Annotated in this window: 59 protein-coding genes (2 of these 59 cut by a window edge); 16 read left to right on the top strand and 43 right to left on the bottom strand. The window is 69.4% G+C overall.

Translation table 11 applies throughout. The features are described 5' to 3' along the window. Window positions 1–380, bottom strand: partial view of a GntR family transcriptional regulator gene (locus tag ABZX37_RS11870; RefSeq protein ID WP_354738571.1) — the 5' portion only. 280 nt of this gene lie to the left of the window's left edge; 380 of the gene's 660 nt are visible here — the first part of the coding sequence; it begins with the start codon at window positions 378–380; its stop codon lies beyond the left edge, outside the window. Between the two features lie 685 nt (window positions 381–1,065). Here ABZX37_RS11870 and ABZX37_RS11865 point away from each other — a divergent pair. Next, window positions 1,066–2,259 (top strand): RICIN domain-containing protein, encoded by a 1,194-nt coding sequence (locus ABZX37_RS11865; RefSeq protein ID WP_354738569.1) that lies wholly within the window; start codon window positions 1,066–1,068, stop codon window positions 2,257–2,259. A 299-nt stretch (window positions 2,260–2,558) separates the two neighbouring features. Continuing rightward, window positions 2,559–3,779, top strand: coding sequence for an amidohydrolase family protein (locus tag ABZX37_RS11860; RefSeq protein ID WP_354738567.1), 1,221 nt, complete (start codon window positions 2,559–2,561; stop codon window positions 3,777–3,779). Window positions 3,780–3,815: 36 nt separating this feature from the next. Here the strand turns inward: ABZX37_RS11860 and ABZX37_RS11855 are convergent, their stop codons facing one another. The 4 genes from ABZX37_RS11855 to ABZX37_RS11840 all read right to left on the bottom strand — a co-directional run bounded on the left by ABZX37_RS11855 (window position 3,816) and on the right by ABZX37_RS11840 (window position 6,854). After that, the gene (locus tag ABZX37_RS11855; RefSeq protein WP_354738565.1) at window positions 3,816–5,594 is read right to left on the bottom strand and encodes a glycoside hydrolase family 76 protein; all 1,779 of its coding nucleotides are present in this window, start codon (window positions 5,592–5,594) and stop codon (window positions 3,816–3,818) included. Window positions 5,595–5,705: 111 nt separating this feature from the next. After that, window positions 5,706–5,897, bottom strand: coding sequence for a hypothetical protein (locus tag ABZX37_RS11850; RefSeq protein ID WP_354738563.1), 192 nt, complete (start codon window positions 5,895–5,897; stop codon window positions 5,706–5,708). A gap of 85 nt (window positions 5,898–5,982) precedes the next feature. Next, on the bottom strand, window positions 5,983–6,408 hold the full coding sequence (locus tag ABZX37_RS11845) for a DUF3237 domain-containing protein (RefSeq protein ID WP_354738561.1): 426 nt from the start codon (window positions 6,406–6,408) through the stop codon (window positions 5,983–5,985). Beyond that, complete coding sequence (locus ABZX37_RS11840) at window positions 6,405–6,854, bottom strand: ester cyclase (protein ID WP_354738559.1); 450 nt, start codon at window positions 6,852–6,854, stop codon at window positions 6,405–6,407. Before ABZX37_RS11840 ends, ABZX37_RS11845 begins: the two co-directional genes overlap by 4 nt. A gap of 58 nt (window positions 6,855–6,912) precedes the next feature. On the opposite strand from ABZX37_RS11840, the gene ABZX37_RS11835 reads away from it, so the two are divergent. Beyond that, window positions 6,913–7,509, top strand: a complete 597-nt coding sequence (locus ABZX37_RS11835; RefSeq protein WP_354738557.1) for a TetR/AcrR family transcriptional regulator — start codon at window positions 6,913–6,915, stop codon at window positions 7,507–7,509. Here ABZX37_RS11835 and ABZX37_RS11830 read toward each other — a convergent pair. Beyond that, the gene (locus ABZX37_RS11830; RefSeq protein ID WP_354738555.1) at window positions 7,506–8,072 is read right to left on the bottom strand and encodes a TetR/AcrR family transcriptional regulator; all 567 of its coding nucleotides are present in this window, start codon (window positions 8,070–8,072) and stop codon (window positions 7,506–7,508) included. The two genes, ABZX37_RS11835 and ABZX37_RS11830, sit on opposite strands and share 4 nt — an antisense overlap. Window positions 8,073–8,380: 308 nt before the next feature. Between ABZX37_RS11830 and ABZX37_RS11825 the strand changes: the two genes are divergently transcribed. Continuing rightward, window positions 8,381–9,226 carry a hypothetical protein gene (locus ABZX37_RS11825; RefSeq protein ID WP_354738554.1) on the top strand — a complete coding sequence of 282 codons (846 nt, stop codon included), beginning with the start codon at window positions 8,381–8,383 and terminating at the stop codon, window positions 9,224–9,226. 15 nt (window positions 9,227–9,241) lie between these two features. Here the strand turns inward: ABZX37_RS11825 and ABZX37_RS11820 are convergent, their stop codons facing one another. From ABZX37_RS11820 to ABZX37_RS11745, 16 genes are all read right to left on the bottom strand, one after another. After that, window positions 9,242–9,817, bottom strand: coding sequence for a dihydrofolate reductase family protein (locus ABZX37_RS11820; protein WP_354738552.1), 576 nt, complete (start codon window positions 9,815–9,817; stop codon window positions 9,242–9,244). 99 nt (window positions 9,818–9,916) lie between these two features. Next, window positions 9,917–11,035 (bottom strand): FAD-dependent monooxygenase, encoded by a 1,119-nt coding sequence (locus ABZX37_RS11815; protein ID WP_354738550.1) that lies wholly within the window; start codon window positions 11,033–11,035, stop codon window positions 9,917–9,919. Window positions 11,036–11,049: 14 nt separating this feature from the next. Next, window positions 11,050–11,955, bottom strand: a complete 906-nt coding sequence (locus ABZX37_RS11810) for an MBL fold metallo-hydrolase (protein WP_354738548.1) — start codon at window positions 11,953–11,955, stop codon at window positions 11,050–11,052. Then, window positions 11,952–13,340: an MFS transporter gene (locus ABZX37_RS11805; protein WP_354738546.1), complete on the bottom strand. Its 1,389-nt coding sequence runs from the start codon at window positions 13,338–13,340 to the stop codon at window positions 11,952–11,954. Before ABZX37_RS11805 ends, ABZX37_RS11810 begins: the two co-directional genes overlap by 4 nt. Window positions 13,341–13,540: 200 nt before the next feature. Next, window positions 13,541–14,131 (bottom strand): dienelactone hydrolase family protein, encoded by a 591-nt coding sequence (locus tag ABZX37_RS11800; protein ID WP_354738544.1) that lies wholly within the window; start codon window positions 14,129–14,131, stop codon window positions 13,541–13,543. 11 nt (window positions 14,132–14,142) lie between these two features. Then, window positions 14,143–15,768, bottom strand: a complete 1,626-nt coding sequence (locus tag ABZX37_RS11795; protein ID WP_354738542.1) for a thiamine pyrophosphate-binding protein — start codon at window positions 15,766–15,768, stop codon at window positions 14,143–14,145. A gap of 13 nt (window positions 15,769–15,781) precedes the next feature. Next, the gene (locus ABZX37_RS11790; protein WP_354738540.1) at window positions 15,782–16,570 is read right to left on the bottom strand and encodes an SDR family oxidoreductase; all 789 of its coding nucleotides are present in this window, start codon (window positions 16,568–16,570) and stop codon (window positions 15,782–15,784) included. 11 nt (window positions 16,571–16,581) lie between these two features. Then, entirely contained in the window at window positions 16,582–17,322 is a 741-nt protein-coding gene (locus tag ABZX37_RS11785) for a 3-oxoacyl-ACP reductase family protein (protein ID WP_354738538.1), read from the bottom strand. After that, on the bottom strand, window positions 17,319–18,107 hold the full coding sequence (locus ABZX37_RS11780; RefSeq protein WP_354738536.1) for an alpha/beta fold hydrolase: 789 nt from the start codon (window positions 18,105–18,107) through the stop codon (window positions 17,319–17,321). Before ABZX37_RS11780 ends, ABZX37_RS11785 begins: the two co-directional genes overlap by 4 nt. Then, on the bottom strand, window positions 18,104–18,883 hold the full coding sequence (locus ABZX37_RS11775) for an aspartate dehydrogenase domain-containing protein (protein WP_354738534.1): 780 nt from the start codon (window positions 18,881–18,883) through the stop codon (window positions 18,104–18,106). The genes ABZX37_RS11780 and ABZX37_RS11775 overlap by 4 nt, the downstream gene beginning before the upstream one ends. Continuing rightward, window positions 18,880–19,806: a VOC family protein gene (locus ABZX37_RS11770; RefSeq protein ID WP_354738532.1), complete on the bottom strand. Its 927-nt coding sequence runs from the start codon at window positions 19,804–19,806 to the stop codon at window positions 18,880–18,882. Before ABZX37_RS11770 ends, ABZX37_RS11775 begins: the two co-directional genes overlap by 4 nt. 16 nt (window positions 19,807–19,822) lie before the next feature. After that, a complete protein-coding gene (locus ABZX37_RS11765) occupies window positions 19,823–20,881 on the bottom strand; it encodes a Rieske 2Fe-2S domain-containing protein (RefSeq protein WP_354738530.1) in 1,059 nt (352 codons plus the stop codon). Continuing rightward, window positions 20,881–21,102, bottom strand: a complete 222-nt coding sequence (locus tag ABZX37_RS11760) for a recombinase-like helix-turn-helix domain-containing protein (RefSeq protein ID WP_009076039.1) — start codon at window positions 21,100–21,102, stop codon at window positions 20,881–20,883. The genes ABZX37_RS11765 and ABZX37_RS11760 overlap by 1 nt, the downstream gene beginning before the upstream one ends. A gap of 26 nt (window positions 21,103–21,128) precedes the next feature. Continuing rightward, a complete protein-coding gene (locus ABZX37_RS11755) occupies window positions 21,129–21,377 on the bottom strand; it encodes a hypothetical protein (protein WP_354738528.1) in 249 nt (82 codons plus the stop codon). A gap of 9 nt (window positions 21,378–21,386) precedes the next feature. Next, window positions 21,387–22,325 carry a PDR/VanB family oxidoreductase gene (locus ABZX37_RS11750; protein WP_354738527.1) on the bottom strand — a complete coding sequence of 313 codons (939 nt, stop codon included), beginning with the start codon at window positions 22,323–22,325 and terminating at the stop codon, window positions 21,387–21,389. A gap of 12 nt (window positions 22,326–22,337) precedes the next feature. After that, window positions 22,338–22,856, bottom strand: a complete 519-nt coding sequence (locus ABZX37_RS11745) for a cupin domain-containing protein (RefSeq protein ID WP_354738526.1) — start codon at window positions 22,854–22,856, stop codon at window positions 22,338–22,340. 291 nt (window positions 22,857–23,147) lie between these two features. Between ABZX37_RS11745 and ABZX37_RS11740 the strand changes: the two genes are divergently transcribed. After that, window positions 23,148–24,632: an aldehyde dehydrogenase family protein gene (locus ABZX37_RS11740; RefSeq protein WP_354738524.1), complete on the top strand. Its 1,485-nt coding sequence runs from the start codon at window positions 23,148–23,150 to the stop codon at window positions 24,630–24,632. A gap of 142 nt (window positions 24,633–24,774) precedes the next feature. Here ABZX37_RS11740 and ABZX37_RS11735 read toward each other — a convergent pair whose 3' ends face one another. Beyond that, complete coding sequence (locus ABZX37_RS11735) at window positions 24,775–25,371, bottom strand: hypothetical protein (protein ID WP_354738522.1); 597 nt, start codon at window positions 25,369–25,371, stop codon at window positions 24,775–24,777. Window positions 25,372–25,718: 347 nt separating this feature from the next. Next, the gene (locus ABZX37_RS11730) at window positions 25,719–26,237 is read right to left on the bottom strand and encodes a MarR family winged helix-turn-helix transcriptional regulator (protein ID WP_116203116.1); all 519 of its coding nucleotides are present in this window, start codon (window positions 26,235–26,237) and stop codon (window positions 25,719–25,721) included. 73 nt (window positions 26,238–26,310) lie between these two features. Here ABZX37_RS11730 and ABZX37_RS11725 point away from each other — a divergent pair, with 73 nt between their 5' ends. Next, window positions 26,311–26,751, top strand: coding sequence for a VOC family protein (locus tag ABZX37_RS11725; RefSeq protein WP_354738520.1), 441 nt, complete (start codon window positions 26,311–26,313; stop codon window positions 26,749–26,751). 73 nt (window positions 26,752–26,824) lie between these two features. After that, complete coding sequence (locus tag ABZX37_RS11720) at window positions 26,825–28,270, top strand: sulfatase (RefSeq protein ID WP_354738518.1); 1,446 nt, start codon at window positions 26,825–26,827, stop codon at window positions 28,268–28,270. A gap of 25 nt (window positions 28,271–28,295) precedes the next feature. Here the strand turns inward: ABZX37_RS11720 and ABZX37_RS11715 are convergent, their stop codons facing one another. Then, window positions 28,296–28,916, bottom strand: coding sequence for an NAD(P)-binding domain-containing protein (locus ABZX37_RS11715; RefSeq protein ID WP_354738516.1), 621 nt, complete (start codon window positions 28,914–28,916; stop codon window positions 28,296–28,298). Continuing rightward, a complete protein-coding gene (locus ABZX37_RS11710) occupies window positions 28,913–30,133 on the bottom strand; it encodes an FAD-dependent monooxygenase (RefSeq protein WP_354738514.1) in 1,221 nt (406 codons plus the stop codon). The genes ABZX37_RS11715 and ABZX37_RS11710 overlap by 4 nt, the downstream gene beginning before the upstream one ends. A gap of 270 nt (window positions 30,134–30,403) precedes the next feature. Here ABZX37_RS11710 and ABZX37_RS11705 point away from each other — a divergent pair, with 270 nt between their 5' ends. Continuing rightward, the gene (locus ABZX37_RS11705; RefSeq protein ID WP_354738512.1) at window positions 30,404–31,354 is read left to right on the top strand and encodes a LysR family transcriptional regulator; all 951 of its coding nucleotides are present in this window, start codon (window positions 30,404–30,406) and stop codon (window positions 31,352–31,354) included. A gap of 141 nt (window positions 31,355–31,495) precedes the next feature. Here the strand turns inward: ABZX37_RS11705 and ABZX37_RS11700 are convergent, their stop codons facing one another. Then, window positions 31,496–31,963: an SRPBCC family protein gene (locus tag ABZX37_RS11700; protein ID WP_354738510.1), complete on the bottom strand. Its 468-nt coding sequence runs from the start codon at window positions 31,961–31,963 to the stop codon at window positions 31,496–31,498. A gap of 23 nt (window positions 31,964–31,986) precedes the next feature. Here ABZX37_RS11700 and ABZX37_RS11695 point away from each other — a divergent pair, with 23 nt between their 5' ends. Beyond that, window positions 31,987–32,595 (top strand): TetR/AcrR family transcriptional regulator, encoded by a 609-nt coding sequence (locus tag ABZX37_RS11695; RefSeq protein WP_354738508.1) that lies wholly within the window; start codon window positions 31,987–31,989, stop codon window positions 32,593–32,595. Between the two features lie 447 nt (window positions 32,596–33,042). On the opposite strand, the gene ABZX37_RS11690 is transcribed toward ABZX37_RS11695, so the two are convergent. The 6 genes from ABZX37_RS11690 to ABZX37_RS11665 are packed head-to-tail and all read right to left on the bottom strand — an operon-like array spanning window position 33,043 to window position 38,493. Continuing rightward, window positions 33,043–33,729, bottom strand: coding sequence for a GntR family transcriptional regulator (locus ABZX37_RS11690; RefSeq protein ID WP_354738506.1), 687 nt, complete (start codon window positions 33,727–33,729; stop codon window positions 33,043–33,045). Between the two features lie 31 nt (window positions 33,730–33,760). Then, the gene (locus ABZX37_RS11685) at window positions 33,761–35,152 is read right to left on the bottom strand and encodes an NAD(P)/FAD-dependent oxidoreductase (RefSeq protein WP_354738504.1); all 1,392 of its coding nucleotides are present in this window, start codon (window positions 35,150–35,152) and stop codon (window positions 33,761–33,763) included. Next, window positions 35,145–35,402: a (2Fe-2S)-binding protein gene (locus ABZX37_RS11680; protein WP_354738502.1), complete on the bottom strand. Its 258-nt coding sequence runs from the start codon at window positions 35,400–35,402 to the stop codon at window positions 35,145–35,147. Before ABZX37_RS11680 ends, ABZX37_RS11685 begins: the two co-directional genes overlap by 8 nt. Continuing rightward, the gene (locus ABZX37_RS11675; protein ID WP_354738500.1) at window positions 35,399–36,550 is read right to left on the bottom strand and encodes an FAD-binding oxidoreductase; all 1,152 of its coding nucleotides are present in this window, start codon (window positions 36,548–36,550) and stop codon (window positions 35,399–35,401) included. The genes ABZX37_RS11680 and ABZX37_RS11675 overlap by 4 nt, the downstream gene beginning before the upstream one ends. Then, window positions 36,547–37,548: a proline racemase family protein gene (locus ABZX37_RS11670; RefSeq protein ID WP_354738498.1), complete on the bottom strand. Its 1,002-nt coding sequence runs from the start codon at window positions 37,546–37,548 to the stop codon at window positions 36,547–36,549. Before ABZX37_RS11670 ends, ABZX37_RS11675 begins: the two co-directional genes overlap by 4 nt. Before the next feature lie 39 nt (window positions 37,549–37,587). After that, window positions 37,588–38,493 (bottom strand): dihydrodipicolinate synthase family protein, encoded by a 906-nt coding sequence (locus ABZX37_RS11665; RefSeq protein ID WP_354738496.1) that lies wholly within the window; start codon window positions 38,491–38,493, stop codon window positions 37,588–37,590. 212 nt (window positions 38,494–38,705) lie between these two features. On the opposite strand from ABZX37_RS11665, the gene ABZX37_RS11660 reads away from it, so the two are divergent. From ABZX37_RS11660 to ABZX37_RS11645, 4 genes are all read left to right on the top strand, one after another. Continuing rightward, window positions 38,706–39,236, top strand: a complete 531-nt coding sequence (locus ABZX37_RS11660) for a SigE family RNA polymerase sigma factor (protein ID WP_354738494.1) — start codon at window positions 38,706–38,708, stop codon at window positions 39,234–39,236. Then, a complete protein-coding gene (locus tag ABZX37_RS11655) occupies window positions 39,233–39,592 on the top strand; it encodes a hypothetical protein (protein ID WP_354738493.1) in 360 nt (119 codons plus the stop codon). The genes ABZX37_RS11660 and ABZX37_RS11655 overlap by 4 nt, the downstream gene beginning before the upstream one ends. A 38-nt stretch (window positions 39,593–39,630) precedes the next feature. After that, the gene (locus ABZX37_RS11650; protein ID WP_354738491.1) at window positions 39,631–40,809 is read left to right on the top strand and encodes a hypothetical protein; all 1,179 of its coding nucleotides are present in this window, start codon (window positions 39,631–39,633) and stop codon (window positions 40,807–40,809) included. Between the two features lie 112 nt (window positions 40,810–40,921). Then, window positions 40,922–41,527 carry a TetR/AcrR family transcriptional regulator gene (locus ABZX37_RS11645; RefSeq protein WP_354738489.1) on the top strand — a complete coding sequence of 202 codons (606 nt, stop codon included), beginning with the start codon at window positions 40,922–40,924 and terminating at the stop codon, window positions 41,525–41,527. Here ABZX37_RS11645 and ABZX37_RS11640 read toward each other — a convergent pair. Further along, window positions 41,524–42,435, bottom strand: coding sequence for an NADP-dependent oxidoreductase (locus ABZX37_RS11640; protein ID WP_354738487.1), 912 nt, complete (start codon window positions 42,433–42,435; stop codon window positions 41,524–41,526). The two genes, ABZX37_RS11645 and ABZX37_RS11640, sit on opposite strands and share 4 nt — an antisense overlap. Window positions 42,436–42,523: 88 nt before the next feature. On the opposite strand from ABZX37_RS11640, the gene ABZX37_RS11635 reads away from it, so the two are divergent. Then, window positions 42,524–43,093 (top strand): TetR/AcrR family transcriptional regulator, encoded by a 570-nt coding sequence (locus ABZX37_RS11635; protein ID WP_354738486.1) that lies wholly within the window; start codon window positions 42,524–42,526, stop codon window positions 43,091–43,093. Here ABZX37_RS11635 and ABZX37_RS11630 read toward each other — a convergent pair. Beyond that, window positions 43,049–44,044: a YafY family protein gene (locus tag ABZX37_RS11630; protein WP_354738484.1), complete on the bottom strand. Its 996-nt coding sequence runs from the start codon at window positions 44,042–44,044 to the stop codon at window positions 43,049–43,051. The genes ABZX37_RS11635 and ABZX37_RS11630 overlap by 45 nt on opposite strands. A 79-nt stretch (window positions 44,045–44,123) precedes the next feature. On the opposite strand from ABZX37_RS11630, the gene ABZX37_RS11625 reads away from it, so the two are divergent. Continuing rightward, entirely contained in the window at window positions 44,124–44,567 is a 444-nt protein-coding gene (locus ABZX37_RS11625) for a nucleoside deaminase (RefSeq protein WP_354738482.1), read from the top strand. 1 nt (window position 44,568) lies between these two features. On the opposite strand, the gene ABZX37_RS11620 is transcribed toward ABZX37_RS11625, so the two are convergent. Then, window positions 44,569–45,222 (bottom strand): NIPSNAP family protein, encoded by a 654-nt coding sequence (locus ABZX37_RS11620; RefSeq protein ID WP_354738480.1) that lies wholly within the window; start codon window positions 45,220–45,222, stop codon window positions 44,569–44,571. Window positions 45,223–45,589: 367 nt separating this feature from the next. Here ABZX37_RS11620 and ABZX37_RS11615 point away from each other — a divergent pair, with 367 nt between their 5' ends. Then, a complete protein-coding gene (locus ABZX37_RS11615) occupies window positions 45,590–46,561 on the top strand; it encodes a chitinase (RefSeq protein WP_354738478.1) in 972 nt (323 codons plus the stop codon). 337 nt (window positions 46,562–46,898) lie between these two features. On the opposite strand, the gene ABZX37_RS11610 is transcribed toward ABZX37_RS11615, so the two are convergent. The 7 genes from ABZX37_RS11610 to ABZX37_RS11580 all read right to left on the bottom strand — a co-directional run. Then, window positions 46,899–47,168, bottom strand: coding sequence for a hypothetical protein (locus tag ABZX37_RS11610; RefSeq protein ID WP_354738476.1), 270 nt, complete (start codon window positions 47,166–47,168; stop codon window positions 46,899–46,901). A 102-nt stretch (window positions 47,169–47,270) separates the two neighbouring features. After that, window positions 47,271–47,876, bottom strand: coding sequence for a TetR family transcriptional regulator (locus ABZX37_RS11605; RefSeq protein ID WP_354738474.1), 606 nt, complete (start codon window positions 47,874–47,876; stop codon window positions 47,271–47,273). A gap of 109 nt (window positions 47,877–47,985) precedes the next feature. Then, window positions 47,986–49,152: an acyl-CoA dehydrogenase family protein gene (locus ABZX37_RS11600; RefSeq protein WP_354738472.1), complete on the bottom strand. Its 1,167-nt coding sequence runs from the start codon at window positions 49,150–49,152 to the stop codon at window positions 47,986–47,988. Continuing rightward, entirely contained in the window at window positions 49,149–51,101 is a 1,953-nt protein-coding gene (locus ABZX37_RS11595) for a biotin carboxylase N-terminal domain-containing protein (RefSeq protein WP_354738470.1), read from the bottom strand. Before ABZX37_RS11595 ends, ABZX37_RS11600 begins: the two co-directional genes overlap by 4 nt. A 5-nt stretch (window positions 51,102–51,106) precedes the next feature. After that, complete coding sequence (locus ABZX37_RS11590; protein WP_354738468.1) at window positions 51,107–52,708, bottom strand: carboxyl transferase domain-containing protein; 1,602 nt, start codon at window positions 52,706–52,708, stop codon at window positions 51,107–51,109. Further along, window positions 52,705–53,898, bottom strand: a complete 1,194-nt coding sequence (locus tag ABZX37_RS11585) for an acyl-CoA dehydrogenase family protein (protein WP_354738466.1) — start codon at window positions 53,896–53,898, stop codon at window positions 52,705–52,707. The genes ABZX37_RS11590 and ABZX37_RS11585 overlap by 4 nt, the downstream gene beginning before the upstream one ends. After that, window positions 53,853–54,917, bottom strand: the 3' portion of a protein-coding gene (locus tag ABZX37_RS11580; RefSeq protein WP_354738464.1) for an acyclic terpene utilization AtuA family protein. 630 nt of this gene lie beyond the right edge of the window; 1,065 of the gene's 1,695 nt are visible here — the last part of the coding sequence; its start codon lies beyond the right edge, outside the window; it ends in the stop codon at window positions 53,853–53,855. The genes ABZX37_RS11585 and ABZX37_RS11580 overlap by 46 nt, the downstream gene beginning before the upstream one ends.

The raw sequence follows: 54,917 nt of genomic DNA, 5'->3' as shown, positions 1-54,917 counted from the left end.
GGCTCGTCGACCACTTCGCGCTGCTTCGCGAGAATGTCGTCCAGCTCGGCGAGGAAGGCCTCGTCGACGCGCTCGGCGAGCTTGCGGACGCACGAGTCCTCGACGAGCTCGCGCGCCTCCATCACCGCCCGCACCTCCGCGTCGGAGATCGGCGGCACGAACGCGCCCTTCTTCGGCACGATTTCGAGGAACCCCTCGGCCTCGAGCCGCAGCAGAGCCTCCCGCACCGGAGTACGGGACGTCCCGGCCGCCTCGGCGACCTCCGATTCGGTGAGGAAAGTCCCGCCGTCGCGCGGGAGCTCGGCGATGCGCTGCTTGAGGAACCGGTAGGTGACGTCCTGCGCGGACCCGGCCCGCCCGGCCTGTCGTACACTGCTCATGGACAAGATGTATACATCACGCATGGCAGGCGGGCAAGAGGCGTTTGCCGAGGTTGAGCGGTTGTGACGGGCGACGAGGGCGGCTGGACGGGCGGCTGGTCAGCGGGGGCTTCTCGGGGGAGCGAGCGCGATGCCAGGGACGTAAGCCGCGCAGTCCACGTCCGCCGACTGTCCACAAAGAACGTCAGTGCCGCCGGAATATGCCTGATCTATGACCCCATGACCGCTTCTTGAACTCCGTCTCCGCCCAGGTCCTCCGACCTGGGCAAACCGCACCCGCAGCCCCTGGCATCGGTGAGCGAGCGAGGCCGAGGACCGTCGGATAGCTGACAGGCACGGGGCTTCCGCCTTGCGGACGGCTCGCCTGGAACCGCGTGCACCGGGACGCGCGACCTCAGCGCACGGCAACGCCGCCGTGGCGGGACAGCACTGAACCCTCCGTGCCGTCGATTCCCGCATACCGCACTCCGGAAATGCCCGCGCGGACCCCGGGAATGCCCGCGTGCACCGCGTCCGGTGCCCCGGCGAGACAGAAAACCGGTCAAGCGGCCTCGGCCCGGTTGACGAATCACCGACCGTCTTTACGCTGGCACCCACGCCGGGCAGCGGAATCGTCTTCGAAGCTCACTGCCTCCGCGATCATCCGGCATTCCACAGTGGATTTTCCGAGGAAGGGCGGAATCCTGTGAGAAAAAGAACTCGCGCCGCGGCGATCGCGGCCGCAGTGCTGGCCGGATCCTTGGCTATTTCCGCACCGGCCACCGCTTCCCAGGCGGTCCCCCATTCCACCCCCTGCGCCGGGGACGGCCAGAGCGGAAAACGCGTCCAGGCAGTCTACGTGCACGCGACCAACCAGCCGGACCGGCACGACCAATTGGCCGAGCAGTTCCGCACTTTCGCCGACCGGATCGACGACGATTTCGTCGAGGCGGGACTGCGGCTGGGCGGCGAAATCCGCCACGTGCGGTTCGCGACCGACGCGAACTGCCGCGCCACGATCGACGACGTCGCGATCGACCCGGCGAGGATGACCGACCCGCAGGCGATCGCGGGGGCCATCGGCGAGCAAGGCTACCGCCGCACTGACCGGAAGTACCTGGTCTGGTACGACAAAGACGGCTGCGGACTGGCTTTCGGCAGCGGCGGAGACGACCGTCCCGGCGCGGACAACCAGTACAACAACGGCCCGCATTACGCGACAGTCGGCACCGGATGCTGGTCCTGGCAGGCGAGCGGGCACGAACTGCTGCACACCCTCGGCGCGGTGAACTCGAGCGCGCCGCACGCGTCGCGGAACGGTCATTGCTGGGACGACGAAGACATTATGTGCTACGACGACGGCGGATTGCCGAATCCGCCGGGACATCTCGTGAAATCGTGCCCCGGCGCGCCGGAAAACCAAATAGACTGCAACGGCGACGACTACTTCAACACCCGTCCGCCGGGCGGCACCTACCTCGCCACGCATTGGAATGTAGCCAACAACGATTTCCTCATCCGCGGCTACCGCCCCTATGCCGTCGGCACCATCACCGGCGCGGAAAACCGTTGCGTGGACGTCGCGTTTTCCGGGCGGGACAACGGAACCGCGGTGCAATTGTGGGGATGCGACTACACGAGCGCCCAGCAATGGACCGTCCGCGACGGAACGCTCCGTTCGCTGGACAAGTGCCTGCGCACCTCCGGCGACCTCGCCGAACTGTGGGATTGCGACGGTTCCGCCGCGCAGAACTGGCAAATCCGCGGCGACGGCACCATCCTGAACCCCGCTTCGGGCCGCTGCCTGGGCACCAAGGACGGCGCGACGGCCGAAGGCACTCGCCTCGCGCTGCGCGACTGCACGGGATCCGCTGACCAGAAATGGAACACGCCTTCCTGACCGGCCGCTGACTGGCCCTTGACCGGCCCGGGCGTTCCGGCGGGACGTCCGGGTCTTCCATGTCCCCGGCAGCTTCGGCATCGCCTCTCGGCACCAAGGATGACGCGACCGCAGCAGGCCCTCGCTTCACCCTGCACGGGCACCGCCGAGCAGAGGCAGATCGCTTCCAGCCGCCCCCGGACCTTCCAGCACCCGGTTACCTCGATCTCACCAGCTACCCGAAAAGTGCCTCCTTGGCACCAAAACCACCGCCGCTTACGGTTCCGGAGTCACCGCCGCACGACCAGCCGGGAGTCTCCGTGGATCACTTCGTCATCACTGGCGCACTCGTCTTCGACGGCGAGAACTCGCTCGGGATCGTGGACGTCGAGGTCGCCGACGGAAGGATCGCCAGCATCGGAGGCAACCGTCCCGACGGGGTCGAGCTCGTCGACGGCACCGGGGCCACCCTCCTGCCCGGCCTTATCGACGCGCACACGCACACCGACGCGCAGTCGCTCCGGCAGGCGCTGACGTTCGGCGTCACCACCGAACTCGACATGCTCTCCATGCCGGAGCAGATGATTCCGTTGCGCCGCCGCACCGCAGCCTCGAATGATCTCGCCGACGTGCGTTCTCCCTCCATCGGGCTCACTCCCGAAGGCGGGCATCCGCATCAGCTGCGGAAAGGCGAAGGCGACCCGCCGTGGCCGACTGCGAACCGGCCGGAAGAGATCGCGGCGTTTGTCGAGGCCAGGATCGCCGAGGGGGCCGACTATCTCAAAGTCCTGGTCGAGGACGGCCAGCTGTTCGGGAGCGAAACCCTGCCCCGCCTCGCTCCCGAACTGGTCGAGGCGACGGTCCGCGAAAGCCACCGGCGCGAGAAAATGGTGTTGGCGCACGCGATGACCGCCGAGACGGTGGAACAGGTTGTCGACGCGGGAGTCGACGGGCTCACTCATCTCTTCGCCGACAGGCCGCCCACCGCGCAATTGGTCGAGAAGATCGCTGCCAGCGACACCTTCGTGATTCCCACCTTGACAGTGCTCGCGTCGATCACCGGTGAGCCGGTCGGTCGCCGGCTCGCCGAGGATCAGCGGGTTTACCCCAAGCTGACGCCGGAGTGGCGAGAGAATCTATCCGGCATGATGCGCACCAGTCCCCGCAAGCACTTCGACTTTGCGCTGGAAACACTAGCCGCGCTGAGGGAAGCCGGGGTCGACCTCCTCGTGGGCACGGACGCGGCGCATCTCGGCGCGCCGGGAATGGCGCACGGCGCCAGCCTGCACGGCGAACTGCGGCTCCTCGCCAAGGCGGGATTCACCCCGACGGAAGCCCTGCGAGCAGCGACGTCCATCCCGGCGAAGCGCTTCGGACTGACCGACCGCGGCCGGATCAAACCCGGTCTCCGCGCGGACCTCACGATGGTCACCGGCGACCCGACGGTCACCATTAACGACACCCTCGACATCCAGCGCGTGTGGCGCAACGGAACCTACCGCGCAGCGGCAGCGATCAACGCCACCAACCGAGAACTCTGAGCCCGCCAACCCAGCACGTGTGGCGCGCAACGGAACCTACTGCGCAGCGGCAGCGATCAACGCCTCCAGCCCCGAAGCCTGAGTCCGCCAATCCACCGCGTTCGACGCACCGCCGGCCCACCGCTCACCGATCCGGTTCAGCGAGTCCCGATCCCGCGACCACACCGAATCCGCTTGCTGTCGCACGAAATCCTGATACACCGAGGACCCGGTAGCCGAGGCGAGATCACCGAAGTACCGCATGAAAATGCCCTTGAACTGCTTCTGATTGTCATCGCACGAACCGGTATCGCACGATTCCACCAGCACTCCACCCGAGGTGAGGCCAGTCATCGCCGCATCCGCCAGCCGACGGGCGGCGTCCATATAGGACTGATCGCCGGTCGCCCGCCAGAGCTCGGTGAAGCCGCCGATGGCCAGGCCCTGGTTGTAGGTCCAGACGGTCTGGCCGTTGTTCGCGCACCCCGAGGTGAGGCCGTCGTTGACCAGGCCAGCCGAGTTGATCAGACCGCTCCGCAGGTACCACTCCCCAGCTTCACGAGCGCGGGCCAGCCATTCGGTGTCACCGTCCAGGCGGCGGTGCAGGGCAGCGGCGAGGCGGAGGTAGAGACCGCTGGTGACGGCGTTCTTGTACGTCCGTTCCCGATCCCACCACACTCCCCCGCCACAGGTGCCGGGATCCCAGAAACCGTGTACATAGTCGGCGATTTTCGTGGCTTCGGCGAGATAGCGCGCATCGTGCGTACGGTCGTACGCCGCGAGCCACGCCAGGCCCCACCACGCGGTGTCGTCGACGGCCCGGCTGATGAAGTCGCCGTCGATCGGGTCGGAACTGCGTGCTCCGGCGGGGAAGGCGGAGCGGTTCACGTCGAAGACCCGCGCCAGGACCGGATCCAGGCCGGAGACTCCGGAATCCGCCAGTGCGGTCACCGCGACCGCCGAGTTCCACCAGCTCGACGGCCACCAGGCGCGGTAAACGTCTTGGGACCACAGCAAAGCGTCGACACCAGCGGCGACCCGAGACTGAGCTGGACGTGCCCACGCGGTGCAGGCGCCCTCCTGATGCGCGGATTCCCGGCCGCACGCCCGAACGGCACCGCCGTTCATCCGTCCGCGTGGATCTCGAGCGGCGAAGGTCGCGGTCTGTGTCGCGGTCGCACCGGAGGGGACGCTCGTGCGGCCGAGCGACGAGCCGTCCGGCCAGGTCGCGCCCGCGTCCCACGAACGGTCCAGCCAGATCTCGTCGCCGGGGCCGCCGGAATCGATGCTGGCCCAGGCCATGCCGCGGTCGTCGAAGTGCAGTCGGACGGAGCGGCCGAAGATTGTCGCGGGTGCCACCGGCTGGTTGTCGCCGGCACCAGGCGCCGAACCGTCGCAGGCGGTGTCGCAGACGGTCGGGTAGATCCAGGCTGTGCACGCGACCGCTTGCGCGTCGCCGCAGGCACGGAGCAAGCCGCGGCGGTGGCCGACGGGATCGGCGAGGTTGTACATGAGCGTGCGGGTGCCGGTCCAGGTGTCCGGAATGCTCGCTTTGCCCAGCAGACCGTCCCAGGTGGCGCCGCCGTCCCAGGACCGGTCGAGCCAGACCGCGTCGCCGGTGCGGCCGTTGTCGATGCTGGCCCAGGCCATCCCGTCGGAGTCGGCGACGTGCAGTCGCAGCACCCGGCCATTGATATCCTTGTCCGGCAAGGGAGACGTCTCTTGCGCGGCCCGCGACGGATCGAGCGTGTCACAGGAAAGCGCGCACACGGCGGCGGCCGCGCGCGGGACGGTCAACGAGGCGAACACGAGCAGCACTACGAGCACGGTCCGCATGGACTCGTCCCCTCGCCTGGGTGAATTTCCGCCCAGGATAAGAACTCGCGCGGGCGCCGGTGAAGGGCCGCGCGCGGTTCTGTCCCGTTCCGGACAGCCGGGTTAACCCGATCAGCCGCCGCTGCCCTGGCGCCGTCCGACCGAACGGCCGATGAAGTACCCGAGGATCAGCCCGACGATCAGGCCGATCGCGACGAAGAAAATGATGGTGGCGGCCGCGATCTTGCCGACCGTGCCGAGGAATCCCTTGGCCTCGAGATCGGTCGCGATCGCAACGGACTGGGTGAGTGCGTAGTGGGTCATGCCTCCCAGGATGGCACCGGGCCGCGCGCGCCGCCGAGACGACGCGCGGGAGCGCGGCGTTGACGAAGCTCACCGGCCCGCGCCGCTACAAGACCTCGGCGATCCGGTAAGCGACCCCGCCGTCCACCAGATAGCCCGACCCCACGCCGACGACGTCGTTGAGCCACGCGTACTGCTCCGCCCCGGTTTCGAACAGCGGATTCGTCCGGAAGTACGCGCCCGAGGCGGTACGGCGGCCGCGGTAGGTCAGGTGCAGCAACGCGCCGTCGTGGGTGCGCAGCGCGAGCCGGACGTCCAGCGTCATCGTCCCGTCCGGCCGGAACACCGCCCAGTCGCCGCCGCCCGGAAGCACTTCGCCGTGCAGCCGCGGCCCGTGGAAGGTTCCGCCGGCGGAAGCGAAAAACACCCGCCCGTCCCCGAATTCCACCCGCGGGCTCAGGTCCACGACCACGTCGAACAAGTACCGGGTGGCGACCTCGCCGACGTCGCGCACCCGCGCGTCGAGGTTCATGCCGCGACTCCGAACAGGGTGCGCCGGACCGCGTCCGTCGAGACGCCCGACTGCGCGCACAACTCCGCCAGGTCGAAGAAGAACCGTTCGCCCGCGATGAGCCGATCCTGGAACGAGAACTGGATGACCACCGGCAGCTCGGCCCTGGCGCCGCCGGGACGGACGCCGAACCGCTCCCCGGTCATCGTCATCCGCGCGGTTCCCCAGCAGACCAGGGTCTCGTCGTTCGCCGCGTGGCCGTGCAGCGCGACCTCGTAGTCCGGGAACGACGCGAAGAACCGGGTCAGCGCCCGCTCGTTCTCCGCGAGCCCGCGCGCTTTCGTGCCGAAGGCCGGCGTCTCCAGCAGCATCCCGGGGTGCATCAGCCGAAGCGCGGCGGGCACGTCCCGGCGGCTCTTCGCCACGGCCAGCCCGCGGGCCAGCCCAACCATCCATGAGTCGGTCATGAACTAAACATACGGTCGTACGTATTTATTGACAAGGGCCTGTGGCAGGATGCTTCCGGTGAGCGAAGGCGAACAGGACGGGCGGTTGCTGCGCGGGGCACGATCCCGGCAGACGGTCGTCCGGCACGCGGTCGACGTCGCGTCGGCGGACGGGCTCGACGGCCTGAGTTTCGGCAGGCTCGCCACCGACCTCGGGATCAGCAAGGCGGGCATCCAAACCCTGTTCGGCACGAAGGAAAACCTTCAGCTCGCAGTCATCGAGGGCGCGCGCGAACTCTTCGCCGAGGCCGTGCTCCGCCCCGCCGCGGACCAGCCGCCGGGCATCGCGCGACTGACCGCGTTGATCGAGCGGTGGCTCGATTACGCCGGGAAACCGCTCTTCCCGGGCGGTTGTTTCTGGGCGGCGAATCTCCCGGTCTTCGACAGCAAACCGGGCCCGGTGCGGGATCTTCTCGCGCGCCAGCAGCAAGCCTGGCGCGACCTGCTCGCCGGGGAACTGCGGCACATCGCGGAAATCGACGCCGAGAGCACCGCTTTCCAGATCGACGCGGTGCTCACCGCCGCGAATATCGCACTGCGGCTCGGCGACCACGCTGCCGCGGACACCGCCCGCCGCACCGTCGAGCGACTCCTCCCGGAACGGACGGCCGGCTAGGGATTCGCGCCCCGGACAAGCAATTCCGCCACCGCGCGCGCAGCCGCCTCGACGTCGTCGCCGACGGCCGCGGGCAACGCGCGCTGCAGCCACAGCGTCGCGAACCCGTGCACGAGCGACCAGGCCGCCGCGCCGGCGACCACCGGATCGACGCTTCCGTCCCGGAAGCCGGCGATCGCCCAGTCGAGCGCCTGGTTGCTGCGCTCCTGCGCGGCCCGCAGGTCCGGATCGTCGGCGCGGAGCAGCTCCGGGCGGAACATGACCTCGAAGTGCGCCCGGTGCTCGACCGCGAACGACACGTACGCGACCCCGGCATCGAGCAGGTCCGACGACGGCGGCAGCTCCTCGAGGGTGTCCGCGAGCAGGTCGAACCCCTGCGCGGCGACTGCGGTGAGCAGCCCGGACCGGTCGCCGAAATGGTGCGCCGGGGCGGCGTGCGAAACCCCGACCCGGCGGGCCAGGTCGCGCAGGTTGACCGCGGCCGGACCGGAGTCGCCGAGCACCTCGACAGCCGCGGTCAGCACCGCCTGCCGCAGATCGCCGTGATGGTAACGACGGGCCATGCCCTCGAGTATGCCACCGACTTGTCAGTGACTAGTTTCAACGCCGAACCCCGGAGAACCGCCCGGCGGTGCGTCCGGATCTCGTGGCGATGGTGCGGCCGGACAGCGGAATCCTCGCCCGGTCGCCGCTCCGGATCGTTCGGGTTCCCGCAGTCACCGGTCGAGGTCTTCCAGCCAGCGCCCTGCCGCGAGGGAGCGGCGTGAGCACCCGGTCCGCCCTAGCGTGCCGTGCCCGCGCACCGGCACGATGGGCACGTGAGCGAACGCCGAGGGGGACGTCGAATGCTGTCCGGGCCGGGTGCGTCGTCGTGAGCCGGAAGCGGCGGGACCGGCCGCAGGTGTCCATCCGGGTCCGGCAGATCTGGGAGGTCGTCACGACCTCGGTGGCGCTGCTCGCCGGGGTGTACCTGATCCTCGTCACGATCGAACCGACCCGGATGGTGATCGAGCGCTACGTCGGACGCCTCGAGCTGTCCGGGCTCGTCGCGTTGATCGGGGTGATGCTGGAGGTCACCACCATCGCCGTCTACCAGCTGGGCCGCGAGGTCCGGGGCCTGCGGACCCGGCTGGCCGGCGTCGAGCGCGAGGCCGTCGCGCATTCGCTCACCGAGGTGCTCTCGTCGCTGGAGAACGCCGCGACCGGACGGCGGCAGCGTCGACTCGAGGTGCTCGGCCTGACGTTGAACACCGTCTGGCCGGTGCTCGCCACCTGGCTCACCTCGCACGACCGGCCCACCGGCTGGCGCATCACGCTGCTGTGCCTCGACCCGGCCTTCATCGACCGGGCGGGCGAGCTTCCCGGGGAGTGGGCCGCGGAGGCCCGGCGCAGCACGGCGAGGATCCGGTCGTTCCTCGAACAGGAGGCCGAGGACCTGCGCCGGCGAGGGATCGTCGTCGAACTGAAGTCCTACGGCTGCGTGCCCGTCGTGCACGGCTTCCGCTTCGGCGACGGCACCGTGTTCGCCTCCTACCTGCAATGGACCGAAAGCGACCGGATCCGGCCCTTCGAGTTCTACGACCGGTTGTCACCGGATGACCGGTCGCCGCGCACCGCGCACTACCGCGACCTCTTCGACAGTTGGTTCACCCGCGCCGCCACGGTTCGCGGCGTGTCGGACGCGGGCGCACCAGGCAAAGAAACCCCGGTGACCTGACCACCGTGCAGACGCTCAGCGGACGAACTCGAAAACCTGCTTCTGAATCCCGTTCGAATAGGTTTCGCTTTCGACCAGCTTCAGCGGCTGCTTCGCCTTGTCCGTCTCGCTGAACAGCCGCTTCCCGGCGCCGAGCAAAACCGGGAAGACCAGCAAGTTCAGCCGGTCGACCAGCCCGGCGTCGGTCAGCTCGCGGACCAGCGTCGCGCTGCCGTTGACGATGATCGGACCGCCTTCGGTTTCCTTCAAAGCGGCGACCTCGTCGAGCGAGCGGAGAATGGTCGTTTCGCCCCAGTTCGTCACGAGGTCCTCGTCGCGCAGCGTGGTTGACACGACGTACTTCGGCATCACCTTGTAGTGCGGGAATTCCTCGGTCATGTCCGGCCACACCGGCGAGAACGCCTCGTAGCTGACGCGGCCGAGCAGCAGCGCGGCCGCCTCCTCCTGCTCGGCGCCCTTGAGCGCGTAGGCGGCGGGGTCGAACTCGATGTCCTTGAACGTCCAGCCCGCGTTCCGGTAGCCGGCCTCGCCGCCGGGGGCTTCGACGACGCCGTCGAGGGACACGAACGCGGTGGCGATGAGGGTGCGCATGGGATCAGCTCCTGGTTCGGGATGGTGCCTGTTCACCTAAGCGTCGAACGGAGCCGACCCGATCAGACACGCCACCCGGAACCCGGGCTATGACCTGGATCACACCGCGGTGTGCCAGGCGTCGTACCCGTAGATCGCGTCCGCGGCGGCCGAGCTGGCTCCGCTCTGCTTGAGCCAGCTGTTGTTCCGCGAGGCCAGCTGCACCTCGCGCGTCCGGTCCAGCCGGGCCGCCTGGTACGCCTTCAGCGCGACGTCGGTGTTCGGGTACGCCGCCAGCGCCCGCGACAGCACCACGCTGTCCTCAATGGCCATTCCCGCCCCCTGCGCCATGAACGGCATCATCGGGTGGCACGCGTCGCCCAGCAGCGTTACGGGGCCGGACGACCAGGTCGGCAGCGGATCGCGGACGTACAGCGCGGACTGCAGCACCGAATCGCACGCCTCCAGCAACGCGCGAGCCTCGGGGTGGAAGCCGCGGTACGCCTCGCGCAGTTCGTCGACGTCGCCCGGGGTGGTCCAGGATTCGTGCCGCCACTGGCTTTGCCGGGTCGTGGCGAAGACGAACACGTCCTCGCCGCGGTTGAGCGGGAAAACCACCAGTTGCGTGTCCGGATCCGGGCCCCACCACTTGGTGAAGGAGTCCAGGTTCGGCACGTCCACCGAACCCGCGGGCAGCACCGCGCGGTACGCGACGACGCCGGTGAACTCCGGGTGTTCCGCCCCGAACAACGCGGTGCGGACAGCGGAGTGGATGCCGTCAGCGCCGATCACGACGTCCGCGGAAGCCGCCGAAGAACCGAAGTCCAGCGCGACCGAGTCCGTTGTGGACAGTCCGGTCAGCTTGTGTCCCAAGCGGACCACGCCGTCCGGCAGCGCGCGTTCCAACGCGGCCAGCAGGTCCGCGCGGTGCATCGTGAGCTGCGGCGAACCGTAACGGCGTTCGGCCTCGTCGCCCATCGGCAGCCGCGAGGTCTCCTCGCCGGTGTCCCAGGTGCGGCTGATCCGGTACTTCGGCCGCGCCGCGGTTTCGCGCAGTTCGTCGCCGACCCCGAGGCCGTCGAGGGCGCGGACGGCGTTGGGCGTCAGGTTGATGTCCGCGCCGACGCGGCCGAACCCGCCCGCCTGTTCGTGCACGACCGGCGAGAATCCGGCCTTCCGCAGGGCGACAGCGGCGGCCAGGCCGCCGATTCCGCCGCCGACGATCGCGATTTCCGGCACAGCGAAAGCTCCTTTTAGACAGTTTTCGAGACAGCGAGGTCAAGCAGGTCGTGGCCCACGACGACCGGGCCGGAATAGTGCGAGCGGACCCGCCGGAGCCAGCCCTCGTCGTCGAGGCGGGCGGGGTCGGCGGGGCCGAGGTGCGACAGCGCGACCCGGCGAGCCCCGGCCGCCGCCGCGACCCGGCCGACGTCCGCTGGGGACGTGTGCGAGGCGGCGAGGAAGTCCAGCAGTTTCGGCGAATAGCCGATGCTGCGGTAGTAATCGGGCTCCATCGCTTCGTGGACCAGCAAATCGGCGCCTGCGGCCAGCTCGCCGACCGCGTCGCTGCGGGCGGTGTCGCCGGAGAAGGCGACCACGCCGTGTTCGGTCTCGAACCGGTAGCCCAGCGCCAGGTGCAGCGGCGGATGCGGGACGGCCCGAGCCGTCACGCGCACCCGATCGTCCTCGTGCACAACGGTTTCCCCCACCACCGAGACGTCGGTGGCGCGGATCAGGCCGGCCAGCCGCGGCCGGTCGCTGGTCCGCTGCCGCACCGCGACGTCCTGTCCGAACGCGGCGAGATTGCCCGCGATCAGCCCCGCCGTGCCCGCGGCGGGCGGCCCGGGGTCGGTCGGGTCCGGGCCGGGGCCGTAGACCGGAACCGGATCGACGACGCCCTGATTCGCCGGTCCCCAGCCGAGCAGGAAAAGCGTGAACAGCTCGGCGACGTGATCGGAATGCAGGTGCGTCACGAACACCGCGGCCAGATCGCGCAGGGACAGCCCGGCGGCGACGTACTTGCCGAGCGTCCCGTAGCCCGCGTCGACCAGGTAGACGCGCCCGCCGACCACCACCGCGTTCGCGCAGCCCTGCCGGCCCGGCGCCGGGTACGGCCCGGCCGCCGTGCCGAGCAGGACCACGCGGAGCGGGTCCGTCACGGCGAAACCTCTTCGAGCGTGCGGCCCTTGGTCTCCTCGGCGAAGAACCCGGCGACCAGCGCGCCGACGAAGCAGATCCCGCCGAGCACCAGGAACACCGAGGCGAGCCCGCTGCCTCCCGCGTACAGCGCGCCGACCAGGATCGGGCCGAGGATCAGGCCGAACCGGTTCATGACGCCGCCGAGGCTGACGCCCAGCGCGCGGCTGCGCGTCGGGTACAGCTCCGGCGTGTACAGGTACAGGCAGACGTTCACCGCGAAGTTGAACATCGCCGCGAGCGAGGACCACACCAGCAGCTGCAACGGAGTCCCGGCGCCGAGCGCGCCGAGCACGACCAGCATCGCGGTCGTCCCGCCGAGTCCCGCGGCCAGCACGACCCGGCGGCCGAGCTTGTCCACCACCAGCGCGGCGATCAGGCAGCCGACGAGACCGGCGACCGACGTGGCCGTGCTGTACCAGAGCGCCTGGCCGATCGAGAGGTGGAACGAGCCCTTGTACAGCGTCGGCAGCCACGAGGTGATGCCGTAGTTGGCGAGGTAGCCGACGAACCAGATCGTCCACACCATCAGCGTGCGCCGTCGGTAGCGACCGGCGAAGAGGTCGCGGAACGAACTGCGTTTCGTGGGCACTGGCGCCGGTGCCGGTGCCGCAGCGGCCTCGGCGGGCGGGGGCAGCGGACGGCCAAGGGATTCCTCGACCCGGCGTTCGATCAACGCCATCGTCTGCTCGGCCTTCTCGGTGTGCCCGTGCGCGGCGAGCCAGCGCGGCGACTCCGGGATCCGCAGCTGCAGCAGCACCGCGGCCAGACCCGGGACGGCGGCCAGCGCGAACAGCGGACGCCAGCCCCAGTGCGGGATGACCCACGCCGCGACCAGCGCGCCCACCGCGAGACCGGCCGGGAAGACGATCTCGTACATCAAGACAAAACGGCCGCGACGGCGAGCCCGGCTGATCTCCGCGATGTAGGCGGCGGCGGTCGGCACTTCACCGCCGATCGCGAGACCCTGCACGAACCGCAGGATCAGGAACGGCAGCAGCGCGGTGCACAACGTCATCGCCAGGCTGCACAGCGCCGTGACGGCGACGCACAGCGTGATCACCTTGACGCGGCCGATCCGGTCGGCGGCCCAGCCGGACGCCAGCGCGCCGAGCAGCATGCCGATGGAGCCGATGGTCAGCGTCGCGGTGCTGGACGCGGTCGTCATGTGCCATTCGCGGCCGATGACCGGCAGGGTGTAGGCGATCAGCAGCTGGTCGAACGCCTCGAAGAACGTGACGATGCCGATGATCAGGCGGATCGAGACCTGCCATCGCGACATCGGGAGCCGTTCCAGCCGGGCGGCGATGTCCCGCTGGGTCACCTCGGGGGTGGCGGCGATACTCATGGGCCCTCCTCGGAGCCGGAGCGTACAATCGATCGTAGGGGGTTCAGGCGGCCGGAAATCAAGACGGCTCTGGGCAGCTGCCGTCGCGGCCGGGCAAGGAGCGGGGTTCGCGCCCCAATGTGGCATTGGGTGCATGTGACGCACCGAATGCCACATTGGGTGCGTCTGACGCACCCAATGCCACATTGGGGCGGGCTTCGTCACGGACCTGAGGGCGTTGAGTCCGGCACCGCGGCGTCCAGGAACCGGACCAGGTCGTCCGCGGCGGACGGTCCGGCGGGCAGCACGAGCCGATCGGGCGCGTGCGGGTCGAATCCGGGCGTACCGGGCCACGGTGGCGGCTCGGGTCCGAGGGCGGCGGCGATGTCGACGCCGGCCAGTTCGGCGAGGTGGGCGGCGGAGCCGAAACCGGCGGCGGCCACGCGGTGGCGCGGCATTCCCAGCCGGGCACCGAGGTAGCCGAGCGCGCCGGCAAGGTCGGCTTCGAGGTCCGAAAGCGCGAGTGCGGCGAACGCGGCCCCCGCCTTGCCCGGACCGAAGGTGTGGCCGCCGGTCTCGTAGTAGAACAGCGGCGCGACGGTGACGTAACCGCAGCTCGCGAGCGTGCGGCAGGTGTTCTCGACGGGTTCGTCGAGCCCGGCGGCCCCGTGCAGCACGAGCACCGCGCCGCGCACGCGGCCGGGCGGATGCCGCACCAGCAGCGGCGCGGACGTCCGCACCACCCGGCGGCGGCGGTTCGCGGGTCCGTGCCCGTGCTGGTGGACTTCGGCAGCTTCGATGGTGCCTCCCACGTCTTGTCTCCTCAGCTCTCCGGAACCGGGACCGGCGGCACGAACGGCCGCGGCGTCGCGGGCAGGGCGGTCACGTCCACCTCGATCACGAACGGCCCCTGCTGGGCCACCGCCTTCGCCAGCGCGTCGGCGAACTGGCCCGGCTTCGACACCAATGCGTGCGGCAGGTCCAGCGACTGCGCCATGCGCGCGAAGTCCGGCGTGTACAGGTCGACGCCGGCGCGCTGGCCGCGGTGGTGGTCCTGCATGTTGCGCAGCACGCCGTATCCGCCGTCGTTGAACACGACCAGCGCGAGCCACGGCCGTTCCTGCGCCAGCGTGCACAGTTCGCCGAGATGCACCGCGAGGCCGCCGTCGCCGACCATCACCACGGCCGGCGCGTCCGGCGTCGCGAGCGCCGCCCCGATGCCAGTGGCGAGACCCTGTCCGATGCCGCCGCCGACCGGGAACACGTTGGTGCGTGGGTCGTGGATGTCCAGCAGGCGGTTGCCCCACTGGCTGGACGGGATGGTCACGTCGCGGGCTATCACGGACTCGGACGGGAGGCCGTCGCGCAGTGCGGCGCAGATCTCCGCGTACGGGCCGATCGCCTCGTTCAGGTTGTCCCGCACGGCTTTCCGGGTCTCGACGACGCGGTCGCGCCAGCCCGGCTCGGTGCTGGCTTCCACAGTGGACAATGCGCTCAGCACCGCCGCCGCATCGCCTTGCACTCCGACGGTCGCCGGGTAGACGCGGCCCAGCGCGTCGGCGTCGACGTCGATCTGCAGGTGCCGTTCGGGCAGCGCCAAGTGGTAGTGCTTGGTTTCGTTCGAGCGGAAGTGCGTGCCGACCGAGACGAGCAGGTCCGCATCCGCGAGGAGTTGCGCGGCCGACTCGTGCGCGGCGAAGTTCCCGACGACCAGTTCGTGGTTCTCCGGCACCGTGCCGCGGCCAGAGTTGCTGGTGAACACCGCCGCGCCGAGCCGTTCCGCGAGCACCCTCACCTCGTCACGCGCACCGGTCGCGCCTCCCCCGAGCCAGAACACCGGACGGCGTGCGGCGGCGAGCAATTCGGCGGCTTCCGCGAGCGCAGCGGCGTCAGGCGACGGGATCAGGGTCGGCTCCAGCGAGCCAGGACGGAACTCGTGCCGCGAGTACTGCAGATCGATCGGCCATTCGACGCTCGCCGGGCCGCTCGGCACCGACAGCGCGTGCCGGATCGCCGTGCGCAGGGTGTCCTCGGCGGTCTCGACCGACGTGATCGTGGCCGCGTGCTTGGAGATCGCGGTCAGCATGCCTATCTGATCGCGGGTCTCGTGGATGACGCCGCGTCCGCTGCCGAGGAATTCGGAGTCGATCTGGCCGGTCACGTGCAGCACGCGACTGCCCGCCGTGAGCGCCTCCACCAGCGCGCCCGCCGCGTTGCCCGCGCCGGTGCCGGTGCTGGTGATCGCGACGCCGAGGCCGCCGCTGGCCCGGGCGTACCCGTCGGCGGCGTTCACCGCGGCCGCCTCGTGCCGCACCGGCACGAACCGCAGATGCTGCGAAACCGCTTCCACCAGCGGCAGATTGTGCACACTCACCACGCCGAAGGCGGTGTCCACTCCGGCTTCGGACAGCAGGCGAACGAGAAGCTCGCCTCCGTGACCGTGATTCATGGGTCCGTCCCTTCTAGACATAACGAGCGATGCCGCCGCCGACGTCGATCGTCGCGCCGGTCACGTAGGAGGCACGCGGCGAAAGCAGCGTGACGATAGGGAAAGCGACCTCTTCCGCGGTGCCGAGCCTGCCCAGCGGGATCCCGCGATCCGCGGCCAGTTCCGCCGACCAGTCCACAAAGGACAACACACTGCCGGAAGCCTCGTACCGGCGTCGCCACTGTCCGGTGTCGACCAGACCGAGGCAGACGGAGTTGACCCGTACACCGTCCTCGGCCAGTTCGGTCGCGAGTGTCGTGGAGAGATTGAGCAACGCCGCCCTCGCCGCTGACGTTGCCGCCAATCGCGGTTCGGGCTGGCGGGCGAGGATCGCGTTCACATTGACCACAGCCGGATTCGCCGCTTCGCGCAGCCACGGCAGCGCGGCCCGGACGACGTGCAGCACCGAGAAGATCTTGAGCTGCAGCTCTTCCCGCCACTGGTCGTCGGTGGTCTCGGCGAGCCGTGCCATCAGCGACCGACCGGCGTTGTTCACGATCCCGGCCAGTCCGCCCAGCTCGCGCGCGGCGTCGGCGACGAAGGTCTCCACCTGCGCCTCGTCCAGCACGTCGCAGGACGCCGGGTACAGCCGGGCACCCTCGGCGCGGGGCAGATCGGCGAGAGCCTTCTCCAGCCGGACGCCGTCTCGGGCACAGGCGGCGACGTGCGCGCCCTCGGCCAGCAGCGCGGCGGCGGTCGCGAGCCCGACGCCGGAGCTGGCCCCGGTGACGAGCACCGCGCGGCCCTTCAATCCCAAATCCACGGGTTTTCCCTTCAGCTGCAGACGAATCCGCCGTCGACCACGAGGGTCTGGCCAGTGATGTAGGAGGCCGCGTCGGACAGCAGGAACGCCACCGAACCGACCACGTCCTCCGGCTGTTGCGGCCGGGGCAGCGCGCGGTTCATCGCGTACAGGTCGCGCCGCTCCTGCGGAATGCCCGCGGTGGCCTCGACCTCGGTCAGCCCGGGCGCGACCGCGTTGACGGTCACGCCGTCCGGACCGCCGTCACGGGCCATCGCGCGGGTCATCGCGATCACCGCGCCCTTGGAGGCCACGTACTGAACCAGGCGCGGCGAGCCGTACAGCGCGGCGTCGGACGCGAGGTTCACGATGCGTCCGCCCGTCTGCGCGAGCTGCGGATACAGCGCGCGGGCGACGAGCCACGGGCCGCGTGCGTTGACGGTCATCAACATGTCCCACGCTTCGACGTCCAGCTCCGCGAAATGCTTGCCGCCCACGCCGTCCGCCATTGCCGCGTTGTTCACCAAGCCGTGCAGCGGCCCGAGTTTCGCGACCGCGTCCGCCAAAGCCGCGACGGAGTCCGGATCCGCGACATCTGTGTCGATCCGGTGTGCCTCAACGCCTTCCGCGTGCAACCGGGCGACGCCGTCGGCCGCCCGATCAGGAGACCGTTCGGCGACGACGACGCGACCGCCTTGACGGCCGATCTCGCGGGCGATCGCCCAGCCGAGCCCGCGGCCAGCGCCGGTGACGACATACAGCCGGCCCTTCATCGCGCCACCGCCGCGTCCACTTCGGACAGAAAGCCCAGGACCTCGGTGGAAAACCGGCGCGGAGACTCCTGATTGGCCGCGTGCCCGCCGGGGAGTATTTCCAGCCGCGCGCCCGGGATCGACGCGGCCAGCCGTCGTGCTTCGGCGACGCCGGTCACCTGGTCGTGCTCGCCGACGAGCACCAGCGTCGGCACCGAAATCCGCGACAGCCGCGGGCCGTGATCCGTCTCGGCCATCGATTCCGCGGCCGAGGTATACCCGGGCAACCGGATCCCCGCCATGATGTCCTCGACCCGTTGTACCACCGCGGGATCCGCGCCGGGCGCGAGCAACCGAGGCGCGCGTCGGCGGGCGAATTCCGCCGCACCGACCCGGTTGAGCTCGCTCGGCCGGGCCCGCATCACGGCTGCCCGCTCGGAGTCGATGCCGGACCCGCGCGTCGAATCGGCCAGCACCAGCGACCGCACGACCTCCGGGTACTCCAGCGCCACGCGGGTCGCGATCACGCCTCCCCACGAGACGCCCACCAGATGCGCGGGCGCCGCGTCCAGCGAGGTCAGCAGACGGCCGACGAGCGCCGCGTATCCGGCCATGCCCAGCGGCTTTTCCGGGTCGGCCGAACCGCCGTAGCCCGGTGCGTCCCAAGCCAGTACGCGGTGTTTCGGTGCCAGACCAGCCAACTGCGCGTCGAATGACGCACTCGAGCCGCCGATGCCGTGCAGCAACAGCACCGGACTGCCGTCGCCAGCGGTCCGGACCTGCACACCGTCCACAATGGATGTCACCGGAACACCGCCCTCGGCGTCGCCAACGCTTCCAGCGCGGACAGCACCGCGTACGGCACGACCTGGCTCGACGTCGGCGTCTGCGGCGACGGCCGGTTCTTGATTTCGAACCGGTACTCCCCCGCCGGGCCGACCGCGGTGATCACGTGCGAGGTCAGCGGCGCGGCCGGATCGGCGATCACCGCCGCCTCCACGACGTCCCAATCCCGCACGGCCAACGCCACCGACGCAGCCACGTTCGCCGACTTCGGGAACGCCGCGGTGATCTCCCGCGCGGGCCCGCGCCGCAGCTCGACCGGCGCGGTCGCCTGCCGCAGCGCTTCCGCTTCTTCCGCCGACATCCACGGCTGGACCAGCGAAGACGCCTTCTTCGTCGTCTCGATGACCACCCGCTCGAACTGCCCGAGCAGCGCCGCCGAACGCAGCAGGTCAAGCCCGCCGATCGCCCCGGTCGACAAATGGACCGCACCCGGCCCGGCCGCGAGCAGCTTCTCCAGCAACCCGTCCGCCGCCAGCGCGCCGACCGAAACCACCAGCAGATCGCACCCCGCCGACAGCACCTGCGGCCCGGCGTCCGTCAAAGCTCGCTGGCCCGCGGCCTCGACCACCAAGTCCGAAGCGGACAGCAGCTCCGGCAACGCGCACATCGGCAGCCCCGCCGGGGAAAGCGCCGGATCGACAACTCCGGCCAGCTCCGCGCCCGGCACCAGCCCGTCGCGCAGAGCTTCCGCGACGACCGAGCCGATCGACCCAGCGCCCAGCACTCCCACCTTCACGACTGCCACCACGCCGAGTAGCCCGGATCCGGCACGCCGCGCATGTGCGAGCGGACGTCCTTCGACGGCGGGCCCGCGGTGCCCCACAGGTCGGAAAGCTCCGGCGTGCGCCGCCACACCCGGCACAGCCAAGCGTCTTCCTCGACCTGCGCGACCTCGGAGGTGTATTCGCAGACGAGCCCGGCGGGGTCGGCGAAGTAGCCGAAGGTGTTGCTGCCGGGACCGTGCCGACCAGGACCCCACAGCGGCGTGACGCCGTTGTGCTTCAGCCGGCCGATGCCGCGCATGAAGTGGTCGATCGAGTTCATCTCGTACGCGATGTGGTTCACCGACGCGAATTCGGCCTGGTTGAACGCGATCACGTGGTGGTCGGCGTTGCAGCGCAGGAACGCCATCTGGTGCTCGGACCAGTCGGAGATCCGCATGCCCAGCACCCGCGTGTAGAACTCGCAGGCCGCGTCGATGTCGACCGTGTTGAGCACGACGTGCGCCAGTTTCCGCGGCACCGCGGCGCGCCCGTACGGATCGCCCGGGACGACGGCGTCGACCTCAGCGGACAGCTCCACCAGACGACCCTCCGGGTCGGCGAAGCGCAGGCCGTACCCGCCGCCGACCTGGTCGAGCTTGCCGGGTTCGGTGACCAGCGGAACGCCGTGCGCGGCCAGCCGGGCGGCGGCCGCGTCGACCTCGCGCGGAGTGGCGACGGCGAACGCGATCTTGCCGAGTGCGTTCTGGTCGGCCTGTTCGAGCTGGAGCACGTGGTGCTCGTCGCCCGAACCGCGCAGCCACACGGCGCCGCGGTCGGCTTCGACCTGCTGCAGCCCCCAGACTTCGCGGTAGAACTCGCCGGAATCGGCGCACTGCGTCGAACGCAGCGTCACCGCGCGCAGGGCGCGGAGCCGTGCGATGGGTTCGGCGGACATGGGGCCTCCTGAAACTTCAGCGGGTCGGGGCGGGCACGGGCGCGGCCGGAGCCGGTGCGGCGGGCGGAGCGGCGAGCGCGGCGGCCTGGCGGCGGGCTTCCGAACGCAGCAGGCGGCGCATCCGGACGAGCGCGATGTCGTGCTGGTACAGGTTTTCCCGGTCCCACGCGTCGAGCGGCATCGCCTCGGCCATCTCGCGGTCCTGCTCCAGCACCGCCCAGTGCCGGGCTTCGAGCCGGTTGCGGTAGAGGACGCGCCAGCTGTCGCGTTCCCAGCCGGAAACCTTGCGGCAGCGCCAAAAGAAGGCCGCGTGCTGGGTCTCGTTGATCGCGCACAGCGCGGCGACGATGGTGAACGCGCCGCCCGGGCCCGCGGTTTCCGGGTACGGGATGTCGAGGGTGACCCACTGCGCGCCCGCGTCGGTGAGCTGGACCCAGTCGAAGTTCACGCCGCGCTGGTCGGTCTTCTCGAAGACGAACCCGTCGTCGATCGCGCGGATCTGGAAGACGGCCTCGCGCTTGCCGCCGAACATGGTGTGGCTGTTGCGGTGCAGGAACGCGCCGTGCATCGGGTCGAGCAGGTTGTCCAGGGAGTAGCCGTAAGGCGCGTCCCATTCGACGTAGCAGAGGAAGTTGTCCCATTCCCCGCCCGCGATCGGGTCCGGCACCTGCAGCGGCGTCGGCTCGGCGGACTCGTCCAGGCCGAACCAGGCGAAGACCGCACCGGCGTGCTCCTGCGCGGGGAACGTCCGCAGCGCGGGACGGCCCTCCAGCGCACAGCCCGGACTGCCGGGCACCGACACGACGACACCGTCGCCGTCCACCTGCACGCCGTGGTAGTTGCAGGCGACCCGGTCGCCCATGTGCACGCCGAGCGAAAGCCGCGCGCCGCGGTGCGGGCAGCGGTCTTCCTGAACGTGCACGACGCCAGCGGAGTCGCGCCAGAGCAGCAACTGCTCGCCGGCCCGCTCGATGCGGGTCAGCTCGCCGCGTTTGACGGTGCCGGACGGGCACAGCGGGTACCAGCGGTCGCGCAGGCCCAGCGCCAGCAGCTCTTCGGCGGTTCTGGTCGCCATCACGCCTCCCCTGCCAGCCGGGCGAGCTCGGCGGCGAACGTCTCTTCGGTCCAGTCGGAGCCGTCCGCCGGGCGCAGGCCGCCCGCGTTGAGCGCGGAGACCACGCCGGGCAGGTCGTGCACGCCCCGGCCGTAGACGGCTTCCAGCTCGTCGGCCAGCGCGTTCTCGTAGCTCGTTGGCGGGGCGGTGCGGCTCTGCACCGGCCGCAGCTGCAGCGGCATCGGGCGTTCCCTTCGGTTCGTGGTGGTCAGGCGGCGGCGGAGGGGGCGAGCGCGGCTTGCCCGGCGGCGGTGAGCACCGCAGGCACCCGCAGCCCCGGTCCGCGCGGAGCGGCCGGTTCGGGGACGAGCAGGCCGGCCAGCTGGTGCCCGAGGGTCGGGTCGCAGCAGGCGAGGCCGTCGACGTAGAGGTGCGGTTCGCGGCTGCACGTCATCTCCACGTGCCCCGCGGCGGCGGCGCGCAGCACGGCGAGCTGCCGGTGGGTGTGTCCGGCCACGGCCGGCTCCTAAAGATCCAGAACGAGTTCGGCGGACCGGCACCGCGACACGCACAGCATCATGGTTCCGGCGATCGCTTTCTCGTCGTCGTCGAGCACGAAATCGCGGTGGTCCGGCTCGCCGGAGAGCACCTTCGTTTCACAAGTCCCGCACACGCCCTCGCGGCACGAGGTCGGCACGGAAATCCCGGTGCGCCCCAGCGCGTCCACAATGGACTCGTCGGCGGCCACCGAAACCCTGGTCCCGGAACCGGCGCACACGACGTCGAATCCCGTTCCCGGCGCGGCTGCCGGAGCCTCGGGGGCCCGGAAGCGTTCGACCCGCAAAGCCGCCGTCTCCGGCAACGCCGCCTCGACCGCGCGGAGCAACGGTTCGGGGCCACAGCAGTGCACGACCGTGCCCGGAGCGAGCCCGGCGAGCCTGGCGGCCAGGTCGGGCGGACCGCCGTGCTCGTCGTCGGCGTGCACTTCCAGCCGGTCCCCGCCGAGCCCGGAAAGCTCGTCCAGGAAAGCCATCCCGGCGCGCGACCGTCCACAGTAGAGCATGGACCACGGCGCGGAGTCATTGGCGAGTTTCCGTGCCATCGCGAGGATCGGGGTGACGCCGATGCCGCCGGCGATGAGCAGGTGCTCCGGAGCGTCGTGCAGTTCGAAGGTGTTGCGCGGACCCTCGACGGGGAGGACGCTCCCCGCGGTGAGCCGCTCGTGCACCCAGGCACTGCCGCCGCGCGAGGATTCCTCCCGCAGCACCGCGACCGTCCACGCGTGCGTGTCGGCCGGGTCGCCGCAGAGGGAGTACTCGCGCACCAGCCCGTTCGGCAGGTGCAGGGAAAGGTGCGCTCCCGGCTCCCAGCCGGGCAGCGGCTTGCCTTCCGGGTCGCGCAGTTCCACCTGCGTGACCCGGTCGGCCAGCCACGTCGTCCGGTGCACCCGCAGCATCGTCGGCATCGCGGTCTCTTCTCAGCGAGTGACGCCGTGCATCGGCGAGGTGGGCGGGTAGGTCGGCAGCTGCGGCTTCTGCGCGCCGATGATGACGCAGAACAGCGCGTCGGTGTCGCCGGCGTTGCGCAGGCTGCGCGGCACCCCGGCGGGCACGCGGATCAGGTCGCGGTAGCCGAGCACGCGGGTGGCGGTCTTGGTGCCGTCCTCGACGTCGTGCACGGTCACCTCCAGCGTGCCTTCGAGGACGAAGAACGCCTCTTCCACGTCGTGGTGGGTGTGCTCCGGGCCGATCGCGCCGACCGGAAGCCGCATGTTGGAGAAGGTGAAGTGCTCCGAGGGCAGCTGGCGGGCGTCGCCGTCGTGGTTGCCGGTCGCGCCGGAGCCGATGTAGCGGATCTGCGCGCGGCGGAACTCGTCGCCCTTCGCGGCGGCCTGGAAGCCGAGGGTGTCCCAGTCCTCGTACCGCGTCTCGCGAGCGGCGACGCACGAGTCGATGAGCTCCTCGAGGGGCTGGTGCTTGCTTTCGGTGGTGGTCATCGCGGGGCAACTCCTCCGGTGGTCCTCGGCGGGCTCGCCGCCGAATGCCTTAGGTCTAAGAGATTTACTGGTAAGGGTTGTACCTCGCGCGCTGTGATCGACACAACCCCTTAGGCCTAAAATTCTTTCCCGCGGTTCCGCGGCGGCTCGCGCGCCGTGAAGGACCCCTCGGGGGAATCTGATTCCTTCAAGGAGCCCTTCACGGACCTCCGCCGGGCCGGGTCTTGACGAAATCTTAGGTCTAAGGTTTCCTCGGTCGCACCCCGTCACCCGCGCCGAGAGGACCCCGCCATGCAGCCCTTCCCCGTCCCGCCCGACGAAATCCCGGTCGGCGGCGGCTGGCGGCGCGGCGGCGGTCCCGCGTCCGCGTGCGTGGATCCCGCCGACGGTTCGACGGTCGCCTCGATCCACGCCGCCGACTCCGCCCAGGTCGACGCCGCCGCCCGCGCCGGTGCCGCGGCCGCCGCGGATCCGGCGTGGCGGGACCTCTTGCCGCACCAGCGCGCCCGCCTGCTCACCCGCGTCGCCGACGCGATCGAGGCCCACGCCGAGCAACTCGCCCTGCTGCAAACCCGCAACACCGGCAAGGCACTCGGCGAAACCCGCGCACTGGTCGCGAGCGCGGCCGGCACGTTCCGCTACTACGCGGCGGCGCTCGAAACCCTCGAAGGCGAACTCCCGCCGAGCCGCGGCGCGCACCTGACGATGAGCGTGCACGAACCGATCGGCGTCGTCGGCGCGATCACGCCGTGGAACTCGCCGATCGCCAGCGATGCCCAGAAGATCGCCCCCGCGCTCGCCGCCGGGAACGCTGTCCTGCTCAAACCGGCCGAAGCCACTCCCCTGGTCTCGCTGGCGCTGGCCCGTCTCGTCCATGACGCCGGTGTCCCGCCCGCGCTGCTGTCCGTCCTGCCCGGCCCCGGTTCGGTCGTCGGCGACGCCATCTCCCGCCATCCGCTGGTCGGCAAGCTCGCCTTCACCGGCGGCACGGCCACCGGTCGCGTGCTGGGCCGCATCGCCGCGGACCGGATCATCCCGGTCACCATGGAACTGGGCGGCAAATCCCCGACGATCGTCTGCGCGGATGCCGACGTCGAGGAGACTGTCGCCGGAATCCTGTACGGAATCTTCTCGTCGACCGGACAGAGCTGCATCGCCGGATCGCGGATCTTCCTGCCGCGCGAGCAGTACGACGAATGGGCTGCCCGCCTGGTCGCCGCTGCTTCGGGCCTGCGACTCGGCCCCGGCACGGATCCGGCCACCCACGTCGGGCCGCTGGCGACGTTCGCGCACCGCGACAAGGTGGCCGCGATGGTCGACCGCGCCCGCGAAGAAGGCGCGAATGTCCTGTGCGGCGGCCAAATCCCTTCTGATGAACGCTTCTCGCGCGGCGCTTACTACGAACCCACCCTGCTCGACGGTCTCGCCCCGGACGCGAAGACGTGCCAGGAGGAAATCTTCGGCCCGGTCGGCGTCCTGCTGCCCTACGACGACGAGGAAGACCTGGTCGCTCAGGCCAACTCGACCGTCTACGGCCTGGCGTGCGGCATCTGGACCGCCGACTACCGCCGCGCCCTCCGCCTGGCGCGCCGCGTCGACGCCGGGACGGTGTGGATCAACACGTACAAGCAGTTCAGCATCTCGACGCCGTTCAGCGGCACCAAGGAAAGCGGCCTCGGCACGGACAAGGGCCGCACCGCGATCCGCAGTTACCAGCGGCAGAAGAGCCTGTACCTGAGCCTGGCGGACGAACCGATCCCGTGGGCTCGGGGCTGATCCGTCAGCAGGTTCGCCCGCCTCGGCGAGCATCGCGAGTTCCCGCGGCTGCTTGACCAAGCCCGCGGACACGGGCACGTCGAGCCCTCTTGGATCCGAAGCAGGCCGCACCCCGTTGCGACCCGAGTCGGCTGGGCCGCGCTCACGCGCCTGAACGCGGCCCAGCCCCCGCGATCCGTTCGACGAGCTCGTCGCGGTACTCCCGCACCGCCCGCAACTCCGGTTCGTCGCCGGTCGCCCGCTTCAGCGCGCCTTCCAGGATCTTCAGCCCCTGGCGTTCGTCGCCGTGCGAATCCGCCTGCCGCGCCGCGTTTTCCAGTGCTTTCGCGAGTTTGGTCCGCGCCTCGGGCGCCTTGGCGGCCTGGTTGATCCGGATCCAGTTGCCGCCCGGATCGACGACGGTGAACCCGGTGTACCGGTCGTTGCGCAGCCGCGGCCGGGTCATCCGCGGGATGCCGGAGACGAGCAGTTTCCCGTGCACGGACCGCATTCCCGCCGCGAAGGCCTCGAACAGCTCACTGGTGTCCTCCACGATGACGAGGCACGTGCTGTACGACTGGGCCGGGTCGTAGCCGTCCATCCCGAAAAAGTGCAGATTGAGGTCTTCCCGGCGCACCGCGAGGTGCGAGTACGGCCGGTCCTGCCGGGAGGTGATCTCGAAGCCCAGCATCTCGTAGAACGGCGCGACGTCGCCGATGGAGCGACAGGGCAGGAGCGGAATGGTCAATTCGTTAGCCATTGCCCGAACCTAAGCCCGGAACCGCCGAAACGACACGGAGCTATTTGCTCGTGCGAACAGCGAGCCAACCCCCGCGTCCGGCGAAGCCGCGGCGGACGGCGCATCGGAGCGGCGCTCCGCCGACGCTGTGCGGGCTCGCCCTCAACCGCCGCCCTGGCAATGGCAGCGACATCGCGCCCCAATGTGGCATTGGGTGCATGCCACGCACCGAACGCCACATTGGGTGCGTGGGATCCACCGAACGCCACATTGGGTGCGTCGTGGCCGTGGGAGCGGTCCGCAGCTTGCCGCGCACGCGGCCGCCGCCCGACCCGAGCCGAGCCGAACACCTCGGCAAAACCCGAAGTTCAGTCGCCGAACTCGGCCTGGTCCAGAGACCGCTCCAGCCGCCCCAGCAATTTCGCCAGCTGCGCCCGTTCCGCCGCGGTCAGTCCGGCCAGCATGCGGTTCTCGTTGGGAAAATGCTCGTGCACCACCTTGTCCGTGGCCGCGAGCCCTTCCTCGGTGAGACCGATGAACACGACGCGCCGGTCGTCCTCGTCGCGTTCGCGGCGGACGAGCCCGGCCTGCACCAGTTTGTCCACCCGCTGCGTGATGCCGCCGGTGGTGAGCAGGTTCGTGTCGGCGAGGTCCCCCGCCGTGCGCCGGTAAGGCGCGCCGCCCCGGCGGAGCGCGGCGAGGATCCCGAAGTCCGCGACCGTGATCCCGTGCCGGGCGAACACTCGTGTCAACTGCCGCTGGTACCGGTCGAACGAACGATGCAACCGCCCGAACACCGCCAGCGGCGAAGTGTCGACGTCCGGCGTCTCCGCGCGCCACTGCGCGAGCATCTCGTCGACCTCGTCCGGCTCGGTCCGCTTCGGCATCCGGCACCCCCGTGAATAGCTTTGCGCTAAGAATAGCACCACTAAGGTTTTCTGGGAGCGCTACGGTGACCGCATGACGGTCAAGCGGATGGACAACGTCCTCATCGTCGTCGAGGACCTCGACGCGGTCATCGCGTTCTTCGTCGAACTGGGGCTGGAACTGGAAAACAAGGGCCCGCTGGACTGGCGCGGCGCGGAACGGGTGGTCGGGCTGAAAGACGTCGAGCAAGACGTCGCCATGCTGCGCGTCCCGGACGGCCCCGGGCGGGTCGAACTGGCGAAATTCCACCAGCCGAAGGCGATCGCCCCGGAGCCGTGGAAGGCCCCGGCGAACACGCTGGGCATCCGCCGGATGATGTTCGCGGTCGACGACCTCGAGGACACCCTCGCCCGCCTGCGCGCGCACGGGGCCGAACTGGTCGACGAGGTGGTGCGGTACGAGGACATCTATCTGCTGTGTTACGTGCGGGGGCCGGAGAACATCGTCGTCGGGCTCGCCCAGGAACTCGGCTGAGCGCGCGGCGGATTTACCGAACCCGAACACGCCTCGAACCGAACTCGCCGGTCACGGTTCTAGCGTGCGGGGCATGCCGCAACGCGCTCGTTCGCTCCTGATCCCGCTGCTGGCCTTGACAGTGGCTTCGACGGCCGTCGCCTGCGTGCCGGGCCAGCCCGCCGCGGCCGGCGGCAAACCGAACATCGTCCTCGTGCTCACCGACGATCTGTCGATGAACCTGCTGCCGTATCTGCCGCACGTACAGGAGATGGCCAGGAACGGCACCTCCTTCGCCAACTACACCGTCACCGATTCCCTCTGCTGCCCGTCGCGCTCGTCGCTGTTCACCGGGATGGTCCCGCACGACACCGGCGTGTTCACCAACGGCGGCAAGGACGGCGGCTACCGAGCCTTCCACGGCCGCGGCGACGACAAGTCGACCTACGCGACGTCGTTGCAGCAGGCCGGGTACCGGACCGCGATGATGGGCAAGTACCTCAACGGCTACCAGCCGAAATCCGACGGGATCCCGCCCGGCTGGACCGAGTGGGACGTCGCGGGGAACGGCTACGGCGAATTCGACTACGACCTCAACGAGAACGGCACGGTCAAGCATTACGGCAAGAAACCCGAGGACTACCTCGTCGACGTCATGGCGGAGAAGGCCGCGCGCTTCGTCGCCAGCTCGGCAGCCGACCACACCCCGTTCGCGATGGAACTCGCCACGTTCGCCCCGCACGGCCCCTACACCCCCGCGCCTCGCGACGCCGATGCGTTCCCCGGGCTCACCGCACCGCGCGGCCCCGCGTACGACACCCTTCCGTCTTCGCCGCCGTCGTGGCTCGCCTCCCGCACCCCGTTGACCGACCGGGAAAAACAGGACATCGACAAGGACTTCCGCAAGCGGGCGCAGGCCGTGCAGTCGGTCGACAAGATGATCGGCACCGTGCAAGCGGCACTGGACAAAGCCGGAGTACGCGGGAACACCGACCTCGTCTTCACCTCGGACAACGGCTACCACATGGGCGAGTACCGGCTCACCCCCGGAAAGCAGACGGCGTTCGACACGGACGTGCACGTGCCGCTGGTGGTCACCGGCCCCGGCGTCAAGGCAGGCGCGACCGTGGACCAGCCCGCGGAGAACATCGACCTGCGACCGACCTTCGAAGCACTCGCCGGGGCATCGACCCCCGCACCGGTGGACGGCGAAAGCCTGGTGCCGCTGCTGAACGGCACCGCGCCCCCGGCGTGGCGCACCGTCGGACTGGTGGAGCACCACGGTCCCGACTTCGACAAGAACGACCCGGACAAACCCGCGAAGAACAGCGGCAATCCGACCACCTACGAGGCGATTCGGAGCACCGCCTACACCTACGTCGAGTACGCCGACGGAGCCAAGGAGTACTACGACCGGACCACAGATCCGCAGGAACTGCACAACACGGCCGCTCAGCTGCCGCCGGAGAGGGCACGACAACTGCACGACACGCTGCGGGCGATGGTCTCCTGCCACGGGGCGGCCGCCTGCCGGCACTGACCCAGGCAGGTCGGCCGAACCCCGCTCACTCCAACAGCGCGAAGCCCGACTCGTAACGCGTCTTGCCGAGCGCCGCCAACACGATCTGGAGGAATCCCATCGCCTCGAGTTCCCTTGCGCGGGTGAGCGGACCGACGTCGACGGCACGCATTCCCGCCGCCTCGACGAACGCCGCGACGGCCACCTTCGCCTCCGCGTAGTCGCCGGCGAACAGGACGGTCGTGCGCGTCGTGCCGTTCGTGCCGCTGACGAGCGTGTCTCCGAGATTGACGTTGAACGCCTTGACGACGGCCGTGCCCGCCGGCAGCAGCTTCACGAGTTCGGCCGCGGTGGACGAATCGGCGGGCGACTTCAGCCGGTCGTAGGTGGAGAAATCGATGGGGTTGCTGATGTCGATGACGATCTTTTCGCGGAGCTGGTCCCGATAGCGCTCGACGATGCCCGGGTACGCCCCGTAGGGAACGGCGAGCACGACCAGGTCGCCGGTGAGCTTGTCGCCCATGACGCCGTAGTCGGGACCAGGACGCGCCGCGGACATGCTCTCCGCACTGCGCTTGACGATCTGGACGCCGGCGCCGGCCCGGGTCGCGACTTCCGCGATCGCCCCGCTCATCTTGCCGCTGCCGATGATGCTGATCGAGGTCATGCGACCGGAACCCCCTGAAATCGGTTGAGCGCCTGTTCGGCCACTTTCTGCGCGTCGTAGTCGAATACCGCGCTTCGCCGGAAGTCGCGCCCGACCCGGAGATCGGCGTCGCGCTTCTCGAGGTCCGCGAATTCGTACTGTGCGTCGAACATGGCACCAGCCCGGCGAGAGCCGTTCTGCAGGATCGCCGTGCGTTGCATGCGGACTGAGGTGTAGCGCCTGAACGCCTCGGGGATGTCGGCGACGCTGTCGGCCGCTGCGAGGAACGTGGCGAGCGCCATGCTGTCCTCGATCGCCTGGTTCACCCCCTGCCCTTGGTGCGGCAACATCGTGTGCGCCGCGTCGCCGAGCAGAGTGATCGGCCCCCGGGACCAGTTGGTAAGCGGTTCGTGATCGAAGAGGCCCCACCAGAAGGTGTGCTCGACGCACCCGATGAACTCCTGGAGTCTCGGGTCCCAGTCCGCGCCCGCGAACTCGGCGGCGAGTTCGCCGACCGCCGCCGGGCCGGACCAGGCCCCGTCGAGCGGCCGGTCGCTCGGGATGCCGGCGACGAAGTTGAACAGCTTCCGCCGCTGCAGCGGATAGCACATGAAGTGCCTCCGGTTGCCCATCCACACCTGGCTGATCATGCGCCAGTCGCCGGGCAGGCGGGACGCGTCGACCACTCCGCGATAGACGAGGTACCCGGAGTAGACCGGCTCCGGGAACTGGCCGACGGCTCCCCGCACCACCGAATGGATGCCGTCCGCTCCGATCACGGCGTCGAACACGTCGTCCGCGCCGTTCTCGAACTCGACGCGAACGTCGGACCCCAATGTCTCCACCGAAACCAGCCGGTGGCCGAGACGGATCGTCGCCGGATCGACCTCCTGTGCCAAGGCTTCGATCAGGTCCGGGCGGTACATCCCGATGTTCTGGTACTGCTTGGCCGAGTCCTCCCATGCCGCGTCGGTCACCAGACCGCCCATGGCGTTCTGGTAGACGCCGTGCCCGTCCGGGACCGCTCCGATCCGCCTGATCCGATCGAGCACGCCGAGTCTGTCGAGAACGCGCGCGGCGTTCGGCGCGACCGTGACCCCCGCGCCCACTTCGCCCAGCTTGCCTGCCTGCTCGAACACGGTGGCCCGGACTCCGGCGATCTTCCGCAGCGCGATCGCGGCCGTCAGCCCGCCCATCCCTCCGCCGACGATCGCGATTCGAGTGTCCTCACTTGCCACTGCTTCTCCTTGCCTGACTTCGCTTCTCCTTGACTGACTTGCGCGGAGCGGCGCCGATGATCGCTGCGGAGGCGATTCGCCGTGGTGAGACGGAGTCGCCCGCGGCAATGGAGGAGCACACCGTTGTCCCCAAAGTCCTTGCCAGCCCTCCGTTCGGAGGGATCGGGAAGCTGTTCCCCTTATGATGCGAGGCCTTCGTCTGCGTGTAAATCGTGGTAATGTGAGGATGTAATTCGGTTGAGCTGAAGAAGTGGGGCAACCATCTCCGAGGTGAGCCTGCGGCAACTCGAACTTTTCGCGGCACTGCCGAACTTCCCCACGCTCAGCGCGGCCGCGGCGCACCTGCACATCTCGGAGTCCGCGCTGTCACAGGCCGTGTCGAGCCTGGAGAGCGCCGTGGGCGAGCAGCTGTGCGTGCGGCGCAAGGCCAGAGGGCTCACCCTCACGCCGACCGGTCAGGATTTCGCCAGACGGGCTCGTCAGATCGTGGCCGACACGCACGAACTCGTCCTGAGCGCCGGGCGCGAACAGGAACTGAGGGGTCCAGTGCGGCTGGGCTGCTATTCGAGCTTCGCCGCGAACGTGGTGCCGGAGCTGCTCGAGGGCTTCCCCAAGAGGCATCCCGGCGTGAGCATCGGGATCACGGTGGGCACCAACGAAGAGCTGCTCTCCGCTCTCGAGGCAGGGCGTCTCGATGTGGCCCTCGTCTACGACGTGTCACTGCCGATCGGATGCCGCCGCCGCAGGATCTATGCGACAGAACTCGAGGCGCACCTGCCTCCCGGGCATCCGCTCGCGGCGGCCGAAACAGTGGACCTGGCGGATCTCGCCGACGAGCCCTACATCCAGTACGACGCGACACCGGGCGTCCGCAATGTGGCGGACGCGTTCACCGCGCGCGGCCTGGAGCCCAGGATCGAAGCCAGGGTCTCCCAGATCGGCCTCGTCGAGGCACTGGTGGGCCGCGGACTCGGGTACGGGCTGCTCATGTCCCGGCCCCATGCGCTCCCCATGAGCATCGAGGGGCGACCGGTCGTCATCCGGCCTCTCGACCCCCCTGTCACGGTTTCCCACGTAGTGGGGATCTGGCCGGCGGACATGAAGCTCACTCCGCGCGCCTCCGCCCTCCTCGACTTCGCGGCGGAGCGGCTCGGGCCCGCCGACGCGATCCCGGCTCGGACCGCACCCGAGGACACGGTCGCGTCCGTACCGGAACGTTAGGAGTTCCTCGGTGTCCCGCCTTCCGTGCGCCGCGTTTACCGCCCCCCTGACCGCGCTGAGATTCCTTCCGGCCAGACTCGCTGCGTTCTTCTGGTTCGTCTTCGGCTGAGTTCCGCACACCGGGGGCGGCGTCTGTCTCGTTCAGGACTGACGGGCCTCAAGCACCGCCTTGGCCTGCCGCATCTCGTCCTCGACGTCCGGCCGCAACGTGCGGCGCAGAACCGGTTCCGCCAGCCACTTCATCGGCCCTTTGAACCCGCATCGCACCGTCCGCGTGACCGCAGTCTGCTCGCCCGCCGGGACGCACACCCAGCTGGCGCTGAACTCGGAGACGAGATTGGCCAGCCGATTCGCCGGAATCGGCGGCAGCCGCACGTCCACCCGCTCGCCCGGGGTCCGGCTCATCCGCGAAACGATCTTCGCCGCGGGGCCGGGCAGCCCCGGAAGCTTGCTGCCGAAGCGGAATTCGGTGACATCCCCGTCGCGCCGCACCCAGTCGATCGCACCGATCTTGCGGTCGACCGCGGCGTAGGCACGGGGATCCATCACGAACTCGAGCACGCGGTCCGCCGGGCAGTTGATCGTCTCGGTCACCTGAACCTCGATCATAGGAAAGAGAGTACTCTCTCACTATGGCGCGTTCAACTCCCGGAGTCACTCGGCAGAACCTGGTCGAAGCGGCCACCCGGCTGTTCTCCGAACGGGGTTTCGACCAGACCTCGACCGCCGACATCCAGCGAGCCTGCGGACTCAACCCCGGTTCCGGGGCGCTGTACAAGCACTTCCCGTCCAAGCGGGCACTGCTGGAGGAAATCGTGCGGCAGCACCTGGCGGGGGTCAGCGAGAGCAGTCGCCGAGCGGCCGCGCTGCCGGAGGCACCGGACGAGGCACTGCCGGTGGTCGCGCGACTGGTTTGGGACAGCATGCGCCGTGACCGTGCGGCATTGCGCATCATTTTCCGCGAACTGGAGCCGTTTCCGGACCTGCTGGAGCAAATGTGGCACGGCGTGCTCGGATCGGTCTACACGGTCGCGACGGAGTGGATCGCGTCCGGCGTGCGGCGTGGCGACTTTCAGGTCGAGGATCCGGCAGCCACCGCGTCGGTGCTGCTCGCTTCGCTGACGTACTACCCGATTCTTGAAGCGCTCGTCGGGCATACACCGGGGGATGCGGGAGAGGAAGCGTTTCTGGCCGCGTGGACGTCGCAGGCTCGTCTTTCGCTCGGGCTCAAGGTCCGGTGAGCTGCGCTAAAGCGAGCCGATTTCCTCGTAAGGAGTGTCCGTCTCGGATTCGCCTACGAGGTCCAGGAATAGCTGAAACTGAACGAAGTTATCCGCGCCGACATTTCCTTCGACCGGCCAAATTGCGTCGCATTCAGGGCATTTGGAAATAACAAGAGCAAACCGGGTTGCCTTGATTTTCTCAAGGCGTCCTTGGCGACATCTCGGACACTCCACGCCTCCCCCTTCGCCCTGCGCGGAATGGGATCGGCAGCAACCGTTCCGTCGTTTCCCGGCTGACGATGATACGTATCGCAGTCTCGGCACCCGGCTCCGCCGCCCCGCAGGCGCTGCCCACACGGAACGCGTCCTGGTCCCCGGGAAATCCGTGTTCGGCAGGCACGTCTACGCCATCGGCGGGAACCTGCAGGCCGCGGTCCAGGGCGGCGTCGGCAAGGTCGTCCGGGCTCACGACGAAGAATTCCGCTTCCGCTGCGTCGGCTCAGCACTGGCCCACGACTCCCGCACATGCCCGATGTGAGTACGCATGAGCTTCTCGACCAGCCCGGCATTCCCATCAGCGATCGCGTCGAGGATCTCGTGGTGCTCGCGCGCGGACTCCTCCAGTTCGCCGCGTTCGGACAAGGCGGCGAGCCCGTAAAGCCGCGTATGCGCCCGCAGATCGGCGATAAGCGAAGTCGCGCGGGCATTCCCCGCATAGCCCAGCAACCTGAGGTGGAACGCCCGGTCCGCCTCGGTGTACGCGACCAGATCTCCCGCTGCCGCTTCGTCCACAATGGCCTGCGCCATCGCTCGAAGTTCCGGCAGATCGCCATCCGGAATGCGGGCAAGAGCGCGGGCGACCAGAGCAGGCTCGATCAGCATGCGAAGCTCGGTGATCTGGTCCAGCTCGCTCTCGGCCATCTCCGTGACCCGGTAACCCTTGTTCGGGACAGTGGCGACCAGGCCTTCGCGGACCAGGTCGAGCATCGCTTCGCGCACGGGAGTGGCGGACACGCCGAACCGTTTGGCCAGTTCCGGCGCGGAGTAGACGTTGCCGGGTTCGAGCTCCCCGGCCACGACTGCGGCGCGAAGGGCGTGCGAGACCCGCTCCCGGAGTGTCGTCTTCTCGAACTCCTGGATGTTCGCGCTCATCCCTCACTCCTCTTCTTCCCGGACGCTCATCCTAGTGAGGTTCGTCCGCAGCGAGCCGTTCCAAGGACACCGGCATCGCGATCGACCGTTTGGACATCGGCGCGAGATCGTTGACCGCCAAGCGTTTTCCCTCGCCCTGGGCGAGCTTGGCCGAGGCGAATCCGCAGACGCGGCCCTGGCACCACCCCATCCCGGGTCGCGCCAAGAGCTTCGCCGTCCGTGCGTCGACGGCACCCAAAGCCTGGCATGCGTCGCGGATGTCTTGGACGGTGACCTCTTCGCACCGGCACACCGTCGTGTCCGGCTCGAGCCACGCCTGCCAGCCCGCGGGCAGGGGGTGCGCGCGATGCATGGCAGCCGCGAAAGCTCTCCCCCGCCGCACCTGGCGCTGGAGGCGGCCAACGCGTCGGCGGTCCACGGAGCGGCCTTGGTCAATGGCTACAGTCAGGCCCGCGATCTCGCCTTCAGCAAGCGCGAGAAGTGCCCCGCCGACGCCCGTAGCCTCGCCCGCGACGTAGACACCGGCGGCATCGGTGCGTTGCCAGGCGTCGACCACGGCGACCAGCGATTCGTCCAGGTCGACGCGGGTGGCGGCGCCCGCGGCGAGGATCAGTTCGAGAGACGGGGTGAATCCCCAGCCCAGGGCGACCAGGTCGATCCCGTCGAGCGTCTCGCCCCCGCCGGTCAGGTTTCCAGCGCGGTCGACCTTGCGAAGCCGCACGGAGTCGACCTTGTCGTCGCCTTCGATGGCAGCCACGATTGTGCGTGCCCGGAAGGGAATGCGGTGCCGCGCGAACGCGGTGGCGTACGACACGGCTTCGCCCAGTTTGGCCGGGACAGCCATCGCACCGAGCGGCGTCCGCAGCCAGCCCGTGATGCTGTTCGCTTCGCAGACAGCGACGACCTCCGCGCCCGCTTCCGCGAGCTGCCGCGCCACCGGAGGCAGAAAGGGCCCGGTGCCCGCGACGACGGCTCGCCGACCGGGGAGGACACCGTGCGCCTTCACCAGGGCTTGGACTCCGCCCGCCGCCATCACCCCGGGGAGGTCCCACCCCGGGATCGGCAACTGGCGGTCGTAGGCCCCCGGGCACAGGATCAGGGAACGGGCGCGAAGGACAGGCGGGGCCGCGCTTCGCACGCTTTCGTGGGCCGGTGCCAGGTGCAGGCGGTGCTCTCCGCCCGGCTCGAGAAGCCAGACCTGGTGTTCCGGGTAATGGTCGACGTCGATCAGGCGTCGACGCAGCGACTCAAGTGTCGTGCCGTGCTGCGCAGCCGCTTGATCGCTGGGCCGCCGCCAGTACTGGCCGCCGATCTGGGACGAGGCATCGACGAGCGCCACGCGCAGGCCGTTCCCGGACGCTGCCGCAGCGGCTGCGAGACCGCTCGGACCGCCGCCGACCACGACGACGTCGTACCTACTCATCGGAATCGCTCCGCACGACCATGCCGTCCCGGACCGGCACCAAGCAGGCCCGCTGGTCAGCCACGTCGTCCACGGTGATCAGGCAGTCGAAGCAGACGCCGATCCCGCAGAACAGGCCCCTGGGCCGACCGCCGCGGCGAGTCGTGCGCCAGGAACGCACCCCGGCATCGGTGAGCGCCGCGCCGACGCTCTGCCCGGGCGACGCGGTGAGCGGCTGACCGTCGAAGGTCAGCGTCACGGTGGTGGTCACGAGGCCTCCGGCATGGCGAACCGTTCGGGTGCGAAGGGCGAGATATCGATGGCAGTCGCCTCTCCGAGAAGCGCTTGGACGAGAATCTTCGCTGTTCCGGCGGAAAGACCGATGCCCGCGCCTTCGTGGCCCGCCGCGTGCCAAAGGCCGGGAGCCCGAGGATCCGGCCCGATGACCGGGAGATGATCGGGGCAGTACGGGCGGAACCCCAGGTAGCTGCGCATCACCTTGGCCCGGCCCAGCGACGGATAGAGCACGAGCGCCTTGGCGGCTATCTCCCGGAGTGCCTGCGGCGACACGGAACGGTCGAAGCCCACCCGCTCGCGGGAGGAGCCGATGAGGATCGTTCCCGCCTGAGTTCCCTCGACCACCGTTGACGTTTGCAGCCCTTCGCCGGAGCTTTGGGTGCTGGCAACGTATTCCCCGGCGTACACCTTGTGGAACACGGTCAGCGGCAGCGGTTGCGTCACGAGAATGAAGCCCCGGCGCGGCAGAATGGGTACCTCCACGCCGGCGAGCGCGGCGACCTCCCCCGCCCAGGTTCCCGCGGCGTTCACGACGCAGCCGCCGTACCGGTCTCCGCGATCGGTTCGGACGCCGAGGATCCGGTCACCGTCCCGGAGAAACCCGACGACCCGGGTGCCGGTGCGGACCTCGGCGCCGCGTTCGCGCGCCATCCGGAGCAGGTGAGCCGCTACCAGCATCGGTTGCACCTGGCAGTCCTGAGGATAGAACGCGGCCGCGGAAAGCTCACGGGTCAAATGCGGCTCGTAGTCGGGAATCGCTTCCGGGGCGAGGTCATGCACCTCGACACCCGCGAGGCGTTGCCGCTCGGCCAGTTGGGCCAGTCCGGCCGCGGAGTCCACTGTGGACGAAACGACCAGGCCGCCCTTGCGCTCGAACTCCCAGAGCGAGCCGTGTTCGCCAAGCTCCTCTTGCCAGGCAACCAGCGACAAGAGCGCGAGATCGAGTTCGGGTCCGGCTTCTTTGTCCGAGACCAGGAGATTCCCTTCGCAGCTGCTGGTCGTGCCGCTGGCCACCTGTCCCTGTTCGACGACTTCGACGGAAAGGCCCGCACGGGTCGCGAACCAAGCCGTGGCGGCGCCGAGCGCACCGGCGCCGATGATCAGGACGTCGGGCGTGGTCACAGCTCGAACCCGGCGGGGAAAGGATCTGTCGGGTCGAGCAGGTATTGCGCGGTGCCGGTGATCCAGGCGCGTCCGGTGATCGTCGGTACTACCGCCGGTATTCCGCCGACTTTCGTTTCCTCGACCAGCCTTCCGGTGAAAGTGGTGCCGATAAAGGACTCGTTGACGAAATCGGTGTCGAGGGCCAGTTCGCCGCGTGCGTGCAGCTGAGCCATCCGGGCGCTCGTCCCGGTGCCGCAGGGCGAACGGTCGAACCATCCGGGGTGAATAGCCATGGCGTGCCGCGAATGTTTCGCGTCGGAGCCGGGCGCTTTGAGGTAGACGTGGTGGCAGCCGGAGATGTCGGGGCGCTCGGGATGCCGGGGCAGCGCGTGTTCGTTGATCGCGCTCATGATCCTCAGACCGGCGTCGAGCAGTTCGTTCTTGGCCTTCCGGTCGAAGGGAAGACCCAAGTCGTCGAGGTCGACGATCGCGTAGAAGTTCCCGCCGAAAGCGAGGTCGTACCGCACGTCCCCGAAACCGGGAACCTCGACGCTCGCGTCCAGCGCCAAGGAGAAAGACGGCACGTTGCGGATCGTCACCGACGTGGCTTTCCCGTCCGCGACCGCGACCTCGGCGACCACCAGACCGACAGGCGTTTCCAGCCGAACGGTCGTCACCGGCTCGACGACAGGAACCATCCCGGTTTCGACGAGGACCGTCGCGGTCCCGATCGTGCCGTGCCCGCACATCGGAAGCAGGCCCGAGACCTCGATGAAGAGCACGCCGTAGTCCGCGTCCGGTCGCGTCGGCGGCTGCAGGACGCTCCCGCTCATCGCGGAATGCCCGCGCGGCTCGCACATGAGGAAGGTCCGCAGGTCGTCGGCGTTCTCCTGGAACCACACCCGGCGTTCGGCCATCGTCGCGCCGGGGAACACGCCGACCCCGCCGGTCACCACGCGGGTCGGCATTCCTTCGGTGTGGGAATCGACCGCGTGGATGATTCGGCTCGTCCTCATCGGTTCTCGCTTCCTGTGCGAAGTTCTCGCGGCGACGGATCAGCAATAGCCTTTTTCGAGGGCCGCCTTGGTATCGGCGTTCACCCGGTCCGCGGCGGCGCCGGTCAGGGCGTGGCGGGGCGGACGGCACGCGCCGCCCTTGCGGCCCGCGATGTCCATCGACGCCTTGATCGCCTGCACGAACTCGGTCTTGGAATCCCAGCGCAGCAACGAATGCAGGTCCCGGTACAACGGGACCGCCGCGGCGATGTCCTCGGCCTGCCCCGACGTAGCCAGGTCGTAGAGCTTCTTCGACGCGACGGGCAGTGCGTTCGGGTACCCGGCGATCCAGCCGACCGCCCCCGCGATGCCGAGTTCGAGCACGACGTCGTCGCTGCCGATCAGCACGTCGAGCCCAGGCGCGAGTTCGGCGATCTCGTACGCCCGCCGGACATCGCCGGTGAACTCCTTGACCGCCACGATGAGGTCTTCCGCGAAAAGCCGCGCGAGCAGGTCGGGGGTCAAGTCGACCTTGGTGTCGTACGGATTGTTGTACGCCACGATCGGAAGGCCCACTGCGGCAGCGGCGCGGTAATGCTCGACGACAGCGTCGGCGTCGGCCCGGTACGCGTTGGGCGGGAGCAGCAGCACCGAGTGCGCGCCGGCTTGAGCCGCCTGCTCGATCCATCGGCAGGTCTCCCCCGAGCCGTACGCGGCGGCGCCGGGCATGACCCCGAAACCGTCCGGCGCGGCCTCGACCGCGACTTCGACGACGCGCGCCCGCTCCTCGTCCGTGAGGGTCTGGTACTCCCCCAGCGAACCGTTGGGAGTCACGCCGTCCATGCCGTTTTCGGCGAGCCACCGGACATGCTCGGCGAAACCGTCGTAGTCCACCGAGAGGTCGTCGTCGAACGGCAGGGCGGTCGCGACATGGATGCCGCGCCAAGGCCGGTCCACCGTGCTCATGGGTCTCCCTGATTCCGGCAGTGTGTCATGTGACATTGCACAGAGACTTTGGCACGGCTCTTCCCCCTTGCGCAAGCGTCGACGGTTCCCCTCCCGATGGACGGAGCGGGATCGATCAGTCCACTGTGGACACGCCAGCAGGTCCGCTTTCTATGACCTGTGTCACTCCATCTGCATGCAACCTCCCCGGCGCCACGAGGCCTGTACCCCGTGTGGAGCAAGACGCGTGGTGGGAGGACGAGTTCGTCGCGTACGTCGCGGCGTCCTCGGGTTCCCTGCGCGCCACCGCGTTCGTCCTGTGCGGGGACTGGCACCGGGCCGACGACCTGCTGCAGGTCACCTTCCTCAAGCTCTACCGCGTGTGGCCGAGGCTGGTCCGGCGGGGCGAACTGGACGCTTACGTGCGGCGGATGGTCGTGCGCGCGTTCCTGAACGAAAACCGGCGGAAGTGGCGTTCGCGCGAACACCTTTCCGCGGAGCTGCCGGACATCAGCACGGCACCGGAGCCCGACCACGCCCAGCGGCTTTCCGTGCGCGCGGCTCTCGACGGCGTCCCGCCGAAACAACGCGCGGTTCTCGTGCTGCGGTTTTGGGACGACCTCAGCGTCGACGAGACCGCCGCCGCTCTCGGCTGCTCGGCGGGCACCGTCAAGAGCCAGTCCGCGCGCGGCTTGGCGACCCTGCGCAAACTCCTCGATCCCAGCCAGCTCGGGCACCTGGCGTCCCAGGAGGGGCGGGCATGAACGACGACGAAGCACGCGCGGTGATCCTGCTCGCCGGGCCGGTCGACGAACCGCCGCCCGGCGTGGATCCCGAGCGGCTGCTGTCGGAAGGCCGCAAGCGACGCCAGTTGCGGAACCTCGTCGTGGTCGGCGGGAGCGCCCTGACGACGGCGCTGCTCGTCGTTCTGGTGACAGTGACAGCGGGCCAGACCGGTCCGGCCACCGCGCCGCAGACCGTCCAGCCCGCCGTCGCGCCGACCACCGGACCCCAGCCCGCCCCGACCCTTGACCCGACACCCGGCAGCAGCTCCCCCGGGACCACCCCGAACCGCACGACGACCACTGGCCGCCACCCCACCAGCACCAGCCACCGCTGACCGGTCCGCCAGTGCCCGCTCCACGAGAAAGAACCACCTTGACGACGCTTGCCGAACCAACCGCCTTCACCCCGTCGACGATCCGCTGGCACCAACGCCCGTACGTCCGCGCGATCGGCGGGTACCTGGTCATCCGCGTGTTCAGCGTCGCCCTGCTCGCGCTGTTCACCGTGAGGACCGGCCAGCCCCTCATCGGCCGCCTCACCGCCTGGGACGGGCAGTTCTACCTGGACATCGCCGACTACGGCTACTTCGGCACCACACGCGGCCTGTACGACGCGGCGGGGAACTACGCGCCTTACACGCCGCTCGCGTTCTTCCCGGCGTATCCGACCTTGCTCCGTGTCGTCTCGCCGATCACGTTGGGCAGCACGGTCCTGGCCGGGCTGCTGGTGAGCGCAGTCGCCGGATGCCTCGCCGCGGCCGCGATCTTCCGGCTGTCCCAGCGGATCGACGGCCGCACGCGCACCGGGTTGCTGCTGGTAGCGCTGTGGGCCGGGGCACCGCTCGCCATCACGCAGTCGATGGTCTTCACCGAAGCGCTGTTCACCGCCTTCGCCGCCTGGACGCTCGTCGGAGTCGTCGAGCGCCGCTGGCTGCTGGCCGCCGCGTGCTGCGTGGGCGCTGGCCTCACCCGCTCGACCGCCGCAGTCCTCATCGCCGTCGTCGGCGTCGCCGCGGTGATCGCCTTCGTCCGCACCCGCGACCGCTGGACGACCATGATCTGCGCGGTGCTGTGCCCGCTCGGCTTGCTCGGCTGGTGGGTCTTCGTCGCGGTCTGGACGGGCAGTCCGACCGGCTGGTTCGACCTCGAATGGGACAACTGGCGAACCCGCTTCGACGGCGGCCGAGAGGCGGCGGAATTCTCCTGGCAGAAACTGGCATCCGGTTCTTCGGTGATGGAGACGCTGACCGTTTTCATCGTGCTGGGAGCGGCCGTGCTCGCCGTCCTGCTGGCGAAAACGCTGCGCCCGCTGTCGCGGTGGTGGCCGCTCGCCGCCTACGGCGCCGGAATCGTGGTGCTGGTCGTGGGCACCGCGGGCCTCCCGACCGTCAAGCCGCGCTTCCTGATCCCCGGTTTCATCCTGCTGTTCCCGATCGCCCGCGGTCTCGCCGCCCGCCGCCCGGGCACCGCAGTGGCCACGACGGCCGCCTTCGTCCTCCTCGGCTGTTGGTTCAGCGCCTACTCCCTCACCGGATGGCGCTACGTCATCTGACGGGCCGGATCAGCGAGGACGCATCACCGGACTCCGCACTGAGCGACCGCTTACACTCTAGGGACGACGGGCGGGCTCACCGGCCGGCGCGGGACTAGAGGAGGATCGCCGGATGACCACGCTCTCGGCCGACCTGTGGCCCGACGTGCAGCCCGAGACCGCGCGCCGGCTGATGCTCGCCGGGGTGGAGTCGTTCGCCGAACGCGGCTACCACGCCACCACCACGCGGGACATCGCCGGCGCGGCGGGGATGAGCCCGGCCGCGCTGTACGTGCACTTCCCCTCGAAAGCCGCGCTGCTTTTCGCCATCAGCCGCAACGGCCACGAGCAGACGCTCGCCCTCGTCGAGGACGTCCTCGGGCGCGTCACCGGCCCGGTGGAGCGGATGCGGCTGCTCGTCGAGGATTTCGTCGCCTGGCACGCGCGGCGGCACACGGTCGCGCGCGTGGTGCAGTACGAACTGAATGCGTTGCCGGAGAAGGAATATCAGGTCGTCGCGCAGCTGCGGCGGAAGATCGAGCAGCGCGTGCGCGAGGTGATCGCCGACGGTGTCGAGTCCGGCGCGTTCACCGTCGGCGACGTCGGGATCGCCGCGCGAGCCGTGCTGTCGCTGGGCGTCGACGTCGCACGCTGGTACAGCGAACGGACCCGGCAGACGCCCACCGAACTGGGCAAGGAATACGGCGAACTGGTCCTCCGCATGCTCGGCGCGAGCTAAAGCGCCAGCACCAGCTTGCCCCGGGCCTGCCGCGACTGGCTCAGCTCAAGCGCGGCGCGCCAGTCGTCCAGCGGGAAAATCCGGGACACCGGAATCGAAAACCGCCGCTGCGCCGCGAGCGACGCGAACTCGCCGAGGACGTCGTAGCGCGGCTGGGCGCCCGAGCTGACAATGGTCTGGACCCCGGGTTCGTCCGAGCTGAGATCGAGCGTCAGCACGTGTCCTGGTTCCTTGACGGTGCGCACGAGTTCGGCCACCGCGCCGCTGAACGGTGCGGCGTCCAGCACGAGGTCGACCGGTCCCCCGGCCAGCGCCGTCACGCGGTCGGCGATTCCATCGTGGTAGCTGGTGACTTCCGCGCCGGCTGAGCGGAGCGTCTCGGCGTGCGTCTCGCCTGCGGTGACGAGCACGCGAGCCCCGCGCAGGAGTGCGATCTGCGCGGCGGCGAGCCCGGTGGTGGTGCCCGCGCCGTGCACGAGCAGGGTGCTGCCGGAGCCGACGCCGAGTGCGTCGAGTGCCGCATAAGCCGTGCCGATCGCCATCGGCAACGCCGCGGCGTGGACCGCGTCAAGCCCGTCCGGACGCGCGAACCACGAATCGAGCAGCGCAAGCTCGGACGCGCCCGCGGTGGGGCCGGTGAACGGCGCGCAACCGAACACCGGGTCGCCGATCTCCACGCCGGTCACGCCTTCGCCGAGCGCGTCGACCGTGCCGGACACCTCGAGCCCGATCCCGCGCGGCAGGTCGCCGGCGAACAGGCCCTCGCACAACGCCCAGTCCGCCGGGTTCAGCCCGCACGCCTGCACCGAGACGCGAATCTGGCCTGGTCCAGGGTCCGGCGCCGCGGCGTCCTCGACCCGCAATACCTCGGCCGCGGGGCCGTGCTCGGGAAAACGAAGGGTGCGCATCTCATGGCTCCTCGTGAGTGATGACAGAAGCTGTCGTCACTGACGCTACCAGAGTGATGACAGCATCTGCTGTCGCTACACTGGGCGCATGGCGCGATGGGAGGGCAACACCCGGAACCGGCTCGAACAGGCCGCACTGGCGTTGTTCGAGGAGCAGGGCTACGACCGCACGACAGTCGCGCAGATCGCGCAGCGCGCGAACCTCACCGAGCGGTCGTTCTACCGGTGGTTCGCCGACAAACGGGAAGTGCTGTTCGGCGGCAGCCAGGAACTGGAGACCGAGTTCGTCACCGCGATCGATGCGGTCCCGCCGGGCACTCCCGCACTGCCCACCCTGCTGGCCGCATTCGCCACCGCGCCGCGCGTATTCCGCCCGCGCGAATTCCTGCTGCGCCGAGCTGCGGTGATCGCGGCCAATCCCCCGCTGCGCGAGCGGGAATTGATCAAGCTCGTCACGATTTCGGAAGCACTCACCAGCGCATTGCTAGACCGCGGCGTCGCCCCCGAAACCGCGCGGCTGGCGACCGACCTTGGCTTGTCCGTGCTGCGACTGGCCACCGAACGCTGGATGGCCGAGGAACACCGTGACGGCAAGGGTTTCCCCGAGGCATTGTCAGCTGCCGCCGCGAACCTGCTCGCCGTCGCCACCTCGACCTGATGTAGCCCGCGCGAACCGTTCCGCGATCTGCGCCAGACGCCCCATCAATTCCGGCGGCGCGTCCTCCACCACGAAGTCGAATTCCCACTGCGCGAGGTAAAACGGAATGTAGTCGAACGTTTTCGCACCAGTGCGCATTCGGCAGGTTTCGTCGTCGATCGGTTCGATCACCGCTGTAGTCGGCGAAACCCGCGCGGACAGCACCTCCGCCGGAGCCGACACGCGCAACGTCACGATGTGCGGATACGGCGCGGTCGCGATCCGGCTCGACACGTACGCGGCGAGGTCTTCAGCCGGCGGTTCCCTTGGCGTGAAACGGAAACTGGGCGTCGGGAGACCGTCGATGCGGTCTAGCCGGAAGGTGCGCCAGTCGTTGCGGCCGAGGTCCCACGCGACGAGGTACCACCGCCAGCCGGTGTGCACGAGCCGCAACGGTTCCACGTCGCGCTCGGCCACGGCGCCCGCGTGCGTGCCGTAGGTGAACCGCAGTCGCTCGTTGTCCCGGCACGCGGCGACGACCACGGTGAGCAGTTCCGCGTCGATCGTCGGAGCGCCGCCGGGGATCCGGACCATCGCCGAATCCATCGCCCGCACCCGGTGCCGCAGCCGCGCGGGCAGCACCTGCTCGAGCTTCGCCAGCGCCCGCACAGACGTCTCTTCGATCCCCGACACGGTGCCGTTCGCCGCCGTCCGCAGGCCGACCGCCACCGCGACCGCCTCGTCGTCGTCCAGCAACAACGGCGGCAACGCGGCGCCGGACCCCAGCCGGTACCCGCCCGCGACCCCCGGCGTCGCGTGCACCGGATAGCCGAGCTGCCGCAGCCGTTCGACGTCGCGCCGGATCGTCCGGACGTCGACCCCCAACCGGCCCGCGAGGTCCGGACCAGGCCACTCGCGGCGGGCCTGCAGCAGCGAGAGCAGGCGCAACAGGCGTTCGGAGGTTCCGTACATGCCGGTTACTCTGCCACGCTTCGCGGACAGCTTCGGTCCTCGATCGCCGGAACCTCGCCGCGCCGTGCGAAAGTGACGCATGCTCGACGACCTGCTCGCTGTCGCCCGCGAAGAAGCGGAAGCCGGAAAAGCCGAGGGTGGCGTCCCGATCGGCGCGGCTCTTTTCGACCGCGACGGGAAGCTCCTCGGCCGCGGCCACAACCGCCGCGTCCAGGACGGCGACCCGTCCCAGCACGCCGAAACCGCCGCGTTCCGCGCCGCCGGCCGCCGCCCGCACTACCGCGACACGATCATGGTCACGACGCTGTCGCCGTGCTGGTATTGCAGCGGCCTGGTCCGGCAATTCGGCATCCCGCACGTGGTGATCGGCGAATCGCGCACGTTCACCGGCGGCCACGACTGGCTGGCCGAACACGGCGTCCGCGTCGACCTGCTCGACGACCCGGCCTGCGTCGCCCTGATGACGGAATTCATCGAACGCGAACCGGCGCTGTGGTTCGAAGACATCGGCGAACCGACGTGACTCACGCCAACGGCGAAAACTCCACCGGCACCGCGATAATCGAATCCGCGTCCAGAATTTCCTCCGGCGCACCCGGCGGCGGCCACATCCCCTTCGCGTAAAGGTCCCGGCGAATCGCGAGCCGTTCGTCCAGGCTCGCGAACGGCCAGATCTGGATGATCCGATCCGGCCCGTCGAGCGCATACATCACCACGGTCAGCGGATCGACCGCATGCCGCGCGGGCAACGCTTTCCGCCAGCCGTCGATCGTCGCGGTCAAACCGCCCGGCCGGAGGTGATAATCGCGGATCTCGTACACCGAACCGTACTTCCCCGGCCGCACCGGCGGAATGAACGGAAACGGCGCGTAACTCTGCAGCGACAAATCGGTCAGATAGTCGCCGCCGAACGGCTTGCGGCTGTGACGCGCCCGCGTCCGCTCCTCGTCGAGCGCCTGCTGATTCTCGAACCCGCGCAGCACGACCAGCCTGCCAAGCGGGCCGTTCTCCGTCTGCCAGCAGCCGAGCAGTTCGCCGTGCCCCTCGACCCACGGCAAGACACCCTCGACGGCGTTCGGCCCGTCGAGCAACTGAAAGGACAGGATCGCCAGCTCATAGCGGACGGCCTGCTGCTCCGGGGCGACGTCGGCTCCGCTGATCTGGACCGGTTCGGTCATGACGCTCCCCTTAGAAGATCGACCGCTCCGAGGGCGCCGATGACCGGGGAGCCGCCTCCAGCGTGACACACCGTTCCGGCAGCGCCCGCTGAGCGGTTTCGCCCGCGCGTTGTCTGCCCTCCCGTGCGCGCACGGCTTCCCGATAGTCCCGCTCACCGGCGCCCCGGAACCTCCCGGCGACCTGGACACGCTCGGTGAGGTTTTTTCCCACTCCCGCCCATGTCTTGACACTTCTCAATGGTCTAGTCCATTGTGACTGCGCACACACTCCCCCGAGTGCCTGCGGGGCGCCGCCGCCACGTCCGGCTTCGCCAGGTGCTCCGATGCCGCGTGCCGCCGGGTGCGCGTTTCCCCCGTTGGAGGACCCATGAAACCCTTGCGCCGCACCACTTCCCGCCGGAAACTCGCCGGACGGCTCGGCGTGCTGGCACTCGCCGCGGGCGCCGCCCTGAGCACCACGGTCGGCACCGCCTCAGCCGCGGGAGACCCGGTTCTCGCAGCACCGTATCTGTACCAATGGGGCGGGCAGAGCGATCCGTCCGCCGCGATGGAGGCGACCGGCGTCAGCGCGTTCACCCTCGCCTTCATGCTTTCCGGCGGCGGCTGCGCCCCCGCCTGGGACGGCAACCGCCCGCTCGACGGCGCCGACGCCGCGATGATCCAGAAGATCCGCGCGGCGGGCGGCGACGTGATCCCGTCCTTCGGCGGCTGGCAGGGCAACAAACTGGGCCCGAACTGCGGGTCGCCCGAAGAACTGGCCGGCGCGTACCAGCAGGTGATCGACGCCTACAGCCTCAAGGCGATCGACCTCGACATCGAGAACACCGACGAGTTCGAGAACGCCGCGGTCCAGGACCGGATCCTCGGCGCGGTGAAGATTCTCAAGGACAAGGACCCGAGCCTGCGCGTCGTGATCACCATGGGCACCACGCCGCAGGGCCCGAACGACTGGGGCAAGCGGCTGGTCTCGCAGGCGAAAGCGCTGGGCGCGGACGTCGACGTGTGGTCGCTGATGCCGTTCGACTTCTCCGACGGCGGCGACATGGTCGCGATGACGAAATCCGCGGTGGACGGCCTGGTCGGAGAACTGAAGTCGACGTTCGGCTGGGACGACGCCACCGCCTACCACCGCGCCGGGCTGTCGTCGATGAACGGCAAGACCGACCGGGCCGGCGAGGTCGTGTCGGTCGCGGACTTCACCGCGATCCGCGACTGGGCCGCCGAGCACCACCTGGGCCGCGTCACGTTCTGGGCGACAAACCGCGACTGCAGCGGGTGCAGCGGGATCGACCAGGACAACTACGCGTTCACCAAAGTCGTGGCCGGGTACAACGGCTGATTCCGGGGTGGGGCCGGGCCGAACTGGCAGCGGTTCGGCTGGCCTGCGCCGGGCCGGGAACCGATTCGGCTGATGAGCCGAGTTGGCGGCGGTTCGGCCGACCTGGGCGAAGTCGGCGACGGTTCAGCCGAGCGAACCGGCCGCCCGTCTGCCTGAGCCTCGCGAGTCGGCCAGGCCGTGCCGCAGTGGACTGAACCACCGTTCCGCACCGGCGCATCCGCCCGGATCGAGGCCATCCGGCAGGGCGGAGCGCGGCGACGGGGACCTTCCCGCCCGGGAGGTCCCCGTTCTGCCGTCCGTGACACACCGTGCGCGGATACGGCCGAACGAGTGAAGATCAGGCAGCAGCGGTGACCGACAGCGCGGCCACCCCGGCCTCGGTCAGCTCAGCGGGAACGCGCCCGGCGGCAGCGGAACCCGTGCCCGGCCGGACGTAGCCGCCCTTGGCGAGCGCGTGCGCGGTCATCTGGTCGCAGCAAGCGAAACCGTCGACGAACAGGTCGGGCTCGCAGCTGGTGGACATCTCCGCGCGCTGCTGCGCGACCGCCTTGAGCATGGCCATCGCGCGATGGGTCAGCTCGACGGTCACCCCTTCTGAACCGGACACCGGGATCGCCTTCTTCCTCGTGGGCTACTTACTCAACGTTATCGCCGATTGGGCCGAATGTGTTAACAGCCACACTGTAGCGGTTCGGGAATGTGACGATGCCTAGACCTGTTCGGTTCCCGCCAGGCGAGACTCGAGCGTCCGAGCCCACTCGCGCACGATCTGCTCGCGGCGGCGGGTGTCGTCGGTGAGGAGGTTGGCGAGGCCGAGGCCGCGCCCGAGGTCGAGAGTGGCCTGGACCAGTTCGCGCACGCCCGGCTCAGCTTCGTCGACGCCGAGCAACCCGACCGCGACCCGGTGCGCCTCCCGCCCGACCCGCGCCTCCAGCGGCACGAGCACGTCGCGCAACTGGTCATCAGTCGACGCGACGGCCCACAGCTGCAACGCCGCGCGGAACATCGGCCCGGTGTAGAGGGTCAGCAGCATCTCGACGACCCACTCGATCCGCGAGGAACCGCCCGGCGACCCGGCCGCGCGCGTGCGCAGTTCGTCCAGCTGAGCCTCGCCGAGCAACTCGACCGCCGCCGCGACCAGCGACTCCCGGGTCGGGAAGTGATGCTGCGCGGCGCCCCGGGAAACGCCGGCCCGCTCCGCGATAACCGCGACGGTGACCCCGTGCCACCCCCGCTCCCCGATGCAGTCCATCGCGGCCTCGATCAACCGCCGCCGCGTAGTGCGGCTGCGTTCTTGCTGCGGTTCGCGGAGCATCAGGCGTCACCTCGCCCGCACAAGGCCGTGAGGGGAACCCTGAGGGAATCTGATTCCCTCAGGGTTCCCCTCACGAACCTCCGGCCAAGCCTCATGACTTCACCACTGTTCAGTACGACTTCGGCAGCCCAAGGCTGTGCTGCCCCACGAAATTCAGCACCATTTCCCGGCTCACCGGCGCGATCCGGCCCAGTCGCACCGCCGTCACCAGGCTTCCCAGACCGTATTCGGTCGCCAGGCCGTTCCCGCCGTGGGTCTGCACCGCCTGGTCCACCGCGCGGATCGCTACCTCCGCCGCCGCGTATTTCGCCATGTTCGCGGACTCCCCGGAGGCGAAATCGTCGCCAGCGTCGTACAGCGAGGCGGCCTTCTGCGTCATCAGTTTCGCCAGCTCAAGCTCGATCTTCACCTGCGCCAGCGGATGCGCGAGCCCCTGGTGCGACCCGATCGGCGCGCCCCACACCTGCCGTTCGTTCGCGTAGCCGACGGCCTTGTCCAGGGCATACCTCGCGGTTCCCAGCGAGAACGACGCGCCCATGATCCGTTCCGGGTTCAGGCCCGCGAACAGCTGCGCGATCGCCGCGTCCTCCTCGCCCACCAGGGCTTCCGCGGGCAGCCGCACGTCGTCCAGGAACAGCGAGAACTGGTTTTCCGGCGCGACGATGTCCATGTCGATCTTGGTGAACTCGAACCCGGGCGAGTCCGTCGGCACCACGAACAGCGCGGGCTTCAGGCGACCGGTCTTCGCGTCCTCGGTGCGCCCGACGACGAGCACCGCGTCCGCCTCGTCGACCCCGGAGATGTACACCTTGCGGCCGGACAGCACCCAGTCGCCGCCGTCCCGGCGGGCGGTCGTCGTGATCTTGTGCGAGTTGGAACCGGCGTCCGGTTCGGTGATCGCGAAGACGATCTTCTTGCTGCCGTCCGCGATTCCCGGCAGCCATTGCTTCTTCTGGTCCGGTGTGCCGAAGCGCGACAGCACCGTCCCGACGATCGCGGGAGACACCACCATCAGCAGCAGCGGCGAACCCGCGGCGGCGAATTCCTCCAGCACCGCGGCGAGATCCGCGATCCCCGCTCCCCCGCCGCCGTATTCCTCCGGCAGGTTCACGCCCAGGTAGCCGAGCCGTCCGGCCTCGTCCCACAGCTCGTCGGTCTTTTCGCCCGCACGAGCCTTCTTCGCGTAGTACTCGTGCCCGTACTTGCCGGCCAGATCGGCCGCGGCCTTCCGCAGCGCCACCCGCTCTTCGGGCTCAACGAAGTTCATCGCGTTCATTCGGTCTCTCCCACCACAGCCAGCACCGCGCCTACCTCGACCTGTTGCCCGACCTCGACCGGCAGTTCGGCGACCACGCCGTCCGCCGGGGCCGAGATCCGGTGTTCCATTTTCATCGCTTCCAGCCACAGCAACGGATCGCCCGTTCGCACACTGTCCCCTTCGGACACTGCGAGCCGGACGACCGTGCCCGGCATCGGCGCCAGCAGCGATCCCGCCGCCAGTGCCGAATCGGGATCGGCGAACCGCGGCTCGGCGGTCAGCGTCACCGAGCCCAGCGGCGAATCCACAGAGGACACCGAACCGTGCCGGGACACCTCGAAGGTCCGGCGGACTCCGGCGATGTCGAAGACCACCTGGTCCGGTGTGGCGGAGACCAAGGCGACGTCGTCGTAGCCCTCGGCTCGCAAGCCGTCGCGGGTCAGCGAGTAGACGACCTCGTAACGGTTGTCTCCCTTCGCGAACACCTTGCGCTGACCGGCGGAACGAACATTGCGCCAGCCGCTGGGAAGCCGCCCCAGAGTGATGGCGGACGCCCGGTTCCCGGCGGCATCGGCGAGCGCGGCGGCCAAAGCGGACCAGCGTTCGGTGTCCACAGTGGCCAGCGGAGCGGCCAAAGTGTCCAGTCCGTGCCGGTCGAAGAACGCGGTATCCGTTTCTCCGGCAAGGAAAGCCTCGTGCCGCAGAATCCGGACCAGCAGGTCGCGGTTGGTCACCACTCCGTGGATCTTCGCGCCGGCCAAAGCACCGGCGAGTCGACGCGCGGCTTCCGCCCGCGTGGGTGCCCACGTGATGACCTTCGCCAGCATCGGGTCGTAGTGGACACCGATCACCGAGCCGGACTCCACACCGGAATCCAGGCGCAGTCCGGCACCTTGGGTGAACTCGCGGTCCACACCGGACACCTCAAAAGCGTGCAGTGTCCCGCTCTGCGGCTGCCATCCGGCCGACGGGTCTTCCGCGTACAGCCGGACTTCAATCGAATGCCCATGGGCAGCAGGCGGTTCGGCAGGCAACCGAACACCCTCGGCCACCGAGAGCTGCAACGCCACCAGGTCCAGCCCGGTCACGTTCTCCGTCACCGGATGCTCCACCTGCAGCCGCGTGTTCATCTCCAGGAAGTAAAACCGGCCGTCCGGAGCCGCCAGGAATTCGACGGTTCCCGCGCCGACGTAGTCGATCGCCTGCGCGGCCTTGCGCGCCGCGTCGAACAGCTCGGCCCGCATGGCATCGTCCACAAAGGGCGATGGCGCTTCTTCGACCACCTTCTGGTGCCGACGCTGGATGGAGCACTCCCGCTCCCCCACCGCCCAGACCGTGCCGTGCGCGTCGGCGAGCACCTGTACCTCGATGTGCCGTCCGGTTTCGAGGTACCGCTCGCAGAACACCGTCGGGTCGCCGAACGCCGAACCCGCCTCCGCACGAGCACTCTCGACGGCTTCCGCCAGCTCGCCCAGCGAACGGACCACGCGCATGCCGCGACCACCGCCGCCAGCGGAAGCCTTGACCAGCAACGGAAGATCGGCCTCGGTCACCGACGACGGGTCCAATTCGGACAGCACCGGGACCCCGGCGGCGGCCATCAACCGCTTCGACTCCACTTTGGAGCCCATGGTCTCGATCGCCGCGGGCGGCGGGCCGATCCAGGTCAGACCGGCGTCGAGCACCGCCCGGGCGAATCCGGCGTTCTCGGACAGGAAGCCGTACCCGGGATGGATCGCGTCGGCCCCGGCGTCCGCCGCGGCTTTGACGATCAGTTCGCCGCGCAGGTACGTTTCGCCCGGCGCGTTGCCCGGCAGCCGGACGGCGACGTCGGCTTCCCGCGCATGCGGGGAATCGGCGTCCGCGTCGGAAAACACCGCGACCGTGCCGATTCCGGCGTCCCGGCAGCTGCGGAACACCCGGCGGGCGATTTCGCCCCGGTTGGCGACCAGCAGATTCTGGATCATGGCCCTCACATCCGGAAGACGCCGAAGCCGCCTTCGACGCCCTTCACTGGTCCGTTGTGGATCGCCGACAGGCTCAGCCCGAGCACCGTGCGGGTGTCGCGCGGGTCGATGATGCCGTCGTCGTAAAGCATGCCGGAGAGGAACATCGGCATCGATTCCGCCTCGATCTGGTTCTCGACCATGGTCCGCATCGCGGCGTCGTTTTCCTCGCTGTATTCCTGGCCCCGGCTCGCCGCCGCGGCGCGGGCCACAATGGACAGCACCCCGGCCAGCTGCGCCGGTCCCATCACCGCGGACTTCGCGCTCGGCCAGGCGAACAGGAACCGCGGATCGTAGGCCCGGCCGCACATTCCGTAGTGCCCGGCTCCGTAGGACGCTCCCATGAGGACGGACAGGTGCGGCACCTTCGAGTTCGACACCGCGTTGATCATCAGCGCGCCGTGCTTGATGATGCCGCTCTGCTCGTATTCCTTGCCGACCATGTAGCCGGTCGTGTTGTGCAGGAACACCAGCGGCGTGTCGATCTGGTTGGCCAACTGGATGAACTGCGCGGCCTTCTGCGATTCCTCGCCGAACAGCACACCCTGCGCATTCGCCAGGATGCCCACCGGATAACCGTGGATGCTCGCCCATCCGGTGACCAGGCTCGGCCCGTACAGCGGCTTGAACTCGTCGAAGTCCGAACCGTCCACGACGCGCGCGATCACCTCGCGCGGGTCGAACGGGACCTTCAGATCGGTCGGCACGATGCCCAGCAGGTCTTCGGCGTCGAACACCGGCTCGGCGTAGTCCGGTTTGGCCGCCGGACCCTGTTTGGTCCAGTTGAGCCGCTTGATGATGCTCCGGCCGAGGCGGATCGCGTCCTCCTCGTCGACGGCGAGGTAATCGGCGAGCCCGGACGTCCGCGCGTGCATTTCCGCGCCGCCGAGGGATTCGTCGTCGGATTCCTCACCGGTCGCCATCTTGACCAGCGGCGGCCCGCCGAGAAACACCTTCGCGCGTTCCTTCACCATCACGACGTAATCGGACATGCCGGGCAAGTACGCGCCGCCTGCGGTCGAGTTGCCGAACACCAGCGCGACGGTCGGCACCTTCGCCGCCGAGGACCGCGTCAGGTCGCGGAAGACCCGGCCGCCGGGAATGAAGATTTCCTTCTGCGTCGGGAGGTCCGCGCCGCCGGACTCGACCAGGTTGATCACCGGCAGCCGGTTCTGCGCCGCGATGTCCGCCGCCCGGAACGATTTCTTCGTCGTCCACGGGTTGCTCGCGCCGCCCTTGACCGTCGGGTCGCTGGCCGAGATCAGGCATTCGACGCCTTCCACGACGCCGATCCCGGTGATCACGCTCGCGCCGACCCGATAATCCGACCCCCACGCGGCCAGCGGCGACAGCTCCAGGAACGGCGAATCCTCGTCCAGGAGCAGTTCGATCCGTTCGCGCGCCAGCAGTTTCCCGCGCTTGCGATGCCGTTCGACGTACTTTTCGCCGCCGCCGGCGACCGCTTTGGCCTGCTCGGCATCGATCTCCGCGAGCTTCTCCAGCATCGCCTCGCGGTTCGCGGCGAACTCGTCGGCCCGGGTGTCCACTGTGGACCTGATAGTGGTCATGCGGTGTATCCCAATCGCTTCGCGGCCAGTCCGGTCAGGATTTCGGTGGTGCCGCCGCCGATGCCGAGAATGCGGACGTCGCGGTAATGCCGCTCCACCTCGGCCTCGCGCATGTAGCCGAGCCCGCCGTGCAGTTGCACCGCCTCGTTCACGACCCATTCAGCGGTCTGCACCGCGGTGTTCTTCGCGAAGCACGCCTCGGCGATCACTTCCTCGCCGGACACGTGCCGGATCGCGACCTGCCGGGCATAGGTCCGGGCGACGTCGACCTTGCAGGCCATTTCGGTGAGCTTGTGCTGCACCAGCTGCCGCGAGATCAGCGGACGCCCGAACGTCTCGCGCATCCGGCACCAGTCCAACGTCAGGTCCAGTGCCCGCTGCGCGTGCGCATACGCTTGCACCGCCAGCGAAAGCCGTTCGGTCACGAACTGCGTGGCCACCTGAGCGAACCCGCTGTTCTCCGCGCCGATCAAGTTCTCCGCCGGAACGCGAACGTCCACATAAGACAGTTCCGCCGTGTCCGAAGCCGCCCAGCCCATTTTCTCCAGCTTGCGCGACACGGTGAACCCTGGCGTCCCGCGCTCGACCACGATCAGCGAAAGGCCGTGCGCGCCCGCTTCGCCGGTTCGGACCACAGTGGTCACGAAGTCCGCGCGGCACCCGGAGGTGATGAACGTTTTCGCCCCGTTGACCACATACTCGTCACCCTCGCGCACCGCCGTGGTGCGGATCCCGGCGACGTCAGAACCGCCGTCCGGCTCGGTGACCGCCAGCGAACCGATCTTCTCGCCTTCGAGAGTCGGCCGCACCCAGCGTTCGATCTGCACCGGGTCGCCGGCCTCGACGATGTGCGGCACCGCGATCCCGCAGGTGAACAGCGACGCGAACAGCCCGCCGGACCCGCCCGCGCAGTGCATTTCCTCGGCGACCACGAGCGCGTCGAGGTAATTGCCGTCGCCGCCGCCCGCGGATTCGGGGAACGCGACCCCGAGCAGGCCCAACTGTCCCGCCTTGCGATGCAGGTCGCGCGGCAGTTCCCCGGCCCGCTCCCAGTCGTCGAGATGCGGCAGCACGTCCTTCTCCACGAACCGGCGCACCGTCGCGCGCAGTTCGGTGCGTTCCGGCGTGCGGAACGGATCCACGGTCACAGCAGCGCCTCCGGGACGTCGAGTTCGCGCGCCCGCAGCCATTCGCCGAGCGCCTTCGCCTGGGGATCGAACCTGGCCTGCGAAGCGACGCCGTCGCCGAGAATGCCCTCGACCACGAAGTTCATCGCCCACAGATTCGGCAGCAGATGCCGGGTGACCGGCAGTCCTTCGGTTTCCGGCAGCAACCGGCGGAATTCCCCGACGGTCAGCCGATGCACGAGCCAGCGCCACGCTTCCTCGGACCGCACCCACACACCGAGATTCGCGTTGCCGCCCTTGTCCCCGCTGCGCGCCCCGGCGACCAGTCCGAGCGGAACCCGCCGCATCTTCTCCACCGGCAACGGTTCCGGCAACGCCGGTTCGTCCACTTCGGACAATTCAAGCGTCGCTGAGGCGGGCGGGATGTCCACCTTGGACCCGTCCGGCAGCACCGCGACATGCGGAACCGCGCCAGCGTCCACAAAGGCCGCCGAGTAGACCCCGAACGGCGACGCGTCCGAAGGCGGTGCGGTCACGTGGAATCCGGGGTAGCTCGCAAGCGCGAGCTCGATCGCCGCCCCGCTGAACGCGCGTCCGGCAATCTTCGGGTCGTTGTCCTTCACCGCGACATGCAGCAGTGCACTGGCGCGTTCCTCGGTGTCGGCGTCCGCGTGATCGGTGCGAGCAAGTGTCCACCGGACGTCGGCCGGCGGACGCTTCGCCAGCGCGCCTTCCAGCTGTTCCCGTACCAGTGCGGCTTTCTGCTCGATGTCCAGTCCAGTAAGCACGAAGGTCGTCTCGTTCCGGAAGCCGCCGAGCCGGTTGAGGCACACCTTCAACGTCGGCGGCGGCGCTTCCCCGCGCACCCCGCTGATCCGCACCCGATCCGGCCCGTCGTCCGAAAGCGACAGTGCGTCGAACCGTGCCGTCACATCAGGATTCGCATACCGCGCACCGGTGACCTCGTACAACAGCTGTGCGGTGACAGTTCCGGTATTGACCACGCCACCGGTTCCCGGATGCTTCGTGATCACGCTAGACCCGTCCGCGTGGATCTCCGCAAGCGGGAATCCCGGCACGCC

The sequence above is a fragment of the Amycolatopsis sp. NPDC004079 genome (assembly GCF_040610415.1).
In the GTDB taxonomy this organism is placed as follows: Bacteria; Actinomycetota; Actinomycetes; order Mycobacteriales; family Pseudonocardiaceae; genus Amycolatopsis; species Amycolatopsis halotolerans.
This window is presented reverse-complemented; position numbering and strand designations above follow the sequence as displayed.

Excerpts from the sequence above, each read along its gene's own strand:
- ABZX37_RS11820 (WP_354738552.1), bottom strand. The coding sequence starts at position 9,817 with ATGCGCACCCTCATCGCCACCGCGTTCGTGTCCCTCGACGGCGTCGTC.
- ABZX37_RS11620 (WP_354738480.1), bottom strand. The coding sequence starts at position 45,222 with ATGACCGAACCGGTCCAGATCAGCGGAGCCGACGTCGCCCCGGAGCAG.
- ABZX37_RS11725 (WP_354738520.1), top strand. The coding sequence starts at position 26,311 with ATGACGGTCAAGCGGATGGACAACGTCCTCATCGTCGTCGAGGACCTC.
- ABZX37_RS11730 (WP_116203116.1), bottom strand. The coding sequence starts at position 26,237 with ATGCCGAAGCGGACCGAGCCGGACGAGGTCGACGAGATGCTCGCGCAG.
- ABZX37_RS11750 (WP_354738527.1), bottom strand. The coding sequence starts at position 22,325 with ATGCCGACGATGCTGCGGGTGCACCGGACGACGTGGCTGGCCGACCGG.
- ABZX37_RS11745 (WP_354738526.1), bottom strand. The coding sequence starts at position 22,856 with ATGACCACCACCGAAAGCAAGCACCAGCCCCTCGAGGAGCTCATCGAC.
- ABZX37_RS11735 (WP_354738522.1), bottom strand. The coding sequence starts at position 25,371 with ATGGCTAACGAATTGACCATTCCGCTCCTGCCCTGTCGCTCCATCGGC.
- ABZX37_RS11665 (WP_354738496.1), bottom strand. The coding sequence starts at position 38,493 with ATGAGCACGGTGGACCGGCCTTGGCGCGGCATCCATGTCGCGACCGCC.
- ABZX37_RS11715 (WP_354738516.1), bottom strand. The coding sequence starts at position 28,916 with ATGACCTCGATCAGCATCATCGGCAGCGGCAAGATGAGCGGGGCGATC.
- ABZX37_RS11765 (WP_354738530.1), bottom strand. The coding sequence starts at position 20,881 with ATGGCGACCAGAACCGCCGAAGAGCTGCTGGCGCTGGGCCTGCGCGAC.
- ABZX37_RS11700 (WP_354738510.1), bottom strand. The coding sequence starts at position 31,963 with ATGATCGAGGTTCAGGTGACCGAGACGATCAACTGCCCGGCGGACCGC.
- ABZX37_RS11855 (WP_354738565.1), bottom strand. The coding sequence starts at position 5,594 with ATGCGGACCGTGCTCGTAGTGCTGCTCGTGTTCGCCTCGTTGACCGTC.
- ABZX37_RS11685 (WP_354738504.1), bottom strand. The coding sequence starts at position 35,152 with ATGAGTAGGTACGACGTCGTCGTGGTCGGCGGCGGTCCGAGCGGTCTC.
- ABZX37_RS11600 (WP_354738472.1), bottom strand. The coding sequence starts at position 49,152 with ATGAACGCGATGAACTTCGTTGAGCCCGAAGAGCGGGTGGCGCTGCGG.
- ABZX37_RS11590 (WP_354738468.1), bottom strand. The coding sequence starts at position 52,708 with ATGACCACTATCAGGTCCACAGTGGACACCCGGGCCGACGAGTTCGCC.
- ABZX37_RS11695 (WP_354738508.1), top strand. The coding sequence starts at position 31,987 with ATGGCGCGTTCAACTCCCGGAGTCACTCGGCAGAACCTGGTCGAAGCG.
- ABZX37_RS11630 (WP_354738484.1), bottom strand. The coding sequence starts at position 44,044 with ATGTACGGAACCTCCGAACGCCTGTTGCGCCTGCTCTCGCTGCTGCAG.
- ABZX37_RS11605 (WP_354738474.1), bottom strand. The coding sequence starts at position 47,876 with ATGCTCCGCGAACCGCAGCAAGAACGCAGCCGCACTACGCGGCGGCGG.
- ABZX37_RS11805 (WP_354738546.1), bottom strand. The coding sequence starts at position 13,340 with ATGAGTATCGCCGCCACCCCCGAGGTGACCCAGCGGGACATCGCCGCC.
- ABZX37_RS11585 (WP_354738466.1), bottom strand. The coding sequence starts at position 53,898 with ATGGCTGCGGGCGCGCGAACTCGACGTCCCGGAGGCGCTGCTGTGACC.
- ABZX37_RS11625 (WP_354738482.1), top strand. The coding sequence starts at position 44,124 with ATGCTCGACGACCTGCTCGCTGTCGCCCGCGAAGAAGCGGAAGCCGGA.
- ABZX37_RS11830 (WP_354738555.1), bottom strand. The coding sequence starts at position 8,072 with ATGGCCCGTCGTTACCATCACGGCGATCTGCGGCAGGCGGTGCTGACC.
- ABZX37_RS11760 (WP_009076039.1), bottom strand. The coding sequence starts at position 21,102 with ATGCCGCTGCAGCTGCGGCCGGTGCAGAGCCGCACCGCCCCGCCAACG.
- ABZX37_RS11845 (WP_354738561.1), bottom strand. The coding sequence starts at position 6,408 with ATGAACCTCGACGCGCGGGTGCGCGACGTCGGCGAGGTCGCCACCCGG.
- ABZX37_RS11850 (WP_354738563.1), bottom strand. The coding sequence starts at position 5,897 with ATGACCCACTACGCACTCACCCAGTCCGTTGCGATCGCGACCGATCTC.
- ABZX37_RS11635 (WP_354738486.1), top strand. The coding sequence starts at position 42,524 with ATGGCGCGATGGGAGGGCAACACCCGGAACCGGCTCGAACAGGCCGCA.
- ABZX37_RS11785 (WP_354738538.1), bottom strand. The coding sequence starts at position 17,322 with ATGAAGGGCCGGCTGTATGTCGTCACCGGCGCTGGCCGCGGGCTCGGC.
- ABZX37_RS11720 (WP_354738518.1), top strand. The coding sequence starts at position 26,825 with ATGCCGCAACGCGCTCGTTCGCTCCTGATCCCGCTGCTGGCCTTGACA.
- ABZX37_RS11645 (WP_354738489.1), top strand. The coding sequence starts at position 40,922 with ATGACCACGCTCTCGGCCGACCTGTGGCCCGACGTGCAGCCCGAGACC.
- ABZX37_RS11840 (WP_354738559.1), bottom strand. The coding sequence starts at position 6,854 with ATGACCGACTCATGGATGGTTGGGCTGGCCCGCGGGCTGGCCGTGGCG.
- ABZX37_RS11595 (WP_354738470.1), bottom strand. The coding sequence starts at position 51,101 with ATGATCCAGAATCTGCTGGTCGCCAACCGGGGCGAAATCGCCCGCCGG.
- ABZX37_RS11615 (WP_354738478.1), top strand. The coding sequence starts at position 45,590 with ATGAAACCCTTGCGCCGCACCACTTCCCGCCGGAAACTCGCCGGACGG.
- ABZX37_RS11795 (WP_354738542.1), bottom strand. The coding sequence starts at position 15,768 with ATGAATCACGGTCACGGAGGCGAGCTTCTCGTTCGCCTGCTGTCCGAA.
- ABZX37_RS11670 (WP_354738498.1), bottom strand. The coding sequence starts at position 37,548 with ATGAGGACGAGCCGAATCATCCACGCGGTCGATTCCCACACCGAAGGA.
- ABZX37_RS11770 (WP_354738532.1), bottom strand. The coding sequence starts at position 19,806 with ATGTCCGCCGAACCCATCGCACGGCTCCGCGCCCTGCGCGCGGTGACG.
- ABZX37_RS11655 (WP_354738493.1), top strand. The coding sequence starts at position 39,233 with ATGAACGACGACGAAGCACGCGCGGTGATCCTGCTCGCCGGGCCGGTC.
- ABZX37_RS11740 (WP_354738524.1), top strand. The coding sequence starts at position 23,148 with ATGCAGCCCTTCCCCGTCCCGCCCGACGAAATCCCGGTCGGCGGCGGC.
- ABZX37_RS11640 (WP_354738487.1), bottom strand. The coding sequence starts at position 42,435 with ATGCGCACCCTTCGTTTTCCCGAGCACGGCCCCGCGGCCGAGGTATTG.
- ABZX37_RS11690 (WP_354738506.1), bottom strand. The coding sequence starts at position 33,729 with ATGAGCGCGAACATCCAGGAGTTCGAGAAGACGACACTCCGGGAGCGG.